52 protein-coding genes, 2 tRNA genes, 1 other RNA gene and 2 pseudogenes (2 of these 57 cut by a window edge) are annotated in these 57671 nt (G+C 47.4%); 40 read left to right on the top strand and 17 right to left on the bottom strand.

What is annotated here, in order from left to right; genetic code table 11:
• The 7 genes and pseudogenes from ACWQXP_RS17420 to ACWQXP_RS17390 form a co-directional block, all read left to right on the top strand.
• Positions 1-796, top strand: the 3' portion of a protein-coding gene (locus tag ACWQXP_RS17420) for a M23 family metallopeptidase (protein ID WP_454064129.1). 656 nt of this gene lie to the left of the window's left edge; 796 of the gene's 1452 nt are visible here — the last part of the coding sequence; its start codon lies off the left edge, out of view; the stop codon is at positions 794-796.
• A gap of 159 nt (positions 797-955) precedes the next feature.
• Entirely contained in the window at positions 956-3379 is a 2424-nt protein-coding gene (locus tag ACWQXP_RS17415) for a DNA gyrase/topoisomerase IV subunit A (protein ID WP_454064128.1), read from the top strand.
• Positions 3380-3432: 53 nt separating this feature from the next.
• Positions 3433-5373 carry a DNA gyrase/topoisomerase IV subunit B gene (locus ACWQXP_RS17410; RefSeq protein ID WP_454064127.1) on the top strand — a complete coding sequence of 647 codons (1941 nt, stop codon included), beginning with the start codon at positions 3433-3435 and terminating at the stop codon, positions 5371-5373.
• A gap of 259 nt (positions 5374-5632) precedes the next feature.
• The gene (locus ACWQXP_RS17405; protein WP_454064126.1) at positions 5633-5866 is read left to right on the top strand and encodes an addiction module protein; all 234 of its coding nucleotides are present in this window, start codon (positions 5633-5635) and stop codon (positions 5864-5866) included.
• Positions 5863-6009 carry a hypothetical protein gene (locus tag ACWQXP_RS17400; protein WP_454064125.1) on the top strand — a complete coding sequence of 49 codons (147 nt, stop codon included), beginning with the start codon at positions 5863-5865 and terminating at the stop codon, positions 6007-6009. The genes ACWQXP_RS17405 and ACWQXP_RS17400 overlap by 4 nt, the downstream gene beginning before the upstream one ends.
• Positions 6010-7270: 1261 nt before the next feature.
• Positions 7271-9007: an AIPR family protein gene (locus tag ACWQXP_RS17395; protein WP_454064124.1), complete on the top strand. Its 1737-nt coding sequence runs from the start codon at positions 7271-7273 to the stop codon at positions 9005-9007.
• A gap of 120 nt (positions 9008-9127) precedes the next feature.
• Positions 9128-9371: pseudogene (locus ACWQXP_RS17390) on the top strand (transposase); the annotation flags it as partial.
• Positions 9372-9385: 14 nt separating this feature from the next.
• On the opposite strand, the pseudogene ACWQXP_RS17385 reads toward ACWQXP_RS17390, so the two are convergent.
• Positions 9386-9622 (bottom strand): annotated as a pseudogene (locus ACWQXP_RS17385) (integrase core domain-containing protein); the annotation flags it as partial.
• Positions 9623-10083: 461 nt separating this feature from the next.
• Here ACWQXP_RS17385 and ACWQXP_RS17380 point away from each other — a divergent pair.
• Together ACWQXP_RS17380 and ACWQXP_RS17375 are read left to right on the top strand one after the other, a co-directional pair.
• Positions 10084-10368, top strand: a complete 285-nt coding sequence (locus ACWQXP_RS17380; protein ID WP_454064728.1) for a DUF6883 domain-containing protein — start codon at positions 10084-10086, stop codon at positions 10366-10368.
• Positions 10369-10518: 150 nt separating this feature from the next.
• Positions 10519-11001 carry a nucleoside deaminase gene (locus ACWQXP_RS17375; protein WP_454064123.1) on the top strand — a complete coding sequence of 161 codons (483 nt, stop codon included), beginning with the start codon at positions 10519-10521 and terminating at the stop codon, positions 10999-11001.
• Positions 11002-11434: 433 nt separating this feature from the next.
• Here the strand turns inward: ACWQXP_RS17375 and ACWQXP_RS17370 are convergent, their stop codons facing one another.
• Both ACWQXP_RS17370 and ACWQXP_RS17365 read right to left on the bottom strand, forming a co-directional pair.
• Complete coding sequence (locus ACWQXP_RS17370; RefSeq protein WP_454064122.1) at positions 11435-11665, bottom strand: type II toxin-antitoxin system HicB family antitoxin; 231 nt, start codon at positions 11663-11665, stop codon at positions 11435-11437.
• Positions 11666-11765: 100 nt separating this feature from the next.
• Complete coding sequence (locus tag ACWQXP_RS17365; protein WP_454064121.1) at positions 11766-12806, bottom strand: Leu/Phe/Val dehydrogenase; 1041 nt, start codon at positions 12804-12806, stop codon at positions 11766-11768.
• A gap of 244 nt (positions 12807-13050) precedes the next feature.
• Here ACWQXP_RS17365 and ACWQXP_RS17360 point away from each other — a divergent pair, with 244 nt between their 5' ends.
• The 6 genes from ACWQXP_RS17360 to ACWQXP_RS17335 all read left to right on the top strand — a co-directional run bounded on the left by ACWQXP_RS17360 (position 13051) and on the right by ACWQXP_RS17335 (position 17704).
• On the top strand, positions 13051-13323 hold the full coding sequence (locus ACWQXP_RS17360) for a ribosomal protein L7/L12 (RefSeq protein WP_454064120.1): 273 nt from the start codon (positions 13051-13053) through the stop codon (positions 13321-13323).
• Positions 13324-13565: 242 nt separating this feature from the next.
• Complete coding sequence (locus ACWQXP_RS17355) at positions 13566-15299, top strand: SagB/ThcOx family dehydrogenase (RefSeq protein ID WP_454064119.1); 1734 nt, start codon at positions 13566-13568, stop codon at positions 15297-15299.
• 4 nt (positions 15300-15303) lie between these two features.
• A complete protein-coding gene (locus tag ACWQXP_RS17350) occupies positions 15304-15888 on the top strand; it encodes a DNA-3-methyladenine glycosylase (RefSeq protein WP_454064118.1) in 585 nt (194 codons plus the stop codon).
• Between the two features lie 406 nt (positions 15889-16294).
• Positions 16295-16774 (top strand): urate hydroxylase PuuD, encoded by a 480-nt coding sequence (locus tag ACWQXP_RS17345; protein ID WP_454064117.1) that lies wholly within the window; start codon positions 16295-16297, stop codon positions 16772-16774.
• Positions 16775-17072: 298 nt separating this feature from the next.
• Complete coding sequence (locus ACWQXP_RS17340) at positions 17073-17306, top strand: antitoxin VapB family protein (protein WP_454064116.1); 234 nt, start codon at positions 17073-17075, stop codon at positions 17304-17306.
• Positions 17303-17704, top strand: coding sequence for a type II toxin-antitoxin system VapC family toxin (locus tag ACWQXP_RS17335; RefSeq protein ID WP_454064115.1), 402 nt, complete (start codon positions 17303-17305; stop codon positions 17702-17704). Before ACWQXP_RS17340 ends, ACWQXP_RS17335 begins: the two co-directional genes overlap by 4 nt.
• A 45-nt stretch (positions 17705-17749) precedes the next feature.
• Here ACWQXP_RS17335 and ACWQXP_RS17330 read toward each other — a convergent pair whose 3' ends face one another.
• Positions 17750-17986, bottom strand: coding sequence for an Lrp/AsnC ligand binding domain-containing protein (locus tag ACWQXP_RS17330; protein ID WP_454064114.1), 237 nt, complete (start codon positions 17984-17986; stop codon positions 17750-17752).
• Between the two features lie 210 nt (positions 17987-18196).
• Here ACWQXP_RS17330 and ACWQXP_RS17325 point away from each other — a divergent pair, with 210 nt between their 5' ends.
• From ACWQXP_RS17325 to ACWQXP_RS17315, 3 genes are all read left to right on the top strand, one after another.
• Positions 18197-19138: a cobalamin-binding protein gene (locus tag ACWQXP_RS17325; RefSeq protein ID WP_454064113.1), complete on the top strand. Its 942-nt coding sequence runs from the start codon at positions 18197-18199 to the stop codon at positions 19136-19138.
• Positions 19139-19445: 307 nt separating this feature from the next.
• A complete protein-coding gene (locus tag ACWQXP_RS17320; RefSeq protein ID WP_454064112.1) occupies positions 19446-22160 on the top strand; it encodes an ATP-binding protein in 2715 nt (904 codons plus the stop codon).
• 1835 nt (positions 22161-23995) lie between these two features.
• Positions 23996-24823: a sigma-54-dependent transcriptional regulator gene (locus ACWQXP_RS17315; protein WP_454064111.1), complete on the top strand. Its 828-nt coding sequence runs from the start codon at positions 23996-23998 to the stop codon at positions 24821-24823.
• 209 nt (positions 24824-25032) lie between these two features.
• On the opposite strand, the gene ACWQXP_RS17310 is transcribed toward ACWQXP_RS17315, so the two are convergent.
• The 3 genes from ACWQXP_RS17310 to ACWQXP_RS17300 all read right to left on the bottom strand — a co-directional run bounded on the left by ACWQXP_RS17310 (position 25033) and on the right by ACWQXP_RS17300 (position 27017).
• Positions 25033-25182, bottom strand: coding sequence for a hypothetical protein (locus ACWQXP_RS17310; protein ID WP_454064110.1), 150 nt, complete (start codon positions 25180-25182; stop codon positions 25033-25035).
• Between the two features lie 165 nt (positions 25183-25347).
• Positions 25348-25548 carry a hypothetical protein gene (locus ACWQXP_RS17305; RefSeq protein ID WP_454064109.1) on the bottom strand — a complete coding sequence of 67 codons (201 nt, stop codon included), beginning with the start codon at positions 25546-25548 and terminating at the stop codon, positions 25348-25350.
• A gap of 305 nt (positions 25549-25853) precedes the next feature.
• Positions 25854-27017, bottom strand: coding sequence for an FG-GAP repeat domain-containing protein (locus ACWQXP_RS17300; protein ID WP_454064108.1), 1164 nt, complete (start codon positions 27015-27017; stop codon positions 25854-25856).
• A 295-nt stretch (positions 27018-27312) separates the two neighbouring features.
• Between ACWQXP_RS17300 and ACWQXP_RS17295 the strand changes: the two genes are divergently transcribed.
• Positions 27313-27651: a hypothetical protein gene (locus tag ACWQXP_RS17295; RefSeq protein ID WP_454064107.1), complete on the top strand. Its 339-nt coding sequence runs from the start codon at positions 27313-27315 to the stop codon at positions 27649-27651.
• A gap of 58 nt (positions 27652-27709) precedes the next feature.
• Here the strand turns inward: ACWQXP_RS17295 and ACWQXP_RS17290 are convergent, their stop codons facing one another.
• Positions 27710-28375 carry a CAAX prenyl protease-related protein gene (locus ACWQXP_RS17290; RefSeq protein ID WP_454064106.1) on the bottom strand — a complete coding sequence of 222 codons (666 nt, stop codon included), beginning with the start codon at positions 28373-28375 and terminating at the stop codon, positions 27710-27712.
• A gap of 143 nt (positions 28376-28518) precedes the next feature.
• The gene (locus ACWQXP_RS17285) at positions 28519-30060 is read right to left on the bottom strand and encodes a fused MFS/spermidine synthase (RefSeq protein ID WP_454064727.1); all 1542 of its coding nucleotides are present in this window, start codon (positions 30058-30060) and stop codon (positions 28519-28521) included.
• Between the two features lie 275 nt (positions 30061-30335).
• Here ACWQXP_RS17285 and murJ point away from each other — a divergent pair, with 275 nt between their 5' ends.
• From murJ to ACWQXP_RS17265, 4 genes are all read left to right on the top strand, one after another.
• A complete protein-coding gene (gene murJ / locus ACWQXP_RS17280; RefSeq protein WP_454064105.1) occupies positions 30336-31940 on the top strand; it encodes a murein biosynthesis integral membrane protein MurJ in 1605 nt (534 codons plus the stop codon).
• Positions 31941-31966: 26 nt separating this feature from the next.
• A complete protein-coding gene (dtd, locus tag ACWQXP_RS17275; protein ID WP_454064104.1) occupies positions 31967-32431 on the top strand; it encodes a D-aminoacyl-tRNA deacylase in 465 nt (154 codons plus the stop codon).
• Between the two features lie 93 nt (positions 32432-32524).
• Positions 32525-33091: a hypothetical protein gene (locus tag ACWQXP_RS17270; protein WP_454064103.1), complete on the top strand. Its 567-nt coding sequence runs from the start codon at positions 32525-32527 to the stop codon at positions 33089-33091.
• Between the two features lie 304 nt (positions 33092-33395).
• Positions 33396-34934, top strand: coding sequence for a sensor domain-containing diguanylate cyclase (locus ACWQXP_RS17265; protein ID WP_454064102.1), 1539 nt, complete (start codon positions 33396-33398; stop codon positions 34932-34934).
• Positions 34935-35101: 167 nt separating this feature from the next.
• Here ACWQXP_RS17265 and bcp read toward each other — a convergent pair whose 3' ends face one another.
• Positions 35102-35698, bottom strand: a complete 597-nt coding sequence (gene bcp / locus ACWQXP_RS17260) for a thioredoxin-dependent thiol peroxidase (protein WP_454064101.1) — start codon at positions 35696-35698, stop codon at positions 35102-35104.
• A gap of 144 nt (positions 35699-35842) precedes the next feature.
• Here bcp and ACWQXP_RS17255 point away from each other — a divergent pair, with 144 nt between their 5' ends.
• The 3 genes from ACWQXP_RS17255 to ACWQXP_RS17245 all read left to right on the top strand — a co-directional run bounded on the left by ACWQXP_RS17255 (position 35843) and on the right by ACWQXP_RS17245 (position 38408).
• Positions 35843-36997, top strand: a complete 1155-nt coding sequence (locus ACWQXP_RS17255; protein WP_454064100.1) for a 4-phosphoerythronate dehydrogenase — start codon at positions 35843-35845, stop codon at positions 36995-36997.
• A complete protein-coding gene (locus ACWQXP_RS17250; protein WP_454064099.1) occupies positions 36990-37850 on the top strand; it encodes a class I SAM-dependent methyltransferase in 861 nt (286 codons plus the stop codon). The genes ACWQXP_RS17255 and ACWQXP_RS17250 overlap by 8 nt, the downstream gene beginning before the upstream one ends.
• 141 nt (positions 37851-37991) lie before the next feature.
• On the top strand, positions 37992-38408 hold the full coding sequence (locus tag ACWQXP_RS17245; RefSeq protein WP_454064098.1) for a hypothetical protein: 417 nt from the start codon (positions 37992-37994) through the stop codon (positions 38406-38408).
• Positions 38409-38426: 18 nt separating this feature from the next.
• Here the strand turns inward: ACWQXP_RS17245 and ACWQXP_RS17240 are convergent, their stop codons facing one another.
• Both ACWQXP_RS17240 and ACWQXP_RS17235 read right to left on the bottom strand, forming a co-directional pair.
• Positions 38427-38720 carry a hypothetical protein gene (locus ACWQXP_RS17240; RefSeq protein ID WP_454064097.1) on the bottom strand — a complete coding sequence of 98 codons (294 nt, stop codon included), beginning with the start codon at positions 38718-38720 and terminating at the stop codon, positions 38427-38429.
• Between the two features lie 248 nt (positions 38721-38968).
• Positions 38969-39145, bottom strand: coding sequence for a hypothetical protein (locus ACWQXP_RS17235; protein WP_454064096.1), 177 nt, complete (start codon positions 39143-39145; stop codon positions 38969-38971).
• 321 nt (positions 39146-39466) lie between these two features.
• On the opposite strand from ACWQXP_RS17235, the gene ACWQXP_RS17230 reads away from it, so the two are divergent.
• The 6 genes from ACWQXP_RS17230 to ACWQXP_RS17205 all read left to right on the top strand — a co-directional run bounded on the left by ACWQXP_RS17230 (position 39467) and on the right by ACWQXP_RS17205 (position 47199).
• Complete coding sequence (locus ACWQXP_RS17230) at positions 39467-39919, top strand: RrF2 family transcriptional regulator (RefSeq protein ID WP_454064095.1); 453 nt, start codon at positions 39467-39469, stop codon at positions 39917-39919.
• 112 nt (positions 39920-40031) lie between these two features.
• A complete protein-coding gene (locus ACWQXP_RS17225; protein ID WP_454064094.1) occupies positions 40032-42539 on the top strand; it encodes a sulfurtransferase TusA family protein in 2508 nt (835 codons plus the stop codon).
• 92 nt (positions 42540-42631) lie between these two features.
• The gene (locus ACWQXP_RS17220) at positions 42632-43372 is read left to right on the top strand and encodes a phosphoadenylyl-sulfate reductase (RefSeq protein WP_454064726.1); all 741 of its coding nucleotides are present in this window, start codon (positions 42632-42634) and stop codon (positions 43370-43372) included.
• Positions 43373-43457: 85 nt separating this feature from the next.
• The gene (locus ACWQXP_RS17215) at positions 43458-44537 is read left to right on the top strand and encodes an anthranilate phosphoribosyltransferase (protein ID WP_454064093.1); all 1080 of its coding nucleotides are present in this window, start codon (positions 43458-43460) and stop codon (positions 44535-44537) included.
• Positions 44534-45334 carry a sulfate adenylyltransferase subunit CysD gene (gene cysD / locus ACWQXP_RS17210; protein ID WP_454064092.1) on the top strand — a complete coding sequence of 267 codons (801 nt, stop codon included), beginning with the start codon at positions 44534-44536 and terminating at the stop codon, positions 45332-45334. The genes ACWQXP_RS17215 and cysD overlap by 4 nt, the downstream gene beginning before the upstream one ends.
• Before the next feature lie 2 nt (positions 45335-45336).
• Positions 45337-47199: a GTP-binding protein gene (locus ACWQXP_RS17205; protein WP_454064091.1), complete on the top strand. Its 1863-nt coding sequence runs from the start codon at positions 45337-45339 to the stop codon at positions 47197-47199.
• Between the two features lie 168 nt (positions 47200-47367).
• On the opposite strand, the gene sugE is transcribed toward ACWQXP_RS17205, so the two are convergent.
• The gene (sugE, locus tag ACWQXP_RS17200) at positions 47368-47688 is read right to left on the bottom strand and encodes a quaternary ammonium compound efflux SMR transporter SugE (RefSeq protein ID WP_454064090.1); all 321 of its coding nucleotides are present in this window, start codon (positions 47686-47688) and stop codon (positions 47368-47370) included.
• A 140-nt stretch (positions 47689-47828) separates the two neighbouring features.
• On the opposite strand from sugE, the gene ssrA reads away from it, so the two are divergent.
• Positions 47829-48179, top strand: a transfer-messenger RNA (tmRNA) gene (ssrA, locus tag ACWQXP_RS17195).
• Between the two features lie 167 nt (positions 48180-48346).
• On the opposite strand, the gene ACWQXP_RS17190 is transcribed toward ssrA, so the two are convergent.
• From ACWQXP_RS17190 to ACWQXP_RS17180, 3 genes are all read right to left on the bottom strand, one after another.
• Positions 48347-49099 (bottom strand): Tll0287-like domain-containing protein, encoded by a 753-nt coding sequence (locus tag ACWQXP_RS17190; RefSeq protein ID WP_454064089.1) that lies wholly within the window; start codon positions 49097-49099, stop codon positions 48347-48349.
• Between the two features lie 684 nt (positions 49100-49783).
• Positions 49784-50344: a hypothetical protein gene (locus ACWQXP_RS17185; protein WP_454064088.1), complete on the bottom strand. Its 561-nt coding sequence runs from the start codon at positions 50342-50344 to the stop codon at positions 49784-49786.
• Between the two features lie 279 nt (positions 50345-50623).
• A complete protein-coding gene (locus tag ACWQXP_RS17180) occupies positions 50624-50953 on the bottom strand; it encodes a hypothetical protein (RefSeq protein ID WP_454064087.1) in 330 nt (109 codons plus the stop codon).
• Between the two features lie 800 nt (positions 50954-51753).
• Between ACWQXP_RS17180 and ACWQXP_RS17175 the strand changes: the two genes are divergently transcribed.
• Together ACWQXP_RS17175 and ACWQXP_RS17170 are read left to right on the top strand one after the other, a co-directional pair.
• On the top strand, positions 51754-52092 hold the full coding sequence (locus tag ACWQXP_RS17175) for a 4a-hydroxytetrahydrobiopterin dehydratase (RefSeq protein WP_454064086.1): 339 nt from the start codon (positions 51754-51756) through the stop codon (positions 52090-52092).
• Between the two features lie 472 nt (positions 52093-52564).
• Positions 52565-54439 carry a LysM peptidoglycan-binding domain-containing protein gene (locus ACWQXP_RS17170; protein WP_454064085.1) on the top strand — a complete coding sequence of 625 codons (1875 nt, stop codon included), beginning with the start codon at positions 52565-52567 and terminating at the stop codon, positions 54437-54439.
• A 32-nt stretch (positions 54440-54471) separates the two neighbouring features.
• Here ACWQXP_RS17170 and ACWQXP_RS17165 read toward each other — a convergent pair whose 3' ends face one another.
• Complete coding sequence (locus tag ACWQXP_RS17165; RefSeq protein WP_454064084.1) at positions 54472-55266, bottom strand: tetratricopeptide repeat protein; 795 nt, start codon at positions 55264-55266, stop codon at positions 54472-54474.
• 191 nt (positions 55267-55457) lie between these two features.
• Here ACWQXP_RS17165 and ACWQXP_RS17160 point away from each other — a divergent pair.
• The 5 genes from ACWQXP_RS17160 to ACWQXP_RS17140 all read left to right on the top strand — a co-directional run.
• Positions 55458-55533: transfer RNA gene (locus ACWQXP_RS17160), tRNA-Val, on the top strand.
• Positions 55534-55666: 133 nt separating this feature from the next.
• Positions 55667-55744, top strand: a tRNA-Asp gene (locus ACWQXP_RS17155).
• 90 nt (positions 55745-55834) lie between these two features.
• On the top strand, positions 55835-56557 hold the full coding sequence (locus ACWQXP_RS17150) for a MotA/TolQ/ExbB proton channel family protein (protein WP_454064083.1): 723 nt from the start codon (positions 55835-55837) through the stop codon (positions 56555-56557).
• Positions 56554-56991: a biopolymer transporter ExbD gene (locus ACWQXP_RS17145; RefSeq protein ID WP_454064082.1), complete on the top strand. Its 438-nt coding sequence runs from the start codon at positions 56554-56556 to the stop codon at positions 56989-56991. Before ACWQXP_RS17150 ends, ACWQXP_RS17145 begins: the two co-directional genes overlap by 4 nt.
• 14 nt (positions 56992-57005) lie before the next feature.
• On the top strand, positions 57006-57671 hold the 5' end (the start) of the coding sequence (locus ACWQXP_RS17140) for a TonB family protein (RefSeq protein ID WP_454064081.1). Its footprint extends 879 nt past the window's final position; the window shows 666 of its 1545 coding nt (coding positions 1-666); it begins with the start codon at positions 57006-57008; its stop codon lies beyond the right edge, outside the window.

Raw genomic sequence — 57671 nt, 5'->3', positions numbered from 1 at the left:
GGCGCAGGATGCCGTCGGTAATACCGCGATCCTGGACGTAGACCTCCGCGTCAAGAAAAAGGCCTGGAGGACTCGACGTATCGGGATTTCCGATTCATTTATTGAAAAAACAGTCTTGCCCATCATTGCCCAAACGCCGGAGCTGCCGGAACAAAGTACCAACCTCGAAAACTTTGTCATGGTCAATAACCAGCTTCGACAAATAAATAATCAAACGATTCGAGACTTTTCAAAACAGAGTGAAGCGGCATTTCTCTGGACAAAAGCATTTCGCCAACTCCCTGGCTCAAAAGTTGAAGCGTCATTCGCCGACCATCGAAATTATGTGTATAAAAATAAAGTCGTCGACACACAAGATCACTTAGGTTTTGATCTCGCCGTCACCAAACATTATCCGGTCCAAGCGTCCAACGATGGAGTCGTGCTGTTTGCCGGGTACCTGGGCATTTACGGCAACACCATCATTATCGATCATGGCTATGGTCTGCAGTCCCTCTATGCACATCTTTCTTCATTTTCCGTCAAAACCGGCGATGCCGTGCTCATTGGACAAATCATTGCTCGTTCAGGTACAACGGGCCTCGCCGCCGGGGATCATTTGCACTTCAGTTTGGTGTTGCATGGAGAACAAGTGAACCCAACCGAATGGTGGGATGCCAATTGGGTACAGACCCGTATTCGAGATAAACTCAGCCTCGAGGCACCACCTGAGATCATTCTTGAACCGGAGCAACCAGAGCCTAGTAATGCCCTTGGACCCAGACCTGGCCTCAATCCTCCGCCCGCAACCCCGTAACCTATAGCCGGTTTAAATAAATTCCGCATATTTGAAATGAATTATCGCGCTGAGTTAGTTGATATGCCCAGCTGGAACGTATTTGGATTCGCTATAGATACCTCAGTCGATGACCTTCAAATACGATGATGCCCTTCCAGATGTTCAAGTAACACAGCAATGGCCAAAACGAAATCCAAGAAGACCAAACCCAAACCTCGCATCGATGAGATTATCACCTCGGTCCCTCTGGATGAGACGACACGCCAGCGGTATCTCAACTATGCCCTCTCCGTCATTACGTCTCGAGCCCTTCCCGATGTTCGTGATGGCTTAAAACCCGTCCAACGACGCATTCTGTTTTCGATGTATCACAATCATCGGTTGACACCAGATCGACCACCAATTAAAAGCGCCAAAGTAGTCGGTTCCGTCATTGGTGAATGGCACCCCCACGGCGACTCAGCCGTCTACGATGCCATGGCCCGCATGGCGCAGTCGTGGTCCTTACGACTGCCTCTTGTTGATGGACATGGAAATTTCGGGAGCCTCGACGGTGACCCTCCAGCCGCCTATCGATATACCGAAGCCCGACTCGCTCCGGCAGCCGTCGACCTGTTGTCAGAACTCAACAAAGAGACGGTTGATTTTCAACCCAATTACGATGGAAAAGCCGAGGAACCCCTCGTTCTTCCTTCTCGTTTTCCCAATCTGCTAGTCAACGGCTCTACCGGCATTGCCGTGGGCATGGCCACAAACATCCCGCCCCATAACCTGGGGGAGGTCATCGACGCAGCTGTGGCCCTCATCAATGATCGAAACTGTTCGATTGCCGACCTGCTCAAACACGTGAAGGGTCCGGATTTTCCCACTGGAGGCGAAATTCTTAACAGCCGTTCAGACATTCGTGAAATTTATGAGAAGGGGCATGGCTCAGTCCGACTTCGTGGCGAATACACCGTAGAGTCGCGCGGACAAGGAGAACCAGAGATCATCATCACTTCAATCCCCTTTGCCGTCGACAAATCAACCATTGTCGAACGAATTGGGGAACTCGTTGGTGCACGTAAAATCCCGCAGCTGCTTGATGTACGAGATGAATCCACGACGGATGTCCGCATTGCACTCGAGGTGCAAAAAGGTGCCGACCCCGATGTCGCCATGGCCTATCTGTTCAAGAATACTCCGTTACAGAACAATTTCTCGGTGAATCTCACCTGCTTAGTGCCAACACCCGGGACGTCGGCCTCACGGCCCGACTGTCTGAATCTCAAACAAATCCTGGAACAATTTGTCGATTTTCGCTTCGACACCGTCAAACGGCGGTACGAGTATGACTTACGGGTCCTTGAACGCCGCATTCATATCCTCAACGGATTTAAAATTATTTTTGACGCGCTTGATCAAGTCCTGAAAATCGTTCGGCAGAGTGACGGCAAAGCCGATTCAGCACAAAAACTCCAGCAACGCTTTGATCTTGATGCCATACAAACCGAGGCCATTCTCGAAACAGCGATCTACAAATTGTCACGTACCGAAATTAAGAAAATGTTGGACGAGCTGAGCGACAAGCGTCGACAGGCAAAAGAGCTCAAGGCCTTACTGGCCTCCAAGCCGAGACTCTGGACGGTGGTCAAAGACGAACTGGCCGAAGTATCCAACACCTACACCGATAAGCGCCGGACGAAAATTGGCAGACGCCAAACCGAAGAAGTCCAGTTTGATCCGGAAGCCTACATGGTGAGAGAAAATGCCATCCTCACCGTCTCAACAGATGGCTGGATTAGACGTGTCGGACTCATTAAAGACTTGTCAAAAGCCCGGCTTCGAGAAGGTGATCGACTTATGCTGGCGCTCGGCGGCAGCACAGTCGACAATATCGTCTTTTTCTCAAACTACGGCAGCGCCTACACCATACGTATCGGAGATATTCCTCCCGCACGAAGTGGATATGGCGACCCGGCACAAAAACTTTTTAAGTTCAAAGATGGAGAACGCATCATCGGAGCGTTAAGTTTAGATCCACGCATGCGACGAATCGAACCAGTCCAGACAAAAGGGAAAAAGGCCAAATCGCTACCACTCTTTGAGCAAACTGACCAAGACGGATCAGCCTCGATTGGCCAAGCCATGGCGGTGAGTTCAACAGGAATGGGCGTCCGTTTTGAGTTGAGCACCTTTCTAGAGCCGTCAACCCGATTGGGTCGAAAATTCATGAAAGTCAGAGACGCCGAAGAAGTCGTGGGTATAGGATTCCTCGAAGGCTTACTCAACGCATCGAACGTTGCCGTGGCGACCCAACGCGGTCGCCTGCAACTGTGCCCGGCAGAAGACGTCTCTCTCCTTTCAGGTCCAGGACGAGGTGTGATCGTGATTAAATTAGAACAACACGATCGCGTTGTGGCCTTCGGCCTCCTGAAAGACAAAACCGATCAAATCGTCCTGCTCAAACAGGATGGATCGAAACTGTCCGTCTCATCTAAAAAATATCAATCGGTGAGCCGTGGCGGAAAAGGCCACCCCCTCTTTCGTCGAGGAAGTTTGAGTGGGGCCGAAATACCAGAAGCAATATTACCTGAATTTCTAACAGAGGCGACCAATTAAATGGTTCGTCAACACGTTCATCCAAACCTCGATGTTCTTTAAAGAGCTTATCCATGGCTAAAAAATACGACGCAAGTGACATTGTTGTGCTAGAAGGCATTGAACCGGTTCGACGTCGACCGGCAATGTATATCGGCGGCACAGACAAAACGGGCCTCCATCATCTCGTGTGGGAAGTTTTGGATAATGCCATTGATGAAGTCATCAATGGTCACGCCACCACGATTCTCGTCGAACTCGACAAAGCTCGCAATGGCATCACGATTACGGATAACGGGCGCGGAATTCCAGTCGAGAAGCATCCCAAATTTAAAAAATCCGCTCTGGAAATTATCATGACCACCTTGCATGCCGGGGGAAAGTTTGAGACGGGCAGCTACATTCACTCAGGAGGACTCCATGGTGTGGGCGCCTCTGTCGTGAACGCCTTATCGCGTCATCTCGAAGTACGAGTCAAACGAGACGGACAGGAATGGTCGCAAACTTACCAAGCCGGCAAAGTCCAAGGTCCAGTCAAACGAATCGGCCAGGCTCGGGGGACAGGCACATCGGTGTATTTCCGTCCAGATCCAGCTATTTTTGGAAAAATGATACTCTTCGATCCAGTCTTACTGAAAGACACGTTGGAAGCCAAAGCCTATCTTCATAAAGGCCTCAAACTCACCTTTAAGGACGGAAGCTCTGGCGAAACCCACAGCTTCGTACACGAACAAGGCATTCAAGAGTATCTGGTCAAACTCGTCACAGATCGTGGACGAAAACCTTCGGCTGATTTTGTCTTTTACTTAGATCGAAAACTCAAACAAACCGGCGATCAAGCGGAAAATGGCAACGGATTCGGCATGGAAGTCGCGCTGCAATGGACCGATGAACCGGCTGAGTTTATTCGAAGCTACGTAAACGGGGTCCCCACCCCTAACGGCGGCACGCATGAAATCGGACTCCGCGCCGGCATCGTCAAAGCGGTTCGGAACTACATCGAAACGCATAATTTGACTCCCAAAGGCGTCAGCCTCCAAGCCGAAGATATCCGCGAAGGCTTGGCGGCCGTACTCAGCGTCTTGATTTTGAATCCACAGTTCCAAGGACAAACCAAAGAACGTCTCAATAATCCAGAAGTGCAGAGTGTAACGGATAGCGCACTACGCCCGGCATTGGAAACCTTCCTCAACGCAAACCAGTCTATCGCGGAATCACTCGTTGGCCGTATGGTGCTTGCCGCCCGTGCCAGGGAAGCCTCACGGGAAGCCTCCAAAGCCGTCATGCGAAAATCCGCCGTCAGTCATCGGCTCAATCTTCCTGGGAAATTAGCAGATTGTCAAAGCACCGATCCCACCATCAGCGAACTGTTTATCGTTGAGGGTGATTCTGCCGGGGGGACTGCCAAACAGGGACGTGACCTGAAAACGCAAGCCATCTTACCGATCCGCGGAAAGGTCCTCAACACCGAGGAATTAACCTTGGCCAAAGTTGTGGAAAACAAAGAGTTGGCGGATCTGGTGAAAGCACTAGGATGCGGAATCGGCAAAGACTTTGACGTCAAGAAACTGCGCTATCATAAAATTATTCTCCTCATGGATGCCGATATCGATGGGTATCATATCAGCACCCTCCTCTTAACCTTTTTCTTTCGGCATGTGCCGGACCTGATCAAGCAGGGACATGTCTTTATTGGACAACCGCCTCTCTATCGAATTGAAATTGGCAAAGAAGTGCATTGGGCTGGAACCGACGAAGAAAAAGTCCGTATTCTGGAACATGCCCGCAGTAACGCCAATCCTACCATTAGCCGCTTCAAAGGGCTGGGGGAAATGTTTCCTCAACAACTTCGAGAAACCACCTTGCACCCCTCGACACGACGGCTGTTAAAAGTCGAACTCATGGACGAACTCACCACGGATCGTATCTTCCACGACCTTATGGGCAAGAAAACCGAAGCCCGCTACGAATTCCTCATGGCCAACGCCGGACAAGCCGATGATTTGGATGTGTAAAGACGTGAGGCGTGAAACGTGAGTTAGGAGAAACAACGTCTCTCCCTATACGTTTCCCAGAGGCGGAACCAGAAGCCTGGTTGGACATATCAACATGGTTCCAACCCATCTCGTATCTCTGTGATTGGCACTCGGGTAGACCATTTGTTCCCGCGCTGATTCCCTGTACTTTTTTCAACCGGTTGGGTAGCATGACTATGATAGGATAATCCACAGTATCATAAGTGAGTATAAGGCTCTGTAACGGAAGGACGAATCTATGAGGCCTAGTCCGCCAAAAATCATAGAAGAGGCGATGCAGTTAGAACCAACGACCCGCGCCTTTGTTGCCGAATCTCTCCTTGAAGGTTTGGATTTCGAGGAAGATTTCTCCATCTCAGAGGAATGGGCGAACGAGATTCGTCGTCGATGTGAAGAGATTGATAGTGGAAAAGCTGTGTTAGTCGATGGTGATACCGTGCTCGCGAATCTCCGTAAAAAATTCCCTTCATGATACTCCACTGGCAGGCCGAAGCTATAAAAGAGGTTGAGGCTGCTGCAGATTTCTATCGAGAAAAACAACAGGGGCTTGAACAACGGTTCTTAGAAGCACTAGAAGATGCCCTACGGCGTATCCAACGGCGGCCCCAGATCTAGCAAGCTATTGAGAAAGATATTCGAAAATGTAAGCTGCCTCGGTTTCCATACGGCATTATTTTTCGTGTAAATTCTGAATGTATCGAAGTTATTGCCGTCATGCATCTACACCGCCAGCCTGGTTATTGGCAAACCCGAGCCCAGTCAAATGAGAGATCAGCCTTCCCACAGACCCTTCTTTGAATATTTCTAAATTCCTTCTTCAACCTAAAGTACGGCTGAACCCATAAATTTTATCATTTGCAGTATATCCTTGTGCTTTATCACCTTAGACACCTGTAATCGAATTGTCAGAAGACGTCTGACAGCAAGGGAGGTTGCATAGATTGTGCGTTTTGCCCTTCGAACTACCGTGTCTAAGGACACCTGTAATCGAATTGTCAGAAGACGTCTGACAGCAAGGGAGGTTGCATAGATTGTGCGTTTTGCCCTTCGAACTACCGTGTCTAAGGACACCTGTAATCGAATTGTCAGAAGACGTCTGACAGCAAGGGAGGTTGCATAGATTGTGCGTTTTGCCCTTCGAACTACCGTGTCTAAGGACACCTGTAATCGAATTGTCAGAAGACGTCTGACAGCAAGGGAGGTTGCATAGATTGTGCGTTTTGCCCTTCGAACTACCGTGTCTAAGGACACCTGTAATCGAATTGTCAGAAGACGTCTGACAGCAAGGGAGGTTGCATAGATTGTGCGTTTTGCCCTTCGAACTACCGTGTCTAAGGACACCTGTAATCGAATTGGCAGAAGACGTCTGACAGCAAGGGAGGTTGCATAGATTGTGCGTTTTGCCCTTGGAACTACCGTGTCTACTTAGGACACCTGTAATCGAATTGTCAGAAGACGCCTGACAGCAAGGGAGGTTGCATAGATTGTGCGTTTTGCCCTTGGAACTACCGTGTCTACTTAGGACACCTGTAATAGACATATCGGTATTGTCTCTGTGCATTCAATGAAGGACCGACACCAAGTTCGAATGGTGCGTACCTGGACCGTGTCCTAAGCATCAATCAAGTTTTATCTGGCTTCATTAACCTCTGTACTTTTTTTGAGGGGTTGGATAGCATGGCTAAGAATCATTGATGAATAACAAAGTACATGACTGCTCTCAACTCTGGCGGATGACTCGAAATAGAGAGCGATCCACATAAAGTTCAGCAAATGGAATGATCGTGAAACGATCTATCTGCACCTTTGCTTTGCCACAAGGGATAGTAATTAATCAACACAAGACGCGACCCTATTTTAAGGAATGGGAGTAAGGATGAACAACTCTATCTTACTTAAAGATTGCATTAAAGATTTTGAGAAAAACAATGAACTAAGTCTTCCCCAAGATGACTTATTTGAGTTGTTTTCCATTTCACAAGTCACAAAAAAATCGAACTTATCAGTAGAAGATATTGAAAGTTCAATTGTGGACGGAGCACAGGATGGTGGAATCGATTGTCTTTTAACGTTAGTAGACGATTCCCCAATACTGTCAGACGATGAAATCGATTTAATTGAATTGAGCGAATCAAGCTGCATTAAATTAATAATAGGACAGGTCAAAAACAAAAAATCTTTCCAAGAAGACGTACTAGATAAAATTCATATTTCAATTCAGAAACTTTTTGATTTAGAGACAAATGAAGAAGGACTCGAAAAGTCGTTTAACCCATTACTAGTTGAGAAAATAATGATCTTTAGAGGACTTTGGCGAAAAGCAGTGATAAAGAATGCTCAAATTGCAATTGAGTTTTTTGTTTCTTGCTTTGCGGAAAACAAGAATGAGACAGAACCCTATCATTCAAAGAAAAACCTCATAAAAAGCGCCACGAAAGAAAAAGTAATCCCATGTAAAGTCGCATTCAATATTTTCAGTGCAAAGGAATTGTTGGAGATATATACTTCACGGCCCCAAACTGAAATAGAGTTAAATTTGAAAGAAACTCCAGTATCAGTTGATTATTCGGAAGGATCCATTGGGTATATAGGTGTAGCTACTATTCCAGAATATTTTAAATTCCTTACTGATAGAGATGGTTCGCTACGAGAGTTAATTTTTGAAGAAAATATTCGTCACTTTCAGGGTGACGTTGACGTGAATAAAAAAATTCTAGAAACATTGTCGGAGGATTTGGAGCGAGATTTTTGGTGGTTAAATAATGGTATTACCATAATTGCATCAAATGTGGGGCAAATTGGAAAGACTCTAATGCTCAAGGATGCTCAAATCGTAAATGGCTTACAAACATCTTATACAATCGGAAAGTTTTACGAACCAGATGCCAAAAAATTAGATTCAAGAGCGATCTTGGTGAAGATAATTGTTAGTAGTGACAAACAGACTATAGATAAGATTATTTCTGCGACAAATCGGCAAAACCCGGTTAACCCTGCACTACTAAGGGCGACTGACGATATTCAAAGACGAATCGAACTATATTTCTCAAATAAAGGATATTACTATGATCGACGAAAAAATTATTATAAAAATCAAGGAAAGCCTTCCTCGAAAATTTTCAGCATTCAAGGAGCAGCCCAAGCAATACACGCAATTATTAACTATAAGCCAGGGGAATCTAGAGCAAAACCTACTTCTTTAATCAAAACTGAAGAGTCTTATAATGCAATATTTTCTGAAGATTTGGATTTTGAGGCATATTTAAACTGTTGTTTGATTTCAAGGAAAGTATCAGACTTCATAAAAAATGATCTGTTAGAAAAGCCTGAAAAAAGTTACGCAAGATTGTTTTCTCATCATATTTATCGTGTGATTCCTTCTTTTCTTTGTAAAATGTCACATGCCAATAAATCTGCAATATCTCAAATAAAGATTGAGGAAATAGACAAGACTATCATTAATGATACGTTTGAATTCATAAAAGGATGTGTGGAAGAATTTAAACTTGAATCTAGAACTCAAAATACAACTTCGATCTCCAAATCTGGAAAATTTGATGAGCTTTTATCAAAGAAACTTATTTCCAAGTTCCCAAGTGCTTCTGCTATTTAGTTTGTCTTTTATTAAAAAATCAGGGGATTAATCAGTGTGACGTCTCCCCTGAAATCGACGACAGTTTAAGACTGGAGTAAGATGGTCCCTTCGGTGGTCCGACCCGACAGGAGGGGCCTGATGAAGCGATCCAAATTCTCGGAGGAGCAAGTCATTTATGCCCTATGCAAAGTGAAGCGGGCACGCCTGTCGGCGATGTCTGTCGACAACTGGGTGTGAGTGAGGCGACGTTCTATGCGTGGAAGAAGAATATGCGCATCTCGGAGTATCAGAACTCCGACGGTTACGGCAACTGGAGGAGGAGAATACACGAGTGAAGCGCCTGGTGGCCGATCTCTCGTTGGATAAACACATGTTGTCGGAGTGTAAGCTTCCCCGTCAAGCGGACAAATCATAAATAGAGTTTTCTAGTGTGGATTTGTGATAGTTACAGGGGGCTTGCCCCTGCAAGGCCTCGAGAGGCCGGTGTTCATTATAGATCGTCATCCATTCGGCCGTGATCTCCCGCACATCTTCTAAACTCCGAAAAAGATAGAGATTCAAGACTGCAGTCCGATACGTCCGATTAAACCGTTCAATGAAGGCGTTCTGCGTCGGGCGACCGGGCTGAATGTGGTAGATGAAAAAGGGGTCAAATCTAGTTTTATATATTTGAGACACTGGTATAGCGCCAGGTCTTCGAGTAGGGTAGGAGGTCAATGGATTCCAAGAAATTCAAAGCTTTGTCGGCGGACGACACAAGGACGATAAAGGGCTCTACATGAGTATGGAAGGCTTTACAAAGGATGCTCGCTAGGAAGCGGAGCATTCTTCAATTCCACCGACTCTCATGGACTTAGATGACTTGTCCAAGCCAAACATTGATCACTACGAAAAGATGGACCCCGAAGCCCGAGCATTGCCGCCGCTCACTCGGGTCTATTGACCAACGTAGGGGAAAGGGATTGCAGAAAGCCTTTTAAAGAAAAGTCTACGCGGAACCTCATACAGATTATTTTGGGGTTATAGAAGTTAGTTGGAGAACAGATTGCTCTTTCAGGATTAAATAGTCAAACGTGTTACCATTGGAATGAACCATCCCAAATGGAGAGCATGCCCGTGTCGATCCCGATAAGGTAAGGGATTACCTTCTGAATGTGGCTCACCCGGACAGTTTTGGGAAAGCGTCGTTTTTCACTGCCATGGATTTCAATTGGCCGTACCTATGCGACCCTCCCTTTAAAATCCAGTCAACTCATAGTGCTACATTATCAACTTCACTAGTATTATTAGGGGTCAGACTTGATTTAAAACACTGGCTCGCAGGACAAACGTATGGACAAAAAAATAGGCTTAGAATAAGATCAATTTACAGGTTTTAGGATTTGATTGGGATTCTGGCAATAAGCCCAAATATCGGAAACATGGCCTCACGCCTGAATGGGCAATTTTTTATTGAGAGACAGGTAGAGCGACAACTGAAGCGACTTCGATGTGATGACTACATGGCCTGACAATACGATATGCAGAAAATGTTTAAGAGACCGACACAGCACATGAGTCCGGATGACTATATGCGCCTGGCTATTGTCATGGCGCAGAAAGTACCCCAGCATCCCTTTGGGGCCATAATCGTTCAACACGCCACCGGACAGGTCCTCGCCCAAGGGTTTAACCGATCTTCTCGCAATCCTACCTTTCACGGAGAAGTCGATGCCATCAATCGTTGTGCGGCTGCCCATGTTCGCATTGATTGGACAACACTCGATTTATATACCACAGCGGAACCGTGTCCCATGTGTCAGAGTGCTATCGAGTGGGCCGGGATTTCCACCGTCTACTTTGGAACTTCGATTCCTTTTCTCCAACAACACGGGTGGCGGCAAATCGATATTCGAGCCGAGGAGGTGGCCCGCCGTACCCCATTTCGACAGACCAAGGTCATTGGAGGCCTTCTGGAATCCGAGTGCAATGCCTTATTTAAGGCGGCCCATCACCGCCGCTTGAAGCCATAGGTTTCTCGATTCTTACTTTAGTAACAAATTGCCAGTTATTCTGAATATGATTTGCATGGGGCAAGTCTAGTTTTACCTCTTTACCTTTTCACCATGAAAGGCAGGCCCGTCTTTGGTTGAGTCAGGACTTTTCTATTCCAGAATTTAGGTCGAAAACTTTCAATATGAGGAAGTTCAAGAATTCCACTCATGGATGGACATCTTAAAGGAGATCCCGGGAGTGTTCGGGGGAAACCTTGGCTGCCCTAAAGGAATTGTTTCAACATTTCGGTCTTGATAACGTGATGACGGGGAATCATGACGAGATATTTGTCATCAGTTATGGAGACATGTTTGCCTTCTCGAAGTACGCACAAACCAGCGCGTTCAGGTGCCCGCACGACGCGGTCATTCGAAACGTGCGGAAGCTTCGTCCTACGGTTCTGAGTTTGTTTCACCGCTTGGGATCTTCCACGCTCTTCAGGGAGGTCTTAATCGCATCCTTGATATGGCTCAAGACTTCTTCCTCAGTTTCTCCTTGGGAACCAAACCCCTTTAAGGTCGGATAAGAAACCACGAATCCGTCAGCCTCCTGGTCTGGCTGGACGATGATCGGATACTCTATAGATATCTTCAATTGCTTGATGTCGCACGACGATAGCAGAAGCCGAATGGCAAGGAACATTGGATGAAGAGAAGTCGTAAAGAGGCACGCTTAGTTTTATGACATCTACGCTAGTGTTGGTGTGAGATATGGCCGTACCGTTCGGTGCGGATTCAGTTTTTTACGCCCTCATTCTTTCTAGCGCCATGCGGTTGGCGACAATCAATGGAGGCAGATGCTCTCGTAAGGCAGTCGTCAAGACTTCATGAACAGTAGGCTGGATCTTTTTAATCCATGGCACAACTCGTCGCTGGTGCAACATTTCCCGTACCACGAGCTGAATTAACCCTCCGGCGTTCAAGACGTAATCCGGAACGTGCACGATGTCTCTTTTCATCACACGGTACGGATCACGCGCTTCATCCAAAAATTGATTATTGGCTCCTCCGGCCACAATGCCGGCTCTTAGTTGCGGAATGGTCTTGGAATTCAGGACGCCACCCAGGGCGCACGGAGCAAAGATGTCGGCCGGGATTCGATGAATGGTCGATAACGGGACCACGGAGGCCTTCCAAGTTTGTTGAGCTCGTGTCGCCCGTTCCGGTCGCAAGTCCGCCACTACCAGCTTCGCGCCACGCTTAAATAGGAGATGGCCTAAATTCCATCCCACTTGACCGACACCCTGTATGGCCACAACACGCCCGTGAAGATCTTGAGTCTTGTGCACTAATTGACAGGCGGCTTGCATGCCTGCAAGCACTCCCTTGGCAGTCGAAAGGGAGGGATCTCCGCTGCCCCCCTGTTTTCCTGTAGTTCCCGTCACATGGCGTGTCTGTTCCGCGACGACATCTAAATCTTCAGGAAGAATCCCTGAGTCCTTTGCCGCAAGATATTTTCCTTTCAGTGTTTCAATGAGTCTGCCCATAGAGCGAAGCAATGGACGAGTTTTGTCTGTGGCGGGGTTCCCAATGATGACGGCCTTTCCGCCTCCACTCGCTAATCCGGAGATGGCGGCCTTTTTACTCATAGCTTCGGCCAAGCGAAGCACATCATGGAGCGCCTCCTTCTCATTGCGATATGGCCACATCCGGATGCCTCCCAAGGCGGGACCCAGTTGAGTGGAATGTACCGCTATTATCCCATGGAAATGGGTGGACGGATCTTTCCCGACGATGACGGTTTCAAACCCCTTGATCTTGAGATGTTTAGTCTTGAGCATCATTCCATTTTTGGATTTCTCGTATCTTAGGCTGGATTGATCCCTAATACAAAGCTTCCTTTTATTTTATCACTAGAGCGTTGAGTAAAGGAAAAAAGGGTCGAGGTCTTTAGACTTGTGCTTTTCCATGTTAGCTCGGATATCAAGATTTTCTCCTTCCTGTTCGATACATAGTTGTACCCATTTCGCCTTTTATAGAAAAAAACAAATCAGAAATAAGTCAACTCGTCCCTTTCTTTGGTGATGTATGGATAAGCCGTCTTCGAACATACGCAACCTTTCTCAGCCTATCGTGGCAGCTCTTTGGGAAGGGAAAAAGATTAATGCGATCAAATTGCTCAGAGAAGAGCAAAACCTGGGACTCAAGGAAGCCAAGGACCTCATCGATCAGCATATCCAGCATAATCCTGCACTTCAGAAACAATTTTCTCTTTTTCATTCGGAAGATATACGAGGTGTAGGCTTTGTCCTACTGGTGATCCTGATGCTAGTACTGGCCTTCTATTTCTTCTTCTTGTAATTTTTTAGGGGTCAGACTCGAATTGCACGAAGTTGGATAATTCCTTGCAAGTCGTTGTCAATATCGTTACCCATTACCCATTGTATTTTGCTACCCGTTCCAACAGTTATCGTATTGCCAGATAGCGAGGGGAAGTCGCTCTACTTATTTGGAGAGCTTCAGGAGAGACAGCATGAAGAATCTTTCTCTGTTATACTAAGCCCCTGTTACATCTGGCATTTTACGGGCATTTTTTCATTATCATGGAAACCGAAGATACATCTCCGACTCCCCTCACGCCCCTCGATCGCGTGAAACGCTATCATCAGCAAACCAAGCATAACTTTAATCACTATGCCCAATCCTTGGGCTACATGGATTGGGCCAATCAACCCGATCCTTTTCGTCGATTTGAAGGGGCGCCGCTCATCCCACTTCCGCGCCTGATACCAGAAGATAAACCTGTTTCGCCACATTACGAAGACCTGTATCGCGCGAGAACAATTCCGTCGCAACCACTGACCATCGAATCCCTATCACGATTTTTTGAATATGCTCTCTCTTTAACCGCGTGGAAAGAGTATGGCGGAAATCGCTGGGCCTTGCGCAGCAATCCTTCTAGTGGCAACTTGCATCCGACCGAAGGGTATCTGTTTCTCGGTGAATTTTCAGATCTACCTCTTGATCCTGGCCTCTACCATTATGCCCCCAAAGAACATGGACTCGAACATCGCCTGGCTTGTACCGAAAATGAAGTCAGGCCCCTATTCGAAGGATTTCCCGAGCAGGCATTTTTTGTTGGCCTGAGTTCCATTCACTGGCGGGAAGCCTGGAAATATGGCGAACGCGCATTCAGGTATTGTCAGCACGATGTCGGCCATGCGATCGGCACGCTTCGTATCGCTGCCGCCACATTGGGTTGGCACATGATGCTGCTTGAAGGGAATTCGGATGAAACCCTCTCGACATTGTTTGGCTTGGATCGATCAGACGATTTCGTGCAGTCTGAAAAAGAATATCCAGAACTGATTGCGGCGATTTGGCCGGAACAAACAGAGGAAATGGAACAGACAGGCCAACTTCCGTTAATAATCGATCAGCAAGTCGTGAAATCTCTTGCCCAAGGCCACTGGCAGGGCAAAGCCAATCGATTGAGCCGGGATAATCCCATTCCTTGGGAAATCATCGATGATGTGGCGGAAGCTTCATGGAAGTCCTCTCAGGCACAGACCTTCGTACCCCTTGCCCCCTCCTATCCCCAAAGCGGAGAGGGCAAATCTGCCCTTAATCAACCAACCGCTGGTCAAATCATCCACCAACGGCGGAGCGCCGTCTCATTTGATGGGCACACCAGCATTCCCGCTCATCGATTTTTTACTATGCTGAGCCGCGTCATGCCGTCTGGAGAACTCCCTGTCAGTCAGCGCCCGATGCCCTGGGACTGTGTGCCTTGGAAACCGGCGATTCATCTCGCACTGTTTGTCCATCGAGTGGAGGGTATTCCGCCCGGACTTTACCTATTGCTTAGAGATCGCTCTCAAGAGACATTGACTGAACTCAAATCCACCATGCACGAGCAATTCGTCTGGACCACACCAGAGAAGTGTCCGGACGACCTTCCTCTGTATCTCTTAGAAGAAGGTAATGCGCAAAAGATTGCGATGCAGGTCAGTTGTTGGCAGGAAATCGCAGGCGACAGCGCCTTCTCCTTAGGCATGATTTCCGAGTTTGATCACACCTTAGAAACACACGGCCCCTGGGCCTATCGGCGTCTCTTTTGGGAAACTGGGCTGATTGGGCAGGTACTGTACTTGGAAGCTGAGGCGGCCGGAATCCGATCAACGGGTATTGGGTGTTTCTTTGACGACCCCGTCCATCGAGTGTTTGGGGTTTCCCCCCACACCACATACCAATCCCTCTATCACTTTACGGTCGGCGGACCGGTTGACGACACTCGCCTCACAACCCTGCCGCCCTACGAGGACCGCGTCCCCTAAAGGCATGCATTCTTCTTCCCCCAACATTCTTCCACAATCATTCTACGACCGTCCCACGCTAAAGGTCGCGAAGGAGCTGTTAGGGAAATATCTATTACGAACCTCTGCTGACGGCCGAATTGTGGCGAAAATCGTCGATGTGGAAGCTTATATTGGCCCAGAAGATAAAGCCTGTCATGCGTCAAAAGGGAGAACCAAGAGAACGGAAGTCCTTTTCGGACCACCGGGACAGACCTACGTCTACTTAATTTATGGAATGTACTACTTACTGAATTTTGTGACGGAACGTCTCGATTTTCCGGCCGCGATACTCATTCGCGGAATTGAGATCGTTGAACAGAGAGGAGAACCGCTCGCTCACCCCCTTCACATTGACGGACCCGGACGAGTCTGCCGGCACTTGAACATTGATAAAGCCTTGAACTGTGTGGATGTCACAATCGGGCAATCAATTTGGGTGGAGGACCGAGGTGAGCGTCTTCGAGCCAACCGCATCACTGCCCTCCCTCGAATCGGTGTTGACTATGCAGGGGAATGGGCCAAAAAGCCGTGGCGGTTCTGCCTGCGATCTCCCGCCCAACAGGAATAAGCCAAGAGACTCACAAACTCACCCACTTGCCATAGGGCGAACGACATCTTGAAGAACTCCTACAGAATGGGTTAGGGTAATTACCGTGAATGGGGGAACATGCACCCACTATCGTTCACTCTACAAGATTTCCAACCTTCTAGACTTTCCAGGAAGCTTTCGAGGTTTGCTAATGAGTTCTCATGCTCTGTCAGCTAGAATGGCTTGGCTGAAATTTATTTCTTTTGGCGACAATACACAGGGAGGTTTCAATGGGTAATCCACTCGATACAATCAGTGGAACAATTACGGCTGGGTTTGTGTTGACCGTTGTGCTCTATGGGTTCGTGAAGATGCTCGTGTAAGGCTGCAAAGACTCTTATCACGACAACTATTCACCAGAAATTTTAGAAAAGAGGGAATCAATATGGAAAGCTTGTATGCGTGGGGTCATTTCCTCGCGGGTATCACCTGGATCGGGATTCTGTACTACTTCAACTTTATACAGGTCCCATTTTTGAAGGCCGTGAAACCAGAGACGAAAGCTGAAGCGTTTCAGCATCTCGTTCCGAACGCCTTATGGTGGTTCCGCTGGAGCGCCTTGGTCACGTGGATATTTGGTGCGGTCCTGCTAATGAGTCAGCATCGGTTCGGGAGTGCATTCATGATGCAGGGACAGGATGCGGTCATTGGGATGGGAGCCTGGCTTGGCACAATCATGCTGCTGAATGTATGGGGCGTGATTTGGCCGAATCAGAAAAAAGTTCTAGGCATGAAAGAAGCTACCGCCGACGAAAAGGCCAAAGCCGGCCGCACAGCTTTGTTAGCATCCCGAACGAACACGATGCTCTCAATCCCCATGTTGTTTTTCATGGGTAACTCTGGGCATGCATCCGGTTTGTTCTAAAAGAACGACGTCTTCCGATTTTCTAGCGACTCGTTTCAAGGGCCAGCATAATCATATGCTGGCCCTTTTTCGTGATTCACGTTCTTTCACAATCCACCTTGTGTGCACTCAGCAAGACTCTTTCAGTAAGCGATGCGTTGCCCTAACGTTTCCATTAACCAAAATCAGCTTCAAATTAATCCAGATTAGGTCATTAACGATCTTTAACTGAGCGCGTTGATTCCGTTGGATGAAAATAGCAAACGTCTACACGCAGAGAAAAATTGACGAATTGCAAATGTAAGTGTATGATAAGTGCATGGCTGTAAAAACGATTACCATTGATATGGAGGCCTACACCTTACTTGCCAGTCGCAAAAAGCAAGGACAATCCTTTTCTTCAGTCATTAAGGAAAATCTGGGTGGAAAGGCTACCGCCAAAGACCTCTTACAACTCTTGTCTTCAGTCAATGTCGAAGAATCGACACTTGACCATATTGAAGAACAAGTGATGCGTAGAAAAAAGCATCCTGCCAAAGCTCCTCGCCTATGAGCTTTCTTGACACGTCATTTGTCATCGATCTTCTTCGAGAAGAAAAACGTCGTACATATGGTCCTGGTCATCGCAAACTCGAAAATTTACAGGATGATCCAGTACGTCTGAGTATGTTTGTGGTCTGTGAACTTGAAGCTGGCGTGGCTTTGGCAACGTCAATGAAAGAACGTAGCCGAATTGACTTGCTCTTTCAGCACTGCGAAATTCTCTATCCAGATCAGCGTCTACCAGAGACTTACGGCAAATTGCTTGCTCATCTCCAAAATCAAGGAACCCCAATCGGATTGATGGACCTCCTAATTGGAACTCACGCGTTGCTATATGATGAAGTCCTTATTACACGGAATCTTAAGGATTTCAAGAAAATCCCTAACTTACGAATAGAGTCTTATTAAACACGTTTCAATTTCACCGCTAAAATTCCCGTCCTGCCGTATTATTTATTCCTGCACAACAATATGCGTATCGGTTTCTTCAACGCCAGGAATCGTGTGAAGTTTGGTCATGATGAGGTCGGATAGGGCTCGGTCATCGGATGCATTAATGAGCCCAAAGATATCTGGTTGACCAAAACAGGCATGCGCTTGCTCGACGCCAGGCATGGCTTTCAACGTCGCGAGGACCTCTTGGGATTTTCCGGTTTTGACTTTCATGAGGATATAGGCTTTAGTTGCCATCGTGCCCTCCTTGGTAACATTCGTATGATTGTTCTCACGCTCAGGTAATCGTGCTTTTTACCATATTCGGGACAACGGATTCTATGAAACAATTTGTAAATTTGGCTTGGCCAATTCTCTCTCTTCTCGTTATGATGAGTGATCTTAGCGACTAACAAGAAAGACAACCGAAACTCTCTCATTAGAAATGATGAAAATCCGATAATGCGCATGGCCTCAAACACACAAAAGCACCGAATTGTCACACTAATTCCAAGTGCCACCGAGATGGTTTGTGCTCTGGGGTTAGAAAACCAGCTCGTTGGACGGTCCCATGAATGTGACTTTCCGCCTTCGGTCACTCACCTTCCAATTTGTACCGAGCCAAAATTTGAGGTGAACGGAACGAGCCATGAGATTGACACACGGGTGAAAAATCTTTTGGGAAATGCTCTTTCCGTCTATCGTGTGTTCCCTGATGTATTACAAGATTTACAGCCCGATGTAATCGTCACGCAGACTCAATGCGACGTGTGCGCCGCCAATCTTCAGGATGTCGAGCTGGCCCTCGATTCGTGGCTCGGCAAGAAACCCGCCATCATATCTCTCCAAACCACCGATTTATCAGGTGTATGGAATGACCTGCAGACTGTGGCCCTGACCTTAAAGCAAGAAACCCAGGGGCAAAAGGTTTTGAATTCCCTTCAAACACGCATGCAGGCAATTACCCAACACGCTAACTCTCTGAACCATTCACCAAGGGTGGCCTGCATTGAATGGATGGATCCCCTCATGGCAGCGGGGAATTGGGTGCCTGAGCTGGTGGAAATGGCTGGGGGATCAAGTCTATTTGGCAAGGCCGGACTTCATGCGCCCTGGATCACGTGGGAAGCGCTTCTGCAGGCGGACCCGGACATCATCCTCGTCCTTCCATGTGGTTTTTCTCTCTCTCAGATTCAAGAGCATTTTCACACTCTGACGTCAAATCCGGAATGGAATCAATTACGAGCCGTGCAAATGAGGCAAGTCTACGCCACAGATGGCAATCAATACTTTAATCGTCCAGGGCCACGACTTGTCGACTCATTGGAAATACTCGCTGAAATCTTTCATCCCCAAATTTTCAACTTTCATCATCAAGGCATAGGTTGGGTCCAGATGCTGCCTAAATAAAAAAAACGTCGCTCGTCGCTCGTCTTTCGTATCTGGTGGAAGAAAAGAAGATATCGCTCGTATTTGTGAGAAGAGCCTTTGGGCTTTTCTTTGACGCTTCCCGTTCCTCCTTCCACCCCTTACGAACGACGTTTTTCCTCTTGCCGACTTGTGTTCTCTCTCCCCTATCAGTGTATGATTCTGATCAATATAGCGAAACCAAAAAAGAGCTGGCTGATTCAATCCAACTGACACTGCGCGAGAAACCACTTCATAGATACAAAAGTTTACTGGAACGGCTATAACCCGACAGCTTTATCATCGATTCATGACATTCCTCTCCAAAGAACACACGATTCTTGAAAAAGGCCCGATGGAGTTTCGGCCTTTTGGAATGAATGAAAAAGGCGAGAAAATACGGGATGTGACAGGAATTAAAGTCAGTGCCTATGTGACCCATCTGGAAGAAAGTGCAATAAAAAACAGTGGGGCCGAAGCCGGCCCTCAAGCCTCAGCCGAGCTCTGCGCTCTCCTGAACGCACGTATTCCTGATCCCACGTATCATGTCTCTCCATCGTTTCTGAAAAATATTTGGAACAGCTATTCCTACGAATTTGTCTGCTTTTTGACCGAGTTTTGCCTCCTGATTTCCAAAGATCCGCAATTTCAAATTCATGTCGGGAAAACCAAGTATATTTCACCGATTATTCAAACCCTGGGTCGTCCATTCTCTGTGTCCCAAATCTACAAAATGTTTCCACATTTCGGGCAAAAATTTGCGAGAGGTTCAATACTTTTTGAAGTGGGCACCGTGACCGAAGGAACAGCGATTCTTCGGATGAAATACAACGAGCACGTTTATCAGCAATTTGGTGCATATCGAAAACGCTGTGCCGACCAAATATGTGAAGTCTCGAAAACCGCACTCTCGGTTGTTCCTCAGCATGTTCACCAGTTGGGACATGCGACGGTCAAAGATCTCCAATGTATTGCCAATGGTGACGAGTGGTGTGAATGGGAATTTCGTTGGACCCCACCGGCGCAAGTTCCGTTTGGGTGGTCGCTCGGGGGGATCTTAGCCGGAGTTCTCGCCTTCGGGTATCTTCAGTGGCAGCATCCGACGGTCACGTTCACGGAGGCCTTAATCATTGCCCTGTTCCCACCGGTGATCGCCTGGTTCTGTACCCAACGCCATCAACAAGTGCATTCGCAGCAACGAGAAGCCTTGATTGTGGAACAACTGGAAACGGTGGAAACTCGTCACGAGGAACTCCGCGAAGCCTTTCTGGAGCAGGAACATGGCACCGTTGAACTTCGTCGGAAAGTGACGCAACTCACCACCCTTCATCGCGCCGGACTGCTCTTTAGCGCCACATTGGATCGAGAAACCTTAATTCAAAATGTTCTAAAGACAATCGTTCAAGAGCTGCATTATGACCGGGCCATGATCAGTTTTTACGATCCCATACGAAAAGTCTCCCATGATACTCGCGTCTTGGGTCTGTCTGACGACGCTGCACAGTTTGCTCGCTCCCGGGAAATCCCCATATCAGATCCGACGACGATCGAAGGACAAGTCGTTTTGAAGGGCGAGCCGGTTCTGCTTGAAAATATCCATGACCATGACGTGTGGGAACGGCTTCACAGCATGAACCAGGAGATGGCCAAAATCACCAAAGCGACATCGTTGATAGCCGTACCATTAAAAGTGAAGGATAAAGTGATGGGAACTTTGATGGTCGATCGGGTTCAGGGTTCTCTGACCCAAGATGACTTGGATGTCATGGCTACCGTCGCTACCCAAGTGGCGATTTCCCTCGATAATACAGATGCGTATCATCAAATTGAGGAATTAAATCTAGGGTTGGAACAGCGAGTGGAGGAACGAACCGCGGAACTCCAGCAGGCCTACGAGGAATTGCAAGAACTTGATCGCCTGAAATCGCAATTCCTCGCACATGTGTCTCACGAACTTCGCAGCCCGCTGACCAGCATCAAAGGGTTCGCCGAAAATATCTTAGGCGGCGTCACGGGCAGCATTACCGAAAAACAAGAACGGTGCCTTCAGCGAATCCAAGCCAATAGCAACAGGTTGGCACGAATGATTTCCGACTTGCTCGACCGCGCGCGGCTAGAAGCCGGAAAAATGGAGGTCATACTCAGCGAAGTGCCCCTGGCTTTACTAACGAAGGAGTGCATTGAAGAGCTGATGCCGCAAGCCGCAGAAAAGCAGCAATCCCTCAGACTAGAATGTCAGGACGATACACTAACGGTACATGCCGATGCAGACAAAATGAGCCAAATACTCATCAATCTGCTCGTGAATGCGATTAAATACACACCGCCTGAAGGTTTGGTGTGTGTCAAACTCATGCGACTCGATGCCATGTTTGCCAGACTGACGGTCGAAGATACCGGAGAAGGCATTCCTGCGTCAGACCTCCCGGATTTATTTCAACCGTTTTTCCGCGTCAATCGTCGACACAAAACTCACGTTAAAGGGTTAGGATTAGGCCTCTCGATTGTGAAGCAGCTCGTAGACCTTCAGAACGGGACCATCACTGTGAAAAGTGAAGTCGGAAAGGGAACAACGTTTCACGTCGATCTTCCACTCGAACCATTGACAGAAAAAAGAACCTCTTCTGACATCAAGTCCACAAAACGCATTCTCGTGGTAGACGATGATCCAGATATTTTGGAGCTTGTTGTTGATCGCTTAGAAGGCGACGGGTACCAAGTAGAACCCGCACAGACGGGAGGAGCAGCACTTGAGGCCCTCCAGAAAAGACTCTACGATGGGATTATTTTGGATATTGGCCTGTCGGATACGGACGGCGTACAGATTCTTCAGGCCATTCGACAACACTATCCACATCTTCCAGTCGTCATGGTCACAGCCTCTGAAGCCAAAGACCGTGCCCTGGCCGCCATGGAACGGGGCGCGAATGCATACCTGTTAAAACCTTTTGATGCGGCTCAATTCAAGTTTGTGACGAGTCAATGGTTTGGGAAGAAATCTCACACGGAAACTTCAATAAGATAACGCTATCCCATTCTCCCAATGGTGCTTCAACCACCTTGGACACACCACCCCAAATCCTGCCAGTTAATAAGAAATCATACAAATCCCCCTATGCATTGGGGGAATTGTCAGTTTTCTTACTCACAACAATTATGCGATATTCAGTTAACGATAGCTTAGATGAGAAATAACACCACTGAACTTTTTCTTTTTCATCTGATTTTCTACTAACTAAAATACAGTTGTTATTGGCATAATGTTTGCTGTATCTTGAATTATAGAGGTTTTTCAACAAAAATAGTCGTTTTTTCGATGTTTTTTTACCACACTGTAGAGAATTTGAGACAATGAATCACCCTGAAGAACATTCAAACGAACAAGTTGGAGACCAAGAAAGCGACGACCCTTTACCTACTCTCACACAAAAGGATTCGATCATGTCAGACGCCACGTCACATAAACCCTTCTCTCTCTCCTGCTGGTGGTCTCGCGGACCTTCCGGGCAAGTTCAGGAATGGGAATCAAGACCAACCCCCCCTCAGAATCCACCCCGAGCGCATAATGAACACCGCCCAAGCTCAGTTCGTTGGAAACGAAAAACTAGGACACAAAATACAACAAAAGCATAACCAATAGATCTCTCTGCTCTGCCCAATTTTGCCGTTGACACATCCACTTATATCTTGACGAGTGGCGTGAGAGCCGAAAACCGTTCATTTTGACATCAAACCGCACGGGACTCTAGCGCTCTACATCCCTTTATCAGTCTTCACTCATTGAGTAGACATTCCCTTCCTTCACAAGGGGTTATAGCGAATCCAAATATAAGTTCCAGCTGCAACCTAGACGACGATTGTTGTGTTATCCTGCGTAACCTCAATAGGCAACTGATGTTCAACGCAGTCTACTCCTGATGTGTCGACTTGAGATCGCCTTGGCGACGATCATTGTCTCCCTAACGCAAATCCGAAGCGGCATTCAACGTTGAACCGAGTCTTCCCTCTGAGGTGTCGATGACAGGTCGCCAAGCCCGCGCGATTACTTACTTCAAACATGCGGAAGTTATAGCCGTACCATTGAACACTCGCCTGTACGATGTGTGTGGTTGCGTTGTGTATTATAGTCAATTCGGCTGAACGCTCTGCGGTTTCGCTATAATTAAAACGGCTATAACCAAAACCTCAGTTGTTAACCTCTATAGTCAAGTCTCATCATTCTGAACCTACATATTGGTTGAAAGTTAATAGGCTTGGACACGATGAACTGAAAGGCCTTGCCCCCTTCACAGACTTTCAACATTGATCATTCAATAAGCCATTTGACATACGGCTTTTAGGCGTTCAAGTCCAGTTGAATTGCGAAAGGAAGCCTAGCCTACGATGATTACTTACCCTAGGCATAGTTGAATGGACAGACCCTGTTTCTCTACTGTGGAGTAGTTTAGAAGTAGCCTAGGAGACGGTTGGTGCAACCCTCTTGTAGGATTGAATCGGCTATAACTGGCAATGATTGGCGTTTTATCTCACGTATTGGATGTCAAACCTGTACAAGTTGGCGCTTTATCGTTTCGGTATAACTGAAACGGCTATAAGAGGAACGCCTAAGACTTACGGGCAATCTTTTCATTTGAACTTCCCTATGGAAGGGAAAGGCCTTCAAGGCATACAGGAAACTTGCCGAGACCTAGGCAAATGCTGGCTCAGGCCTACACGTTCCCTTTTTTATCCATTTCGCATAAAACAAAAAAACTACGGAAAAACAATGGCCTATAGCATCTCAAAAAAAATTAACAAGTTGGCATCTTGGTTGCTTCTTCATGATTCTTGTGATGCATCAAAACAAAAGGAACCAATTCCATGCCTACTGATATGCTTTTCCACTCGATCAAGGAGCCACATCCCCAACCCGCAGTTGAAACCCTTATCGGTCAGGGGACACGTTTTATCGAACTTCTGGATCAACTTCGCCTCGTGGCACAAGCTGATTGTCGCGTCCTACTTATTGGAGAAAAAGGCAGCGGGAAAGCCACATTAGCACGCCGCATTCATGACCAAAGTATTCGAGGACAATCTCCTTTCTACAGACTACACTGCGCAACCTTCCTCCCCAATAGTTCACAGCACCCTTTACAAATTTGGAACAAAGAGGAATGTTCGCCTTCGTTAGACCACAGGGAACGCCCTCTCGACTTAAACCGTGGCTGCACACTGTATCTTCATGAGGTTGGAGCACTGACGTCAGAAGCGCAAACTTGGCTTCTTCGCACTCTCTTAACCATAGAAATGGAATTGTTGAATCGACCAAATTATGACCGAGAAGACCAAATTCGGATTATTGCCGGAACATCGCAAGACTTGCAGGAAGAAGTGGCTAAAGGGCGATTTCGGGCGGAACTGTTCTATCGCTTGAATGTGGTTCCCCTACACATTCCGCCTCTTCGTCATCGACCTGAAGACATCGAGGCATTCGTCTTACATTTTGTCAAAATGTATGCGAAAAAATACGACAAACACATTGATCAAATAAGCGACCAAACCTATCAGGTGCTCATGGACTATGGCTGGCCTGGGAATATTACAGAAATGCAGTACCTACTAGAAAAAGCGACGATCTTATCAAAAAATGGCATCGTTCATATTGAACAGATTGCCCATGCCCCCCCAAATTTCCCCCTCCATTCCTAGAAGAGGTCTTCTTCTCATACAACAGCCTTGTGCGTTCGACTGACACAGAGTTGCGTCTTTCTAAAACCCTTTGCGATGCGAAAGGGAAGGTGATAGATAGAGCTGACTCCATGAGACGGACACGAATCCATGTCTGTTCGAAAAATTTCTGCATGAAACGTGTGAACGCTGCGTCAAGGTAGGAGATGAAAAAGGAAAGAGGAAAAGTTTTAGAGCGTCTCTCGGATTTTCAATCCACGATACCCGCTTTCAAGCACTTTTTTGAAAAACCGAAGGACATCGGCTAGGTCAAACCAAAACCCACAATTGATACAACGCGCATGAATCCGCTGAGCGAGGGTGGCATAGTGACGTTCCACCAACATGGTTCCTTGGCATTTCAGACAAGTCATAATAACAACGTATTGCAGAACAATTCCCAATGAAACTTGATATGAAGACACCACATCAGCCTACATCAAAACCGGTAGTATCCGTCAACCCTGGCCAACTCTTCATCCTTCCCCTAGAGCCCACTCGGACAACTATCGGAGTCGATTTAAGATCACGGCAACACATCCTGCAAGCAGCCCCCCACCCAAAATGGTCAATGCCGTTGACAGGAGGCCTTCAAACGTCGTTGATGACGATGACCCATAGACAAGATCTCTGACCCCTCCCTGGACAAGGAGCACCGAGAACGTTGTCAGTGATCCCATTCCAAACCACCAAAGAAATGTTCGCACGTTTTCCTTTTATGGGATAATACGAGTATGACCTAAGATGAGATAATTGCGAAGATTCAGCTTGGATACATCTAAAGGGATATCTTAGAAATCTTGTTGAATGGCCAACAGGGATACCGATGAAGAAAATGCGATCGGGGCCAATTGACTTGAGACTCACAACACTTCCCATAACCACTTCTGCGGAAAACCCTCTCGGTCTGTGTCCCAACTTTGAGCTAATTATGGCCAATCAACGACGAGGCTATCTGAGACTGTAACGAAGGACCTAGAACCTGTCAAGAAAGAGGGATGGCTTACAACGCTTAAGACTGAGGCGTTGCCGATGCCTCAAGATTGCCTCGAGACTTGAGACCATGATGGAGAAAAATGGATACACTATTTGCAGAATTATTCGCGATGGCTAAGCCTGGCTGTTCGTTTCGTCCTGCCGCCACAACTAATGAGGTCAAGGCAAACGGTCCATAGGGAGTTGGATAATGCTTAGGGGGATAGTGAAAGGTTCCATCACCTTTTCCGAATAACAACGACATACTTCCAGACTGAATATTGACCACCGCCACATCAGACATCTTATCACCATCAAAATCATAGGCTAAGCCCTGATTTGGCCCGGCATCACCTCCGGAGTCTTTGCCTTCCTGAAATGTTCCGTCTCCGTTTCCAAGAAACACGGTAATCGTATTCATCTCGCCGTTGACGACTAATAAGTCCAGGTTTCGATCACTATTGAAATCGGCGAATGAGACCCCAAGTGGGCGCTTGCCTGTGCGATAATCTGTCGGCGATTCAAAGGTGCCATCACCGTTTCCTGGCCAGATAGACACGGCATGGCTCATTGGCCCTCCATTACTCACAGCCAAATCAAGGTGATCATCCCCATTAAAGTCGGCCGTCTTCACAGAAGTGGGCGTATCGCCATATTCGTAGAGTGCTCCAAGTCGAAACTTCCCGGTCCCCATGCCCAACAGAACTTGGAGTTTATCATTCCGCAGAGCAACGACTAGGTCGGGCAACATATCCTCATTATAATCACCATACGCAATATCAACCGGTGTTCGGTGGACAGGATACTGTGCCCCACGAGTAAAGTTCCCATTCCCTTCACCAAGAAAGATCAAGACCTGATTGCTTCCTGAGCAGGCGACGGCTAAATCCACCCGTCGATCCATGTTGAAATCAACAATCGCTAAATTCCTTGGTTCCTGACACGCTTTCACCGTCCGTTGATCTTGAAAGCTTCCATCACCATTTCCCATCAAAATGGACAATGAGTTTTCTTGAATATTACTCGTAATGAGATCAGAATACCCATCGCCATTCAAATCGCCTGACTTAATAGAGGTTGGAGTTTTTCCAACAGGGTAGGTCTTGTACAAGTACACAAGGTCGGGAGGAAGATAGGTTTCTTGCTTTGGGCAACCCAGAGTCACAAGAAAAAACAGAAGCAGCAGTGAAAAGCGAATCATGAATGGACGAATGGTCCGAGCTGATAGGACAACCTACAATTCGAACACTCCCTTTGGCACGCATCAACAGAAATATTCACCAGCATAAACTCCCAATAACTCGACATTCAATCGTTCACCAGTATACGAAGTTTCCTAGGCCTTGTAAAACATCACCTTCCCGTTTAGACCTATAAAGTTGAGGGGAATATAGATACAAAGAATCCTTTCCACCATATTGTTAGACCTATGACTTGGAGACAAGCAAAGAAATGTGGTATAGAGATGATTCTAAAAATTGAGAAGGAGGGCCCTGATGTCTGATAACAAGAAGAAAAAAATTGATCTGAGTATGTACGGCGTCGCCGAAATTATGAAGTGGTGTGTTGACCGCAATAATGGGCGAATCCCAGGCGTGGATACCGAGGTTTTCAAGAAAATGAAAGAAGCATTGCTTGAACGGCCCAAGGCCGGTGATTACTACGTGCTCGACAATTTCTACAAATCACGAAAGACCTTTGAGTTTACTCATGAAGAAGTCGTGATTATTGACCGCTGTTTGTACGATATCCCCAATTTTGACGGCGCACAATTACCGCAAATCCGGTATAAGTTTTGGCCATCACAAGAAGAACTGGCGGCTTCTTCTACCTAACAACATAACAGGAGAAAGGCTTTATTGATCACTCAGAAGTCTTTCTCCTCTTTCGACCCTACCACCATTGCCATTCTTCTGTTACCAGGACGTGAATGCCGAGGACAAAGTTGGTCAGGCCATGAGCAAGAATACATGGCCAAATCCGTTGAGTCTGGTACAACAACACATTATACAGCGCTCCCGCCATCATTCCTGCCAACCAAAGATTATGCTCGAGGCCAAATAAGACCACCGTCGCAGCAAACGAGCCAATGGTAAATGTGCCCAGTGGCACAACATTAAAACGATTATCGATAATCCAGCGGATGAGAAAAGATCGCCAGAAGAGTTCTTCCATCACTGGAACGACGATCGATGCCCCGAACAACCGAACCCCCACTAAGAACATGGTCGTGCTCTGTTCATGCTCAAATGGATTATATCCCGTCAGTTCTCCCTGAATGGCCCAGGACCAATCCATTTGAATCCACAACACATACACGAGCAATCCAATACCGACAATCGAAAACCCTTCGGTCCAACTTTCAATCATTGGACTTTTCAGTTCATCAAATCTGGACCAGAAATAAATCAGCAACCCACCGACGATAAGGACTTTGACGGGGTATAACCACAGTTCGAGATCTTGAGCTTGCTCTCCTGGAGGTACGAACATTGCCAGCATGGAACCGAAGGCAATAAATCCCATGTAGACAGCAAACGGCAAAATACGAGGCCACATTTCGATCCACTCCGTTACTTATTATGAATAGTAATACGTCTCTTGAGCACACGTAGGACCGTCGCAGAACCGATTATTCACACTTCCCTCGGTCTGAATATCAGTGGACTTCACACAAACAGCACTCCACAGAAATAGCGTGATTAGCCCTGCCCTTGAAGAACATCTAATGGAGAGTAATCGTCGGTTAACGTAATACCTGGCTCCAAATGGACTGGTGGAGCCGATTGGAAGAAGCTCAATGTTTCAGGGGGTAATCGGCTCTGACTCACCAACAACGAGAGTGTCGTCTCAAATGATTCATCACGCATACGAACGACAGGCGACCCAGCAAAAAAGATCAGATTCACTGATCCAGAGCTTGTCGATAACCATGTGGGCCCCGCCACACTGTAGGTTTCAACATCAGGGAACGCGGTTCGCATTGTGGTGAGAACAGCCTGCGCACGACGAACGTCCGGCTTCGCATCAGAAGATGCGAGGTTCACAGCCACCACTCCGTCGGCAGTAAGATGCGCTCGAAGTTCGGCAAAAAATTCTTGCGTGGTGACATGAAAAGGAATGAGATGCCGCGCAAACACATCGACCCAAATAATATCGTATTGGACTGGATTCGCACCCAAGAAGGTCCGAGCATCCTGAACATACACATGATGATTGTCTGGCGGTTGATAGTCAAAAAACTTTTCAGCGGCATTGACCACGGACGGATCCATCTCAACGACATCCAGCTCCAAATCAGGCCAAGCGTGAGCCAGCCACTTTGCAAGAGAGCCCCCGCCATGCCCGAGAATCAACCCCCGTTTCGGATTGTCAACTAATGGAAGATGCCCCATCATGACCTGGCTGTACGGAAGCGCCAGTGAAGTTGGCGCGACTTTCCACATCACCGCATGAAAGGTATTGTTCAAAATGAGGAAACGAAACAAATCATTGTCTCGCACGCGCACTTGCTGGTAGGGACTATCTTCTTGATGCAACGCTGGTGGCAGAACTGAAATAGGATGAAAACTCCCCCATCCACCGAGAAATAACAAACCAAGAATCGGAATCATCCGAGAATATCGCAGCCCCCAAGCCCACCAACCCCAAATAAGCCCTATCACGACTTGGACGACTCCTAAGAGTGCCACAAGCGTCACACTCCCAAGCCACGTCAACAAATAAAACGAGGTGCCCCATGTTCCCACTAAACTTCCAATGGTTGAGACAGCAATCATACTCCCGGTATGACGCCCCAAATGACCCATATCAGCAATGGCCAGGCGCAGCAAAGCCGGAAGCACACCGCTCAGGCAAAATGCCGGAACCGCTAATAACACACTTGAGGCAAGACACGGACCCCATCGAGGATCTGCGAGCCAGCGTGCAACCGTAAAGACAACCGGCTCCCCGACCCACGCGAGTAAGAGGGTCCATGCACCGGAAGCCAAGAGAAGAAGAGCAAGGATGAGAATGGGAGGCCGGCGATCTGCCAACCACCCTCCCGCCGCGTATCCACTGCTCATCGCAGCCAGGACAACTCCAATCAGAGCGCCCCAGACGTATAGAGAACTGCCAAAAACCGGAGCTAAGAGACGGCTCCCAAGAATCTCGAGTGCCATGACAATTGCCCCAGTCGTGAAGGCTGTGCCGAAATACCATGGACGAGAAGGAAATCGTCGCGGCTCAGGTAGTGTATGCATATTCACAGGAATTATCCGACAAAAGGCCTGGATGCTAAAGCAACCATCACGAGGTGTCAATTCACAAAAAATGCTTAAACCAGCGCGTGAAGGATCTGAACCCGCTCGGGCTCATCACCAACCATCTATTGACGGAAACCTCCAATTCCGAGAAAATTGATTTTACTTCTGACTAAGAACATATCGCTTGGAGCAAGCCAAACAACACGACGGAACTTCAGCCTTAAATCGACTCATCCATAGATTCCTTCGAAAGGTTCCGCTAGTATCGTAGAATGTCTGATCCCCAGACAACCTCTCACACACCATCCCGTCAGGTTGAAACCCACTCCGTAACAAGTGCCGCAGGATTAATTGGCGCAGCAACCTTGAGTAGCCGCATCCTGGGCTTTATACGAGACGTGGTGATCGCGCAATTATTTGGAGCCAGTGCAGCAGCTGACGCCTTCTATGTCGCCTATCGTATCCCTAATTTACTCAGAGAACTCTTTGCAGAAGGATCAATGTCTTCTGCCTTCATACCCGTTTTTACGGAATATCATACGCTGCGCTCGAAAGAAGAAGCCTGGGAATTGGCAAGTGCAGCATTTACGACTCTCCTGACCATTGTTACTCTCGTCACAGTGCTCGGCATATTCGCAGCCCCCGGCATTGTGTGGTTCCTCGCTCCCGGCTTTCATGGTGAAGCCACTCAACTGGCCACCACGACCTTGCTCACTCAAGTCATGTTCCCCTATCTGCTGTTTGTCAGTTTAGCCGCACTCGCGATGGGAATTTTGAACGCACTCCGTGCCTTCGCAGTTCCCGCCCTTGCCCCTGTATTTTTTAATATCGTCGTGATTACGTTTGCCTTGTTTGTCACCCCGTTTTTTGAACAACCGATTATCGGGGTGGGCATTGGCATCGTCATCGGAGGCCTCGCACAATTCGTGATGCAATTGCCAGCCATGTACCGTCGTGGATTCCTCTTGACTTGGAACTTCCAGCCAGGACACCCCGGGGTCAAACACATGGGACGCCTCATTCTCCCAACCCTGCTTGGCCTCTCAGTCACACAAGTCAATTTAACGGTGAGTACGATTCTCGCTTCCTATTTCGAAGGAGGCCCGACCTATCTGTTTTATGGCATGCGTCTCATTCAATTTCCGCTTGGTATCTTTGGCGTCGCGTTAGCCACCGCCATTCTTCCAACCCTGTCGACACAGGCTGCCAGCGGAGCGCTGGATGATCTTCGAGATACCGTAAACTATGGATTACGGTCAATTCTCTTTATCATTTTACCCGCTATGTTCGGACTCATGTTATTAGGAGAACCGATTATCCATATCTTTTTTGAACATGGGGCCTTCACCGCTGTCGATACATCTCGAACAGCCTCTGCCTTATTCGCGTTCTCCATCGGCCTGTGGGCATTTGCCGGATATCGAATCCTTGCCACAGCATTTTACGCACTCCAGGATACGAAAACCCCGGCCATCGCGGCTGTCGTCGGGATGTGTGCGAATGTCACGCTTGCCCTGATTCTTATGCAATCGCTTGACTATGTAGGACTCGCATTGGCTACAGCCTGCGCCTCAATGCTAAATGCCGGCATCCTTCTCATCATCCTCAATCGTCGTCTTGGAGGACTCCACTGGACTCGCCTCGCCAAATCAGTCGGTCGAACAGCCATCGCATTGATCCCTCTGATCTTCGGCTGCCTATGGATCGCCCAATTAGAAGTCTGGGAACAGGCCAAAATGTTTCTCCTAAAAATCAGTATGCTCGCAGGTGGAATCGGGCTCAGCATGGTAGGATACTTTGGGACACATCTGCTCCTGAAGTCAGAAGAGTTATCGGGCATTTGGCACGTCATGAAAAAAAAGCTTCGAATAGGGTGATAGGAAAAAACACGAGATCCACTATTATGAAAGCCATTCTCCAACGGGTACGACGAGCCAGCGTAGAAGCTCACAATCACATTGTTGGTCGCATTGACCGGGGATTGGTCATTCTTCTTGGGGTGGCTCGAGGTGACACGCCCGACCATGTCCATGCACTTTCAGCAAAAGTCGCAGTCCTTCGAATGTTCTCCGACGAAGCAGGAAAGATGAATCAGTCAATCCAGGATATCAATGGCTCAGCCTTAGTTATCTCTCAGTTTACACTTCTGGCCAATACCAATCGGGGACGGCGCCCAAGCTTCGAAGAAGCCGCGCCTCCAGATGAAGCCCAAACGTTGTATGAGTTGTTCATTGAAAGTCTTCGTTCTCACACACTGCATGTCGAGAACGGCCTCTTTGGGGCCATGATGATTGTATCACTTGAAAATGAAGGTCCCGTCACCATCACACTTGATACACAGAAGGATGAAGGAGTAAAAAGATATTAAGAGTGCTTTAGCCTCTACCGAAAGGGTTCTACAGAAGGAATCGATTTTGGCAAAGCGATTATAGCCGTTCTATCTATGCCAGGGAGGTTCATCATGGAAACCGCTGTCTCAGAACACCATCCCCTTCGACAGCTCTTCGGAGCTCTCACCGAACGTACATTTGCTGAAGCCTTAGGATGGCCAGACTTTCAAGTCACCGGGTACGTGTCAAACTTACTCGTTGAGTTTGCTCATGTTGATCAACTTGCCCAGATTAAAAATCAAGAAGGGCAAACCGTGGAAGCTGTGGTTGAATTACTGTACGAAGCAGAAGCTTTGAATCAAGATTCTGATGTAGACAAGGAACGAGATGTCCATCGTCATATTGGCGATCTGACGCTGTTTATGGCGGGATTGTTTCCGGAATATCTGAGTCGCATGAAATGCTCAGGTCTGATTCATCACAAGGATTTTCTCGTTGATTATGTCAAAGCTGGAAAACGCTCATACGGAATTGTGGCCACATGCCAACATTCTGAAGACAAAGATTCTCCTGCCCTCTTTCAAGCCCTTTCAACGAACTTTGAGCTTTGTGTCGCAGGATTGGGGTTTGTCCGACTGGATCTCGACCGAATGCAAAGTCCTTCATACAAGCATGGCAAAGATATCTTGTTGAATTAACACACGTTCTGACAACACCCCCTCACATTCCTCTTCTCCGAGTGATCGCTGATGCTCAAGTAACCTTGGGCCTCATCATGGCTCGTTTTATCATTGATATCGTTAACTTTTGATGACAATAGTCCGAAAAAAGAAAAAAGACTGTAGGGCATGAGTCCCTTTTATGGAAGTCTCAGACGTTTCAGACTATTAGGATGTTGGCTAATACGATTTTAGCATGAACCGTTAGCGTGTGATATTCCAGAATCATTGAGATGCTGATTTATGAGGGAAACTCTTTGAAACGCATGTGGATCTGAATACGATGAATCGAGATCTTGAAGCAAAACTAAAGGCCTGTTCGACATTACCGAGCCCCCCTAAAGTGGCCTCAGAACTTATTCAACTCGCCCACGATCCTGAAGCGGCCATTCAAGATGTGGCCAAGATCCTACAGATGGATCCGGCCTTATCCATTAAGATCTTACGGGTTGCCAATTCTCCCCTGTATGCCAATCGACGAAACGTTGAAACATTAGCGCAAGCCACTCTCATCATCGGGCTCAATGGCATTCTTGCCTTAGCGCTCTCCTTCTCGTTAGTCAAATCTTTTCGTGGAGAAAAGATGAATGGTCTGAACTACCCACTGTACTGGCAGCGTGCACTCATCGGCGCTTCTATCTCTCGAGCCATTGGAGAGGCCAGCTCTCTCGTTTCACTTGAGGAATTATTTACGGCAACCCTGATGCAGGACATTGGGATGCTGGCATTGGATCGAATCCTCCCCAAATTGTATCGAGACCCCAACTTCAATCAAACGTGTCACCAGCAAGTCATCATGCACGAACAAGAACACATTGGAACCACGCATTCGGCCATTGGAGGATGGCTGCTCGCGAATTGGAATTTACCCGAACGACTGCAGCTAGCCGTGAGTGCGAGCGATGAGCCTGAACGTGTTCCCGTCACAGATGATCGCTCACACTTTATTCGTTGTGTGGCACTCTCTGGAATGATTGCCGAGTTATACCTGACCCATGCCAAGGGACAGCAGGTTGTCGAAGTTTCAGAAAAAGGAAAAGACTGGTTGGGATTTACGCCTGAAGCCTTCACCGAAATTCTCACAAAACTAAAGGGGCTCGTTTCCCATTCTGAAGACATGTTCGATTGCAAAATTCAAAACGACCTTTCCGCTGAGACACTCTTAGAAACCGCCAAAGAGGCATTATTGATTCGTAACATGCAAGCCTTCAGGCAAGTCGAAACGTTAAAGCATAATACCGTCATTTTGGAATCTCGCTATCAAAACTTAGAAGAATCCAGCCGCTTGGACTCATTGACGGGCGTCTACAATCGGTCTTATTTAGACGAAGTCATTGAGACGGCGTTTGAATCGGCATTGATGAATGCGACGCCATTGAGCTTCCTATTCGTCGACTTGGACCATTTCAAAAAAGTTAATGATACGTATGGCCATCAACACGGAGATCATATTCTCCGAGCCGTTGCAAAAATCCTCAAGGCTCAGACACGGAATACCGACATTGTCGGACGGTATGGTGGGGAAGAGTTTTTCATTGTCATGCCGGGAGTCAATGGCGAAATGGCTGAAACGGTCTGTCATCGAGTCAATACGGCATTTCGACTCCACACTCACGATGTAGGAACTAACCAATCCATCACGGTAACGGTATCGCTCGGCATTGCGACGCTTGAAGATGGGCACATGTTTGAGTCATCGCATGAGATGATTGGAGCAGCCGATCAAGCCCTATATGCTTCGAAATCGCAGGGACGTGATCGTTGGACTGCATACAAAACTCTCCCCGTCGTCTTTCATCGTAAGAGTCATTCTCTGAATTAAACCTCATGCGATAGTGACGGGAATCAGACCCATCATTCCGTGCCTCTTCTCGGGTTGACCTCTACGGCTCACTCATTCATAAGCCCATCCTACAAGAATTAGAAATAAAGGCTCTCGCTGTTTAGGACCTTTTACCCTTTTACCCACGACCCTCTGCAATTCTATTTCTAAGACTTCTCTTGTAACGCCTGAAGAACCTGATCATAATGTTGATCTACTTTCACCTTCGGAAACACGGCGGCAATCTTTCCCTTCTCATCAATAATGAACGTCGTCCGTTCAATGCCCATGTATGTGCGACCGTACATGGACTTCTCTTTCCACACACCATATGCCTGCAACATGGTTTTCTCGACATCGCTTAAGAGAGGAAAATTTAAATCAAACTTCTTCGAGAATTTCTTATGAGACTCCACTGAATCCGGACTCACCCCCACCACGATCGCGCCACGTTTTTGAATGTCACGTAACCCATCTCGGAAAGAACAGGCTTCCTTGGTACAACCAGGCGTGTCATCTTTCGGATAAAAAAACAACACAACCGTTTTACCCTTGAGCTCCGATAATTTCACCGTTTCACCCTTATCATTTAACAGTGTAAAGGCAGGTGCTTTCTGGCCGACCTTCAACGTCGTGGCTGAAGTAGACGCCGCCTTAGCATTAATGGCCTTTGTCGGCTTTGTCATCTTTTTTATGGCCTGACTGTTTGCCGTTGTCGTACGCTTGGCTGCCTTATTACGAGATGCTGTTGTCGTGTTCTTCATCCAATACTCCTTTGTAAGAATTCATGAAAAATAGTTGTTACAATGTTTCAACTTTTTGCATAATTATTGCTAATGCGTCACAGGGTCTATTATATAGACTGACACATTCGAAATGCACAGTGCTGCAAGAATGGAACAACACCGATGAAACGACCGATTTCCATTATCGCCGGGGAAAATATCCCGTATGTGGAAGAAGCCTTTTCTACATTAGGCAACGTCACCATACTTCCAGGACGATCGATTCGCACGAACAATCTGAGGAAAACTCACGTCTTGCTCATTCGATCTATCACCACAATCAATGAAGCGTTACTACAAGGCACCCCAGTTGAATTTGTCGGGTCAGCCTCGGCCGGGGTGGATCATATCGACGCATCGTATCTTCAATCTCAGAATATCGGCTTTGCTTCTTCACCAGGTTCCAATGCTAATTCCGTGGCCGAATACGTCATGACGGCTCTCTTCATTGTAGCCTGTCAAAAAGACATGAGGCTCTCAGGAAAAACCATCGGGATTGTGGGTGTCGGCCACATTGGAAAATTGGTGAAGCAAAAAGCTGAGGCCTTAGGCATGAAGCCAATCCTCAACGACCCATTCCTAGCCGAGACTGGGGAAATCGATCATCATCCTCTTGAAGAGACACTCAATTGCGATATCGTGACGCTCCACGCTCCCTTTACACAGGACGGTCCCTTCCCGACTCACCATTTGCTGAATACACACACGTTCGCATGCCTCAACTCATCGACCATATTTATCAATGCTTCGCGCGGAGAAGTGGTTGACACACAAGCCTTGCTCGAAGCCATCACGCACAATCGCATCGGTCCAACCGTCATCGACGTGTGGGAACAGGAACCTCACATCAATTGGGAACTCTTCAACGCCGTCACCATCGGCACACCCCACATCGCCGGACACTCCCTCGATGGCAAGGCCATGGGCACGTACATGATCTACACCGCACTGTGCAAACATCTTGGGGTAGACCCATTATGGGAACCCTCCCATTCACTTCCCGAACCCATTGTCCCCTTGATGACAATGGCTCCCACAGATCGAACTGATGAAGAGGACCTGAGAACCATCACAACCAAAATCTATGACCTCGAGGCTGACCATTCGCGCATGAAAGCACTTCTGCATGAACCACGAGAGGAAAGAGCGAAACTGTTTGACCGACTCCGGAAACATTACCCCGTCCGACGGGAATTCCATAGAACCAAGGTGAACCTTCCCGCAACCGCGTCAACACTCAGAGAACAACTCTCAGCATTAGGGTTTGTCCATGACTGACCCGAAGCCTGACAACCTCAACCATGAGTTATCGACACGCTACTATCAACAAGGAACACTCGAAAAGGACCTTTGGTTTCAGGTCGCGGAACGCGATTATACCGAACTCATTCAGGCGTTCGACTTCGACACATTCTTTTCGTCTTTCGACACACCCATCACGCTCCTTGATGTCGGATGTGGAACAGGAAAATTCCCAACAATGCTCTGCCCACATATCTCTGATCGCCTGCACATACAATATGACTATCTCGATCCCTCTCAACATAGCTTAGATGAATTACAGAAAAGCCTCACCCCTCCCTTCGTGCCACAGACAGCACTCAAGACCACTCTCGAAACCCTCGAACGTTCACACTGTCCATCACAGGGCTATCAGATTATTTGGTGTCTCCAATCGTTATACTGCGTTCAGCGAGAAGCCTTACAGAACATCGCGAAAAAGTTACAAACACTGCTCGATCCACAGAACGGCGTGGCCCTTATTTATTTAGCCTCATCTGATGCGTTTTATCATCGCCTCTATACACTCTATAACCAAGCATTCTATCCAGACACCCGCGTGCCCTATATCACCGCAGAAGACATCACAACGACCTTTGACAATCTGGACATTCCATGTGAAGTCACGGAACTCCGTTTTCCACATACCATCACATGCTCGGAACATCACATCTTAGAAAATTACATTAATCAATGTGTGTTCGATAATAAGGCGTTAGACAACCTGCACGGCCATTCAGCGCTGAATGATTTTCTAGAATCATTCAATAACGGGGAAATATACAGTTTCCCTCAACAGGTTTGGCTCATGACGTTTGGGGCACTCAATAAAATCAGCATGGCCAAGTAAGGGGAATTCAAACGTGAACATGCGAGAAAAAGAAACCAGGTATTCAGTAACGAGTCTTTGGTAATATCACCCGTCATAGCCTCACGTTGAAACAAACCGAAGACATCACTTCTATTTAACTAAGAGGAAAGCAGGCACTATATGTTGAAAAGAAAGTCGTTAAAAGGCATGGAAGGCATCTATGTCGTCGTGGAAGACTTAGGCAACGAACTCAAGGGGACGGTCACCCGGCGAGATATCCGGTCACGAGTCGAAGCCCAACTCGGCACAGCCGGCATACGCATTTTCAAAGAAAAAGAAGCCGCCAAGCTTCCCGGAGAACCCTATCTGTATGTGAATTTGGCAGCCCTCCCATTAGAACGGAAGCGTTTTGCCTGTCGAATTGATCTGGAAGTGCATCAGCATGTGGCCATCATTCATGACCCCCAAGGTGGGCATGCAATTACATGGGAGCAAGGCGTCTTAACCGTCGGCGGACTCGAGACGATCTCTCAACATCTCGATGAACTGGTCTTTGCATTTATCTGTGACTATTTAGCAGTCAATTCCATCGGATAGCGCTTCCATCATTTCCAGCTACGTCTTGTCTTTAGGAGGATCGCTGGGCCAACGAAGATGGTCCATGTACTTATTCAGATCCATATCTTCAGGAACTTTCTCAATATCGGCTTGAAGGACTTCAAGACTTTTTAACATTTCATAGATTCTGTAATGTTTGGACTTTTCCCAAAACTCCTCTTGTTCACGCTGGTACTCCTCAATCGGCATCTGCGTTTTTTCTAACAGCATGGCCTTGAGATAGTGAATTTCGTTTTCTTGGTGAGCTAATGCATGGGCCAGCACCAAAAGATGTTTCTCGTGATCATTCATATTCTGAGCCCCTTTCGCTCATTTCTCGCGCTTCTTCGCAGCATGACAATACACCAAACATTTATCTGAAGTTTTGGGATACCACACTTTTTAGTCAAGAGAAAAGGGAACGCCTCGAGGGGCATGGAGGAAATGAAAACGGTTCAAACAAGATAGATGGCTGCAGCAAGACAAGGAAGAGTCGTGACTTGGAGTCAGTCTATGAGAAGGGAGCGTCGCTCAAGCACTTTGGCCTCTTTACAGCTCTACTAATAGGAAGAATCGTCAAACATGGCCTGCACATCTGACCACACGGCTCCCTCAGGAACCCCGTTTCTCCATTCTCCGTATTCATTGGCAGGCCGGTGAAAAACCCCTTGGGTACTTTTCTTGAATATCACTTCCTGCCCCTCAACCGTTAATTGAATGATTTTCTCTTCATCCATACGACTTGTCTCCTCGATTTAACTGACTCTTGACAGTTTGTGTACTGGTGTTGGACACCTCTAAACCGTACCTCAAATGGTTTATTGAATGACTAACGTTGAACGTCTGTGAAGGGTACAAGGCCTTTCAGGCCATCGTGTTCAAGCTTATCAGCTTCCAACCATTTGGATTCCTAAGACTCGCAAGCGCCTTATAGCGTTATCGGCAACCTTTTAATCACTATTAAGCTCACTCCTCTCGTGAATATTGGCCGCTCTTGACAGACCCATTCAGGTCATTTTAGAATATACCTAATTCCGATAGGAATAGTATGAATTAAGATGAAGAAATTTTCCCAAAAAGTGACTTATGCCATCATGGCCACCCTGGAGTTAGGAATCCGATATGGCGCAACACCGGTTCAGGCCAAGGCGATTGCTCACAATCAGTCTATTCCGGCTCGATTTATTGAGCATATTCTCAGCGCCCTTAAGCAGGCTGGTCTTGTGACAAGTCATCGAGGCGCTCAAGGAGGCTATATCTTAAGTAAGGAACCAGCAGAGACCTCTCTTGCTGAAATTGTGCAAGCCATGGATGGATCGACAACGCTACAACTCAATGGCTCGACGAACGGTCATCAAGAAACACCAAACGCTCAGGACGCGTTACTCTCAGGAATTTGGCAACAACTCCATGATGCCGAGCTTGCAATTCTTCATTCGATCTCGTTACAAACCTTACTGGATCGATATCAAGAACTCGAAGATAAACGTGTGTTGATGTATCACATTTGACCGGTTTTCAGGATAGAACTATGCCAAGACCATCATTATTGTCGTCTTTCTTGTTGCTCCCATCAGTTTTGCCTCTTCTTTCACACACACGAATGGCCACCGGAGGTCCACAATGAGTGCGCTACCAACCACCAGACCAGAAATTAAGACGACCCCTATTCCTCAGGAAATTATAGAAGAAATTGAAACGTTTGAGGACGAGGTCCAGCGACTCCAAAGTGGGGAAACTCCGGCCGATATTTTCAAACCATTTCGACTACAATTCGGCATTTATGGGCAACGCCAACCAGATGTGCAAATGGTACGGATTAAAATTCCCTTTGGTGGCCTGAACGCGAATCAACTCCGTCGAGTTGCTGAAATCGCCGACACCTATGCCACCGGCGTAGCACATGTCACAACTCGTCAAGACATACAACTTCACTTCGTTCCATTACCCCAAGTCGGGACAATCATGCGGATGCTGGCCGAAGTAGGATTAACCACACGCGAGGCCTGTGCGAACACCGTTCGCAATGTCACCGCCTGCGCGCTGGCCGGAATTTGCCCAGGAGAAGTCTTTGACGTCACACCCTATGCCAACACCATCGCTCGCCACCTGTTACGCAATCCGCTTACGCAGAGTCTTCCGCGGAAATTCAAAATTGCGTTCTCCGGGTGTCAGTCAGATTGTGCATTAACCCCAATTCATGACGTTGGACTCTTGGCTACCAGAAATGCCGAAGGGACGATTGGGTTTAGAATGGTGGTGGGTGGTGGGCTCGGCTCGACACCGCGTGTGGCAAAGCTGCTTCGAGAGTTCGTCCCAATGGAAGAGTTGCTTCCCTCTATCGAAGCGTGCATTAAAGTCTTTGATAACCTGGGTAATCGAAAAAATCGCAGTAAAGCTCGCATGAAATTTGTCATTGACAAACTTGGCTTTGAAGAATTTACGAGACAATGGCAAGAAGCGTACGACATGTTGGTCAAGACAGGGGCCACCACGTCCGGCTTAACCCTTCTGCCCTACCACGATAAGTCGCCATTGATCATGCCTACCAAGATGGGCAATGGAACGCCTTCAAATGGAACGCCTTCAAATGGAACGAATGGAAATGGAGCGGGCCATGGCTCCAACGAGTCACCTGAAGCTCAGTCAAATTTTGATGTGTGGCGAAAAACCAATGTCATTGCGCAACGGCAAGCAGGCTTTCTGACGGCTGTCGTCAAACTCCCGTCCGGTGACATGACGACTGAACAGACCTATGCCCTTGCTGATTTCGCTGAAACCTATGCCAACGGCAATATTCGGACGACGATTAGTCAAAATATGATTATCCGGTGGATTCCTGAAGCGCGTATCTACGAATTCTATCAGGATCTTGTTTCGCAAGGTCTTGGGTCGCCTGGCGCCGAAGGAATCGAAGATATCGTCTCCTGCCCAGGAACGGATACCTGCGGTTTAGGCATTACGTCTTCCAAAGGTCTCGCGCGCTCGCTGTCGGAATTATTCCCTGCCGGGGAGACTCCTCCCGATCTCAAGGGCGTGGATATCAAAATCAGCGGATGTCATAACTCTTGCGCACAACACCATATCGCCACAATTGGACTGCACGGTGTCGGGAAACGCATTGGTGATCACATCGCCCCTGTGTACGAAGTGCATCTCGGAGGACAAGTTAATGGCACGGCCAAAATTGCACAGCTCATTGTGAAAGTGCCCGCGAAAAATGTCCCGGCCGCCATTCAACATCTCCTGGACTATTATCGGAAGGATCGCGAAGCGGGCGAAAGCCTACAAGCCTTTATCGCACGAATGGGCAAGGCCAAGCTCAAGCAAGAGTTGATTCCGCACACGTTTCTTCCGGCGTACGCGGAAAACTCAGAGTATTATTTTGATTGGGAAGCTGATGAGGAATTCTCAGTCGAAGACCTTGGACCGGGAGAATGTGCCGGTGGCGCGCTAGAAATGATCGACAACCGTATGCTAGAGGCTGAGCAGGAACTCTATCATGCACGGATTCTGGCAGAAAAACATCAGTATGGAATCGCGATCAATAAAGCTTACCGTGCAGTGATTGCTGGAGCCAAAGCCATTTTAGTGACTGAAGGGACCGACCCCAATACCGATGCTGATACGTTAGCTGAATACGACCGGCTCGTCATGGCGAAAGGATTGATGCCGGCGACCTATCGCAATCTCACAACCCACTTGGATGATCTCGGCTCCAAGGATGCGTCAACTGAACTTCTTCAGCGTAACCTTGATTTTGCCCGTGGCTTCGTCGAAGCGTGCCGGAGCGCCACGGAAGAAATTGGGCAAGACTTGAAGCTCTCCCCTGTTGAAATGGGAGCTAAACAACCAGCTGATGCCAAAGCCCAAGATATGCCAGCCACAACATCTGAAGTTTCAGTCTATGACTTACGGGGTGTCGCCTGCCCCATGAATTATGTGAAAACAAAATTGAAAATGGAAATGATGGATGACGGTGAGCAACTCGAAGTCTGGCTTGATGCCGGCGACCCGATTAAAAATGTCCCGATGAGTCTCCGTAACGATGGACACAAGATCTTAACGGAAGAAGCATTAGACGGCGACCAGCAACACTTCAAAATCTTAGTTGAAAAAGTTGAAGCCTAATGGACGAATAGGCTTTGGTTCAGGCTACACGTTGAAGTTTGAATGAATAAAAACTTCAATTACTCAAACAATAAATTTTAAGTTAACTCATGATGCGACAATCAATAGACATTCAACCCAATACTGAACAGCTTCACACGATCAACCAGAAACTTGAGACGCAGCCTCCTCAAGAAATTCTCACGTACGCCTTTGAAGAATATGCCCCTCATATCATCCTCGCGTGCAGCTTTGGCGCCGAAGATGTGGTGCTCGCTGATATGATATTTCGCTGCTACCCCGGTGCCACATTGTTCTATTTGGATACGGACTTTTTGTTCCCTGAAACTCATCAGGTCCGTGATCGAATCGTGCAAAAGTATCAGCTGAAATCCGACCAAGTCATTCAGGTGAAATCGCTCATCACCCCTGACGCGCAAGCCACAACATATGGTGAAGCGCTATGGACGAAACACCCGGATCAATGCTGCCAACTTCGTAAAATTGAACCACTCAACCGAGTCCTCAAAAACTATACAGCCTGGATTACTGGCATTCGACGTGATCAATCACCAACTCGAGCCAATACCGGCATTATGGAATGGGACAAATCCTTTCAACTAATAAAAATGAATCCACTGGCCACATGGACGTGGGAACAAGTCTGGACCTATATCCATGCCAATGACGTTCCGTACAATGTCCTGCATGAACAAAATTACCCCAGTATCGGATGCACGCATTGCACCTCTCCAGTGATGCCCGGTGATGACCCGCGATCTGGACGTTGGAAGAACTTTGCCAAAACCGAATGTGGCCTCCATCCGTCAAAGACGTCAAACGGAAAACGGTAGACGGAAAAAGGTGAAACGAAATAAATTTCACTGATGCAGGAGACGAGATACGAGCAACAAAATACGAGATACGAATATTTTGGATATGCAACAATTCATCGCAAAAGTTGGAAAAGGTCATAAACGGACCAAGGATTTAACTTGGGACGAAGCCAAGGAGTCCATGCGCACGATCATTGAGTCGCAAGCGACTCCCGGCCAAATTGGCGCGTTTTTGATGGCCATGCGGATTAAAACGGAATCGATCTCAGAACTCGCGTCATTTACGGCCGCAGCGAGACAATATGTTGCACCACTCAAGGTTCCGTCTCCAACAACAGTCGTCGACTTGCCCATGTATGGCGAAAAACATGACACCTGTCATGCCATCGTCGCCTCGTCTCTCATCGCCGCCGCCGCAGGGGCCCGAATATTGATACATGGAACGAATAACGAGGCAGCCGCCTCAAACGTGTCAGACATTTTACAACATCTCGGAATTTCAATCACACAGCCGGTCGAGCAATTGACTCAATTTCAATTTGCCTATCTTGATCTCGAAACCTATCACCCGCCACTAGCCAAACTTCTTGACCTGCGTCAGGAATTTGGAGTTCAAAATCTCGCTCATCAGGTCGCCAGGATGTTGAATCCCGCTAGAGCCTCGTCTCAAGTCATCGGGATCGCTCATCCACCGTATTTAGACAAAATGATTGAAGCGTTGCATATGCTCGGAACACCTCGAGTCATGGTTCTTCAGGGCGTTGAAGGGGTACCGGAATTGTCAATATCTACCGCAACGCCTGTTCGAGAACTTCGAAACGATCATATTACCCGACTGATGATTCGCCCACAGGACGTTGGGTTTTCATTTGGATCATTCCAGGCCATGGGACACTCCACATTGCCGAATATTCACAACGCTTCGATTCCTCAACAAGAAGCAAACCTCGTCCTCCAACTTCTCCAGAACAAGATCCAAGGGGACTATCGAGCCTGGGTGATACTCAATTCAGCCTTACTCTTGTATGCCGCAGGCAAAGCCTCGTCACTAATCCAAGCCACTCCTCTCGCTGAACAGACACTTCATTCAGGGGCGGCGTTCAAAAAGCTGCAAGCATTGACGGCACCACCAGCCATATCGACTGAAAACCTTGACCTCCCGACGGAGACCGTTCCCGCATGAATCATCTACGCCAACTTGAAAATCAGAGCATATTTATTCTTCGGGAAGCCTATAAAAACTTTGAAAACTTGGGCATGCTCTGGTCGATGGGAAAAGACTCAACGGTATTGCTCTGGCTTGCTCGCAAAGCGTTTTTTGGGCATGTTCCGTTTCCTCTTCTCCACGTCGATACCAGCTACAAAATTCCAGCCATGATCGAATATCGTGACCGCCTCGCCCGTGAATGGCGACTCAATTTGGTGGTTGGACAAAATAAAAAGGCCCTCGCAGCAGGAATGAATCATACCAAAGGCCGAGTGGAATGCTGTACGGCGTTAAAAACGGAAGGCTTGCGACTACTCCTTGAAGAAAAAGGCTATACAGGTGTTATTTTAGGCGTACGCTCGGACGAAGATAGCACCCGCGCCAAAGAACGGTATTTTTCGCCTCGCGACAAAAATAATGAGTGGGACTTCCGCGATCAACCTCCTGAATTGTGGGATCAATATAAGATTTCCTTTCCGCCCGGCACGCACATTCGCATTCATCCTCTCTTGGATTGGACTGAAATCAATATTTGGGAATACATCAAATTGGAAAATATTCCGTTCTTAGACAGCCTGTACTTGGACCAAGGAACAGGCGAACGCTATCGGAGTTTGGGATGCGAACCTTGCACATTTCCAATGAAATCGACATCTAAAAATGTGGATGAAGTCATTATTGAATTGAAAAATAGCAAAGTCGCCGAACGCGCTGGCCGCGCCCAGGATGAAGGTCGTGGAATGGAACAATTACGAAAAGAAGGATACATGTAATCATGACGGGCACCACACCGGCTTCTCAAGAGACACAACTCGATAATCTTATTAAAGAAACCATGAATATTGTGATTGTGGGGCATGTGGATCATGGCAAATCCACATTGCTGGGACGCCTGTATGCCGATACCGGAACGCTGCCCGTCGGGAAGATCGAGAAAATTCAGGCCATTTGCCAGCAACAGGGCAAAGAATTTGAGTACGCCTTTCTGTTTGATGCGTTTTTAGAAGAACAGCAACAGGGCATCACGATTGATACCGCCCGAACTTTTTTTTCCTGGGGGAGTCGACAGTACATCATTATTGACGCGCCCGGCCATAAAGAATTTTTAAAAAATATGGTGTCCGGAGCGGCCAGAGCCGAGGCAGCACTCCTCATCATTGACGCACTCGAAGGGGTCAAAGATCAATCCAAACGTCATGGTCTCTTACTTTCCATGCTCGGCGTGAAACAAGTCACCGTGATCGTCAACAAAATGGATTTGGTGGGATATCGCGAAGATGTGTTTCGAGGCATCGAAAAAGAATATCGTGAGTTCCTTACACAGTTGAACGTCACCCCGCAATACGTCATTCCCGCGAGTGCAAAACAAGGCATCAACATCACCACCAATGCAGAAGACACACCATGGTACACTGGACCAACGGTGTTAGATTCCTTATCGCACTTCTCCATTGACACAGCAGAGGCTCAACAACCCCTTCGCTTTCCGATACAAGACGTCTATAAATTTGATGCACGCCGCATTCTTGTCGGACGGATCACGGCCGGGCACCTCAAAGTTGGGGACCGTCTGGTCTTTGCACCTTCGAATAAGTCGGCAATGATTCAAACGATTGAGGCCTTCAATATCGATCCTGCTCCGATGCAGGCTTCAGCCGGGGACTCGGTCGGGATCACGCTCGATGAACAAATTTTCGTCGAACGTGGGCAAATCGCCGCACATGAAGATCAGGGACCATTTGTCTCAACAAGTTTTCGCGCCAATGTGTTTTGGCTTGGCCAACGCCCGTTAGAACGACAACGCACATATGTTCTCCGGCTCGCCACCCGAGAAGTGCCGTGTGAAGTCTCAACCATTCACCGCATTGTCAATGCCAACGACTTAGATGACCGACAAACTGCCACATCCGTTCAACGCAATGAAGTCGCAGATCTGACTTTTCGCACCAAAGCTCCTCTCGCCTTTGACACGTATACGTCCTCCGAAGACACGGGGCGATTTGTCCTGGTCGATGAATATGATGTGTCAGGTGGTGGAATCATTACCGAAATGATTCAAGACGAACAGGAAGGCCTGAGAACAGAGGCACGGGAACGTGATTCAGCCTGGGTCAAGGGGGAAATTGGACCAGAAGAGCGGGCGCAACACTTCGGTCATCGAGCCGCTGTGATTTTATTTACCGGCCCCGATACCACAGCCAAAGCCTTTTTAGCTCGCAAACTCGAATCGGTATTAGTCGCAGAAGGTCGACATGCCTACCTCCTGGATGCCGAAAACCTCCGCCGCGGCCTCGATGCCGACATCGGTGAAACTAACGCGAACGAAGCCGTGCGTCGCTATGGAGAAGTCGCGAAGCTCCTCACCGATACTGGCCTACTCGTGCTCTCGACGACCAATCCATTTTCCCTTCCAAGTGGGACGATTGCACAGGCCATTCAAACACTCATCAATCCGACATCAGTCATCACCATCTACATGTCGAAAGAACGTGAAAGCCTCCTCCCTGACGCCACACTCACCTTTTTGGGGCCAGAAGACTTCGACGCCCGAACTCGACAAATCCTTGAGACGCTCAAACAAAAAGGGATCATCGCAGAAGCCATGGGGTCCCAACCGGCGTTCCAATTCTCTATCTAGATTTTTTCTTTTCGAAACTTCACTCGATACATCAAAGACGCGCATGAAGACGAAAAAATTGTCCTTCAAAAGAGGTATGAAAGATTTAGGTCTTTCCTTCTAGGGCGCTCAGCCACATTTTCTTCAACCTTGAAATTTGAACGGTATATGTTCTCAGCATAAGATTTTCTAGGAAGGAGAGGAAAGCTTTAGCCCCACAATCCCCGCAAGAATTGCAGCGATGCTCAATAAGCGCACAGCGTCTCGCGGCTCATTAAACAACACCATCCCCACAATCACCGTTCCGGCAGCTCCAATACCCGTCCACATGGCATACGCCGTTCCCATCGGTATCGAGCGAAGCGCAAAAGAAATGCAGACCATACTGATCCCCATCGCCACAACGGTCGCGATACTTGGCCACAAACGGGTGAATCCGTCTGTATACTTCAAACTGATCGCCCACACAATTTCAAAAAACCCCGCAATGAGCAAAAACATCCATGCCATAACTTCAACTCCCCCATATTGACTAAATCACCTTAATGGTTATCTTTCAATTAAGCACATACGATACCAATCCTTCCTGGTAAATGCAGAAATCGTGAGCTATAGTAATAGGGGAAGACCACTTTGCCAACTGACACAAAGGGGGTGACTGGCTTCGACGGGGATCAAGAGGTCAACGGAGCGTGTCGAGCTCTCGGAGTCTCGTTAAACCTTCGGGAAACCATTAAGTGCCAACGAACCATTGGCTCTCGCAGCTTAATTGACTGCGGCGTCTCTCTCGATTTAGCCTGCGGGTCGGGAAGAGGCGTCACTTTGCAGGCTGGTCCAATACCGGTGCTCAGCGGTGGCGGATGAGAACTTTCTGGGCTAGCAAACGTTCTAAGCCAGTTGATGGGCGTGGGCGAATGCGAATACTAAATCATCAGCTACACACGTAGGGCCGTTGCGCTGAATGTCTTCGGACGCGGGTTCGATTCCCGCCACCTCCACCATAACCTGTAAAGCCTCTGAGTGGCTTTTTACTCAGAGGCTGTTTCTTTTAAAAAACTTTCTGAACATATTTCCAAGCATCTCTTCAGGACACACACATAAGCCGTTCTCTCACACGTGAAAGAACTGTCTAATAGAGGTGGGAAAGTTGGATATCACAATACTCTACTTAGGGCAGAGGCAATTTCACGCTAATCGCTCCGGCCAATTCTCCTTCATGACCGCCTTCCTTCATATACCCTGAGATGTCTTTTTCTCCTTTTGGTCCTCCGTGACAGGAGAGACAGGACTTTTCATAATAGAGCGGCATAAGCACGCGAACACTGCTCTCCTCATCAACCGTCCTGCTATAAATGGCTTGCCGGTCACGAGGTGGCGATGCCGCAAAGACCTTCATGGCTTCTGCTTCATACCCGTCTGCCTTATTCTGAGGGTTTCTGAGAAAATGATCAGGAGCTGTTTGTTTTAAATAGATCTTCGACCAGTTCCGGAATCGCTTTGCCGTTTCAGTTCCGAAGGTAGCTGGAATTAAACCCTTGTATTTGACTCCTGGAATATTGATCACAGTCTGATAACTCGCGACTGTTTCTTTACTAACATTTAACAGTCTATCCAAAAGTGGCTTCGCAGGGTCTGGCACGTCGGCACTCTGCAGGCGATTCAGGTCAACCCCTGTTTCTTTTTGAAAAAAGGCCATGACTTGCGCTTCGAACACCTCGGGAGTAAATCCTTTGTCTCCCAGACTTGAGTCATTGATCACAACCTGATTATGCCCAATAGTTATTCGACCAGCGTCTAATAATTTGGCTAACAATCGGCCTGTCTCGACGAGATCTGCGTTGCCATAGGCTATCCCTGGAATACTTACCACACAGCAGACGACCACCCACCTCCGCATAAGCCCCCAGCACATGTTTTTCATCAGACACCTCCGTGAGAAAATCACGAGACCGTTTATGATTTATCGGACAACAATTCTTTGAAAATTTATTTAGAAAATTACATAAGTCCAGAAATACATACCTCAAAGAATTGTCAATCAGAAACGAGAAACTGTCCGGAGATATCCTCCTTTACGCCATGAGGCAAAAAATATAAAGAGAGAGAAGGCGTGAAATCGGTGAGTATGGCTGATTCCATTTAAGCATATATACCATTCTACATATTTTTCGAGATAAAGACGATTGTAGAACGGAATGCAATGGTTTCGATGAATAGAGTCTTGCCGAAAGAGCCGCACGTCTGCAGAAAATCCAAAAGATTGAGTTGCAGTGTAAGACGACATATCCCCCCCTAACATGTGAAGGATTCTAGGAAAATGGCAATCATTTCACACAAAGTCGTGCAAAAGAATAGCCTTTTTCTTGCTCACCCCATCAGTGACCAGCTCGTCGCACTGAACCGAGTATACCCACTGCAGCCTCAGTAGCTATGAAGTGAATAGTTAAAAATTCTTTTATTACGAGTCTCGAAAAACTGGAAATATTCTAGATGAGGAGAGGTACAAACTTACAAGAGGAAAACGAAATGTACACCTTGAGTGGATTTATTATCCAATCTTGATGTTCAATTCATGAGCATTTCGAGAAAACTCAATACTCGGCAATTAGTCGATCCCAGGAGCAAACGATTCATCTCGACGTTCTTTCTGCTCTTCCCAGTACGCCTTCTCGTCATCCTCATATTTTGTTTGCTGTTGAATTTCATCAATTTCTACGGGAGTAAGATAGCGAAGTGCGGTGGCACACAATATCCGTTGCTGCAACGTTCCTTTCAAATGGATATTCACGAGCACGTCAGCTCCAATTTGTTTGGCTCGTTCCCTGAGCTCTGCATGCAACTCTTCCCAGTCCACTTTTTTCTGCTTTGGCGGTTGTTCGACTTCAACCACACCAAGGTCATGATGTGGTCTCTCGGGCAAGTCATCAAGCACCTCAATGATAGCCGTCGACCACTTCATCCCCCCCTTGTTTCCGACCTGGGAAAGTCTAGGCTCTCGCTTGGGATACCTGGCAATCTCGATATCAAAAGCTTTCAAACGTGAGGCCGCTAACTCTGCTTCATGCGGATTATTGCTCTGCATGAGGTTCTTGAGCTTTACGATCCGATCCTGCGCTTCCCGGAGGCTCATTTTGGCCCCCTTTTTCTTCAAGACATTTACCGGCATACCGTCATCCCAACGTCAAAAAATATTGATGATTTAATACAGTAACTGCTCGTGTCCGACTCACATCATCCAGCAAAACTCTATCTAAACAAGACTACATCGTAAAAAAAAGGATGAATCACATGTCTACCTGTCATAAAAACAGAATGTCAACCATATCCATAGCCCACGCATTCTTGCTTTACCACCCAAGATGATATCGTATTTCGCGCAGGCCTCACAACACAAGAAATTTGGTGAGGCAAAAGGAACACTGACCCACCCCTCGGGGATATTTTTTTATAACGACCTTGGATTATAGCCTGTTCCAGGCCAGGTTTTCTCAATTTCCTGAGCTTGTTGTTCCGCGGAAAATTCTTCCCACAGAATATGATCTCCACCATTTTCTGATGTCAATGCTGTGGCCTCAGAGTTCTCCCACCCCAGATGCCGTAACTGTCCAACAGCAGCACTTCCAACTTTGCGGATAGACACATTAAGCGTCTGAGTGCGCCACAATGCATACTGATCAGGAATGACAACATCAGCCGTTTGCTCTAATCGACGAGAATATTCTTCGACTGATGCTTCGATATTAGAAACACCGATTGCAAGATGTAGCTTTTTCATGAGTACTCCTCTGAAAGCAGAGTGACACCACAGACATTTGTTCACTGAATCGAGCGACTTGCTCAAATAAAGAAATTCAGTGGAATTTTGGGAACCGGTAGTCTACTTGTCAATAACTACTCACTCACGAATCAAAATTAATGAGGCAGACCTCTGGACGAATGACTTATGAGTCGAAAGTATACATAGAAGACTCTTCTCAGGTCTGCCTCTGATTAGAGGCAGTTCAATGGAGAACTAAAGACATTGTTCAAAGAAAGATTGAAGCTCAGCCAAACGAAAGAATTAAGTCTGTCTGGCTTACTACTGCAAGGATTTTTCTTCAGGCTTCAGGTGGGAAAAGTCCTCTTTCGACACTTCATGCGGCTTCAGATTCAACCGACTTCTATGCGTGTGATCGGACTTGATGCGTCTTAATCCAAAGATGCAAATAACAACCGACAATAGTAACTGCCGCGAATAGATATGGGGCAAAGATTCCATAAAATACGATGAGTGCTTCCTTTGACATTAGAAATTTCACACTAATTAGGAATACAATAAGTCACCACTATTACAATCTATCTAATGACTCCTTATTCTCTCCATGCAAATAAAAAATGACATACCATGTGCCACTCTAAATCTTTACTCACTCGTGCATTCATTCTCAATTCCCCTTTTGAGGGGGTAGGGGTATGTTCGGCATGGATCAACGCCCGAAATCTGCTGTTAAATTGAATTGCGTGTAGTGTCCGGACCCGATTATAATTTGGCTCCAGTTTTTAAATTTTCCATAAGATAAAGGAGCTGTTATTCTTATGAGTCTTGCTGATAACGACTGCGTACCCTGCAAAGGTGGAATCTCAGCATTAAAGCCAGCAGAGGTTCAAGAACTATTAGGGCAATTGGGAAAGGGGTGGGAATTAAATTCTAATGACCATCTTGAACGCCTCTACACATTTCCAAATTTTGCCGAAGCGCTTGCATTTGTGAATCGTGTCGGAGAAGTGGCTGAAGCCGAAGGACATCATCCCGACCTTTATCTGGCATGGGGGAAATGTAAAATTGAAATCTGGACACACAAAATCAATGGGCTCACGGAAAGCGATTTCTTTATGGCCGCCAAGGCCGATCGCGCCTTCGAGTCCAATGGCTGACGATGGATTTCCAGAGCATGAACCGTCAATAGATATTGAAGACGTCATAATCTTTAAACATATTTTTTGATGCGACCCTGTACTGACATATATTTGAGCATGCAATGAACAAAGAACATACGCGTCACCTTACCCATCTCCGTTTCTCTCTTGTTTTTCACCTTCTATAAAACATCATGGCACTCTGCAAGGAAAATCGGGGGTACGGTTCTGACTCACAAACAGTTCCATATGCGAGTTGGAAAAGATCAGCACAACACACTAGCCATTTGATCACCTCACAATCTCTGAAGTCGAATCACATATAACCGTGAATATTGGATAGAAAGAACAATTCTTACTGGCACGTTAATGTGAGCGAGAGATGGCGATTCAACTTTAATTCATCCTTTAGATTGACAATTTTGCCTTTGATTAGTACGCTGTAAAGTTGTACAGGAAATAACCGAAAAGTCTTATAAGAATGACCAAGTTGGCAAAAAAAATTCGAAAGAGCCGTGGACTGTCTTTAAACTACCTGATGGCTATTTCCTGTTGTGGGCTGTGCTTCACCGTGCCTGCATTCGGACAATCAACCAAGCCTCCCTATGACAGAATCTCCCAACTCAGCGTCTCTTCCGCCAAGTCTGAGACCACTCAACCTAGTTGGAATCATTCACCAAAAAATGATGAAACGCTCCAGGACCTGCCATCTTATCAAATGGCGAAAGAAGCTGTTATTGAATCGATGGATTCTCATCATCTCACTCAACAGACAAAGACCGCCCCTGTTCAATCTAGCAACGAGATAGCCTCTCCCTTGCAGTCCAACCTTGATGAAGAATCAACGACTCAAGAGGTAACTGAAACTCAAGCTGAGTCCGCTTCCGAGGTGGTTTCGGACTATGACTATAATGTTGAGTTCACCATTCCAACCCTGGTGAATTCGTCTGCTCAGCCATGGACTCGCCTTGATCTGGAAACAGGGCAAAACGCCGAACAAACCCTGGCTAATCCTTTACAACGCTATGAGCCATTATTTCAACATGACAGACCTTATGCACCTTCAGCACTGACTCACCCTTATGGGAACGTCCCGCTTGTGCTCAATAGGCATGTAGAGCGCAATCTTAATTATTTTCAAAATGGGATCCCTGAACGTTTTCAAAGTTATTTAGATCGATACGCCAAATACCAAGATCTCGTCGAGCAAATTTTCAAAGAATTTGGCTTACCAACGGAACTCGGACACCTTTCGCTTGTTGAAAGCGGCTTTAACCCTCGCGCGTATTCACGTGCCCGCGCGTCAGGGCCTTGGCAGTTCATGAAGGCCACAGGCCGAATGTACGGACTTGATGTGACTTGGTACGTGGATGAACGTCGAGACCCCGTCAAGTCGACGATTGCTGCCGCGCATCATTTGCGAGACCTTTATGACCGGTTCGGCTCTTGGCCTCTGGCACTCGGGGCCTACAATGCGGGGGGAGGCAAGATCAGTCGAGCCATTCGAAGAACCGGAAGTCGTGACTTCTGGAAAATTCGCAATACTTGGTACATTAGGCGAGAAACCAAAGAATACGTGCCTCGATTTGTCGCCGCGACATTAATTGCGTCACATCCTACTGACTATGGATTTTCCGTCAAACCGACTGAACCTTATGCGTATGATGAAGTGTCGATTCATAAGCGGGTCCATCTCAAGGCCGTAGCCAAAACAACAGGTATTTCGTTTGAGAATCTCAGGGAACTGAACCCAGAACTTCGTCGAAGTATCGTACCAGCTCTTCGAAAAGGTTACCCCCTCAAGGTCCCAGCAGGCACAGGTTCGCTAGTCAAAAAACAGCATGACCTCATTCAGCCATGGACCCAACCCCCACCGCCGGCCACAACATGGTATCGAGTACGCTATGGGGACAGCCTCTCGGTGGTAGCAAAACGATTCGGCATGAAAGTGAGAGCCCTAAAAAATCTGAATAGACTTTCTGGAAATCTTATTCGAGTGGGTGATCGCCTCAGGGTTAGAGGCCATGATGCTCCGATAGACCTTAAAGCCAGATGGTATACGGTCAGACGAGGGGACAATTTATCAAAAATTGCCCAACGATTTGGGACCACAACTCGCTCGCTGAAAAACCTAAATAAGCTATCCGGACATCTCATTCATGTCGGAGATAAATTACAGGTGAGGGGAAAAGCTCCGTCTTCAAGCCCACGCAGCAATGAAACAAAATGGTATCGCGTTCGTCGAGGGGACAGTCTTTGGACAATTGCCCAACGTTTTCGGGTAAGCGTAACAGACTTAAAAGTCTTGAACAATCTGACCACAAGCGTGATAAGGGCTGGTAAGCTTCTGCTTGTCAGCCAATAACCTGCCTTCGTTTCCCAACAATACCTCAGACTTTATTCGTCTTCCGTCTTCCTGCTCTCTTCATTGGGGAATTCATTTTTTGGAGTCTCGGCCGGCTCAGTCGATTCAGCGTTTTCCTCTTCTGGGGATAAGACCTGAACGCGAAGAGAAGCTTCACTTGCATAGGGAGAAGCAGGATATTTTTCCAATAAGTCTCGATAACGAGTCAAGGCCTCATCCATCGCACCATCAGCCTCTTCGAGTTTTGCGAGCTCAAACAGCGCTTGGTCTTTATTGAACACATCAGAAGCCGACAAGATATCCGTAAACGCTTGTGAGGCTTTTTCTCTGTCACCACTGAGTAAATACGCATACGCTAATCGCTGACGGACAAGCCCCTGTAACATCGCATTTCGTCCATATTGCTCAAAAAATTGCTGATAGGCTTCGATCGCACCAGCATAGTCGCCTTGCTCCATCAGACTGTTCCCTAAGAGATAAACCGCATTCCTCCCAGGAACGGTCCTTGGATAATCGTGAAGAATCTGTCGATAGACGTCTGCAGCCTTACTCACGCTTTCTTTAGATTGCTCTACATCATCGAGAGAACGATCCAGGTAGTGTGCTTGGGCCTGTCCTTCCAACTCCCATGCCTCTTGGGTCTGACGATATTCGTACCACATCACTCCCCCGCCAATGGCACCTGCCATAACGATCAAAAACACACCCCCCAACACAATTCTCCTATTTTGTTCAACAAAAAGTAGAAAGTGATCTTTTCGACTCAACAATTCTGTTTCATCCATGATGCCGCCTGAGGGGGTATCGGTTTTTATCTTATAGGTCATAATTTCAGATCCTGCTCAGAAGGGTTTTAAAAACTTGACAGAGTGTCATCTTGTGGTGTCCAAGACTGGTCGTGCTTATACTTAGCCCATAGTGGACATGTCAAATGTTTCTCTACAGATTCTCCTTCTAGTTGACAACGACCTGGTGACTGATATAATTGTGGAGTCGAACAGTATTTTCATTGAAAATTAGGCGGATAGCTCAGTTGGGAGAGCGCTGCCTTTACACGGCAGAGGTCACAGGTTCGATCCCTGTTCCGCCTACCAGCCGATGACTGTTGAAGTATTCAGATGTTGCAAGTCTAACATCGTGATGATCCCAACAATCAAATAGACTACGTATCAACCATTCTTCCTCGGTGGCTAATGAAGGGGCATGTTGCCCTGCCAAGGATTAAACGGGGCCGTCGTTCAGCCAGGTTAGGACGCCAGATTGTCAATCTGGAAGTCGCGGGTTCAAATCCCGTCGGCCCCGCCATCCATTCCACATTTGAGACTACCTTACCTAGAGAGTTTCTGGTTAGATTCATCAACGACCTATCGTAAGTAGGAGGCGGAGATACCGATTATGTTATTTGCAGATCCTATGGAATTGCTTAGCTCGCTCGGATCCCTTTCTATCGTCATTCTGCTCACTCTCGCGATCTTTTCGGTCGTATCCTGGGCCATTATTGTGCACAAATGGAAACGCTTTAGAACGATCGAAGAAGAGGATACGCAATTTTTACGAGCCTATGAGATACGGCAACAGGAAGTGAGTGAGCTTCGAATCCAGGCTCAAGATTTTGAGGCGAGTCCTAGCGCAGCCGTTTACCTGGGCATTATTGATCGCCTTCCCTCAACCTCTGACCTGTTAGATACCAGCCATCAACTTGAGCAGTCTCAACCCTATCGATTCCCAGAACAACAGTATTTGGAAAAAGTATCCCAACACATCATTCAAAACCAAATTAGCCATCAAGAAGCCTACCTCCCCTTTTTAGCCACCACTGGAAACCTCACACCTTTTATCGGGCTGTTGGGGACGGTTCTTGGGATTATTAGTGCCTTTCGTGAAATCGGCGTACAAGGATCCGCCAGCATCGCCTCGGTTGCTCCTGGTGTCGCAGAAGCCTTAATTGCAACGGCAGCCGGCCTATTTGCGGCCATTCCAGCCGTCATTGCATACAACTATTTCCTTGCTAAAATTAGAAAGACAGTCTTTCGTGTCGAAGCATTTGGCATTGAGTTTCTGAATTCTGTCCAAGAACTCAATCAGGAAACCAAAGAACCGGCCGAGATAGTTCAATGACTTCAGAATCAAGAAATCGACGGTTTCTATCAGAAATCAACGTCATTCCATTAGTGGATGTGGTGCTCGTCCTGCTCGTGATCTTCATGGTGACTGCGCCCATGCTTCATCGTGGGCTCGACATTACGCTTCCCACATCCTCGTCCAATAATATCAAAGCCCAAGAACGGTTAGTGGTGACCATCAAACCAGACCAAACGCTCTTCTTAGGCAATGAGACCATCAGTCCGATCGAACTCGGAGCCAAACTCCGTGAAGCAAAAGCAGCGAATCCCCTGGTATCGGTGTATCTTCGAGCTGATCAAACGGTTCCCTATGGAACAGTCGTCCAAGTCATGGATGAAATCAAGGGCGCAAAGATTGAGAGGCTTGGAATGGTGACAGGACCAAAAACAGAGCAGATTGATAGACAAGCGGTTAGGAACGCCTCTTAATTGCCCTCTCACCAATGACACATGACGGTCCAGCCAATCTCATTTCATTGGGGTTATCGCCAAGTATTTCAGGCGAAGACTCTTCAATACGATGGTGGCTCGCTGGATCACTCGCCCTTCATGCGCTGATCATCATTTTTTTGATCACCTTGAGATTTGCACCAACATTTGAACAGCCTCTCCATTCGTATGAAGTGTCCCTCATCAACCCATCTGACCTTGAAGCCCCACCGGCAAAGACCAAAGCAAAAACCAAAGCCAGGCCCACAGCCAGAGCCAAGCAACCAAAAGCAGCACCTGCGCCACCACCTAAGCAACAGGCACGTCCTCCTGAACCTAAAGTTGAGCCGTTAACTCCACTTCCAACACAGGCAGCAACGGAACGACTTTCAGACTCATTCTCGGGAGCCGTGAAGTCCGTGATCGTTCCCAATGAACGATCCACCCCATCCAAAACGCCACCTCCGCCTCCCACGGAATCCGAACCTGAAACGCCAAACGCATTAGAAAATATTAAACTCCCGACCACGGCCCCAAAACTATCTCGCGCTCAACGTCTCACACCACAACCTTACGTCTCAATTCCTGAACCTGCACGAAAACCACCCTCACCTTCTGTACGTCAAGAGGCTCCTCCTCCGGACACACAGCCACCACCAGTTTCTCGGCAGGAAACCAAA

This window comes from Candidatus Nitrospira salsa, assembly GCF_965152625.1.
This window is presented reverse-complemented; position numbering and strand designations above follow the sequence as displayed.

Excerpts from the sequence above, each read along its gene's own strand:
- ACWQXP_RS17290 (WP_454064106.1), bottom strand. The coding sequence starts at position 28,375 with ATGTGGCCTCGTATTTTGCCGTTTGCTGTCTACATGGGATTTATTGCC.
- ACWQXP_RS17345 (WP_454064117.1), top strand. The coding sequence starts at position 16,295 with ATGGAAAGCTTGTATGCGTGGGGTCATTTCCTCGCGGGTATCACCTGG.
- dtd (WP_454064104.1), top strand. The coding sequence starts at position 31,967 with ATGAAAGCCATTCTCCAACGGGTACGACGAGCCAGCGTAGAAGCTCAC.
- ACWQXP_RS17315 (WP_454064111.1), top strand. The coding sequence starts at position 23,996 with ATGCCTACTGATATGCTTTTCCACTCGATCAAGGAGCCACATCCCCAA.
- sugE (WP_454064090.1), bottom strand. The coding sequence starts at position 47,688 with ATGGCATGGATGTTTTTGCTCATTGCGGGGTTTTTTGAAATTGTGTGG.
- ACWQXP_RS17395 (WP_454064124.1), top strand. The coding sequence starts at position 7,271 with ATGAACAACTCTATCTTACTTAAAGATTGCATTAAAGATTTTGAGAAA.
- ACWQXP_RS17150 (WP_454064083.1), top strand. The coding sequence starts at position 55,835 with ATGTTATTTGCAGATCCTATGGAATTGCTTAGCTCGCTCGGATCCCTT.
- ACWQXP_RS17355 (WP_454064119.1), top strand. The coding sequence starts at position 13,566 with ATGGAAACCGAAGATACATCTCCGACTCCCCTCACGCCCCTCGATCGC.
- ACWQXP_RS17205 (WP_454064091.1), top strand. The coding sequence starts at position 45,337 with ATGACGGGCACCACACCGGCTTCTCAAGAGACACAACTCGATAATCTT.
- ACWQXP_RS17270 (WP_454064103.1), top strand. The coding sequence starts at position 32,525 with ATGGAAACCGCTGTCTCAGAACACCATCCCCTTCGACAGCTCTTCGGA.
- cysD (WP_454064092.1), top strand. The coding sequence starts at position 44,534 with ATGAATCATCTACGCCAACTTGAAAATCAGAGCATATTTATTCTTCGG.
- ACWQXP_RS17335 (WP_454064115.1), top strand. The coding sequence starts at position 17,303 with ATGAGCTTTCTTGACACGTCATTTGTCATCGATCTTCTTCGAGAAGAA.
- ACWQXP_RS17225 (WP_454064094.1), top strand. The coding sequence starts at position 40,032 with ATGAGTGCGCTACCAACCACCAGACCAGAAATTAAGACGACCCCTATT.
- ACWQXP_RS17400 (WP_454064125.1), top strand. The coding sequence starts at position 5,863 with ATGATACTCCACTGGCAGGCCGAAGCTATAAAAGAGGTTGAGGCTGCT.
- ACWQXP_RS17185 (WP_454064088.1), bottom strand. The coding sequence starts at position 50,344 with ATGCCGGTAAATGTCTTGAAGAAAAAGGGGGCCAAAATGAGCCTCCGG.
- ACWQXP_RS17295 (WP_454064107.1), top strand. The coding sequence starts at position 27,313 with ATGTCTGATAACAAGAAGAAAAAAATTGATCTGAGTATGTACGGCGTC.
- ACWQXP_RS17375 (WP_454064123.1), top strand. The coding sequence starts at position 10,519 with ATGTTTAAGAGACCGACACAGCACATGAGTCCGGATGACTATATGCGC.
- ACWQXP_RS17230 (WP_454064095.1), top strand. The coding sequence starts at position 39,467 with ATGAAGAAATTTTCCCAAAAAGTGACTTATGCCATCATGGCCACCCTG.
- ACWQXP_RS17405 (WP_454064126.1), top strand. The coding sequence starts at position 5,633 with ATGAGGCCTAGTCCGCCAAAAATCATAGAAGAGGCGATGCAGTTAGAA.
- ACWQXP_RS17370 (WP_454064122.1), bottom strand. The coding sequence starts at position 11,665 with ATGTTCCTTGCCATTCGGCTTCTGCTATCGTCGTGCGACATCAAGCAA.
- murJ (WP_454064105.1), top strand. The coding sequence starts at position 30,336 with ATGTCTGATCCCCAGACAACCTCTCACACACCATCCCGTCAGGTTGAA.
- ACWQXP_RS17410 (WP_454064127.1), top strand. The coding sequence starts at position 3,433 with ATGGCTAAAAAATACGACGCAAGTGACATTGTTGTGCTAGAAGGCATT.
- ACWQXP_RS17415 (WP_454064128.1), top strand. The coding sequence starts at position 956 with ATGGCCAAAACGAAATCCAAGAAGACCAAACCCAAACCTCGCATCGAT.
- ACWQXP_RS17255 (WP_454064100.1), top strand. The coding sequence starts at position 35,843 with ATGAAACGACCGATTTCCATTATCGCCGGGGAAAATATCCCGTATGTG.
- ACWQXP_RS17245 (WP_454064098.1), top strand. The coding sequence starts at position 37,992 with ATGTTGAAAAGAAAGTCGTTAAAAGGCATGGAAGGCATCTATGTCGTC.
- ACWQXP_RS17215 (WP_454064093.1), top strand. The coding sequence starts at position 43,458 with ATGCAACAATTCATCGCAAAAGTTGGAAAAGGTCATAAACGGACCAAG.
- ACWQXP_RS17365 (WP_454064121.1), bottom strand. The coding sequence starts at position 12,806 with ATGATGCTCAAGACTAAACATCTCAAGATCAAGGGGTTTGAAACCGTC.
- bcp (WP_454064101.1), bottom strand. The coding sequence starts at position 35,698 with ATGAAGAACACGACAACAGCATCTCGTAATAAGGCAGCCAAGCGTACG.
- ACWQXP_RS17240 (WP_454064097.1), bottom strand. The coding sequence starts at position 38,720 with ATGAATGATCACGAGAAACATCTTTTGGTGCTGGCCCATGCATTAGCT.
- ACWQXP_RS17165 (WP_454064084.1), bottom strand. The coding sequence starts at position 55,266 with ATGACCTATAAGATAAAAACCGATACCCCCTCAGGCGGCATCATGGAT.
- ACWQXP_RS17145 (WP_454064082.1), top strand. The coding sequence starts at position 56,554 with ATGACTTCAGAATCAAGAAATCGACGGTTTCTATCAGAAATCAACGTC.
- ACWQXP_RS17265 (WP_454064102.1), top strand. The coding sequence starts at position 33,396 with ATGAATCGAGATCTTGAAGCAAAACTAAAGGCCTGTTCGACATTACCG.
- ACWQXP_RS17360 (WP_454064120.1), top strand. The coding sequence starts at position 13,051 with ATGGATAAGCCGTCTTCGAACATACGCAACCTTTCTCAGCCTATCGTG.
- ACWQXP_RS17320 (WP_454064112.1), top strand. The coding sequence starts at position 19,446 with ATGACATTCCTCTCCAAAGAACACACGATTCTTGAAAAAGGCCCGATG.
- ACWQXP_RS17285 (WP_454064727.1), bottom strand. The coding sequence starts at position 30,060 with ATGCATACACTACCTGAGCCGCGACGATTTCCTTCTCGTCCATGGTAT.
- ACWQXP_RS17235 (WP_454064096.1), bottom strand. The coding sequence starts at position 39,145 with ATGGATGAAGAGAAAATCATTCAATTAACGGTTGAGGGGCAGGAAGTG.
- ACWQXP_RS17350 (WP_454064118.1), top strand. The coding sequence starts at position 15,304 with ATGCATTCTTCTTCCCCCAACATTCTTCCACAATCATTCTACGACCGT.
- ACWQXP_RS17250 (WP_454064099.1), top strand. The coding sequence starts at position 36,990 with ATGACTGACCCGAAGCCTGACAACCTCAACCATGAGTTATCGACACGC.
- ACWQXP_RS17180 (WP_454064087.1), bottom strand. The coding sequence starts at position 50,953 with ATGAAAAAGCTACATCTTGCAATCGGTGTTTCTAATATCGAAGCATCA.
- ACWQXP_RS17330 (WP_454064114.1), bottom strand. The coding sequence starts at position 17,986 with ATGGCAACTAAAGCCTATATCCTCATGAAAGTCAAAACCGGAAAATCC.
- ACWQXP_RS17300 (WP_454064108.1), bottom strand. The coding sequence starts at position 27,017 with ATGATTCGCTTTTCACTGCTGCTTCTGTTTTTTCTTGTGACTCTGGGT.
- ACWQXP_RS17175 (WP_454064086.1), top strand. The coding sequence starts at position 51,754 with ATGAGTCTTGCTGATAACGACTGCGTACCCTGCAAAGGTGGAATCTCA.
- ACWQXP_RS17190 (WP_454064089.1), bottom strand. The coding sequence starts at position 49,099 with ATGAAAAACATGTGCTGGGGGCTTATGCGGAGGTGGGTGGTCGTCTGC.
- ACWQXP_RS17325 (WP_454064113.1), top strand. The coding sequence starts at position 18,197 with ATGGCCTCAAACACACAAAAGCACCGAATTGTCACACTAATTCCAAGT.
- ACWQXP_RS17220 (WP_454064726.1), top strand. The coding sequence starts at position 42,632 with ATGCGACAATCAATAGACATTCAACCCAATACTGAACAGCTTCACACG.
- ACWQXP_RS17340 (WP_454064116.1), top strand. The coding sequence starts at position 17,073 with ATGGCTGTAAAAACGATTACCATTGATATGGAGGCCTACACCTTACTT.